This window comes from Arthrobacter sp. 01T425 (assembly GCF_056398725.1).
Map to the genome: position 1 here is coordinate 168436 of NZ_JBFTPY010000004.1, position 51793 is coordinate 220228.

The window sequence follows — 51793 nt, forward strand, 5'->3', positions numbered from 1 at the left end:
GAGCGTCGACGGCGTGGCGGTCAGCCTGACCCGCAGCGAGTTCGACCTCCTGCAGGCGCTCCTGAAGGGCGCCGGCGCCGTGCGGTCCAAGACCGAGCTGGTGCGCGTGGTCCGGGGCGATTACTACCGGGCGGACGCCTACATCAGCGAATCCGACGAACGCGCCGTCGAGGTGCATATCGGCAACCTGCGGAGGAAACTCGGCGAGGACCCCGTGCAGCCGCGCTGGCTGCAGACCGTCCGCGGCGTGGGCTACCGGCTGTCGCCGGCGCGGTAGCCCCCGGAGGGGCTTCCGGCGCCCGGCGCCCGGGAAACCTGTAGGCGGCAGCGGTCCCGCCGGTCCTAGCTGTCCCACAGGACGTAGCTGAACTGGAGCTCGTCGACGGTTTCCCCGCCGCGCGCGGCGACGTCGCGCAGGAGCGACAGTGCGCGGCCAATGTCTCCGGCCCTGAGGGCGTTCTCCAGTTCGCCGGCGAGCTGGGCCAGGCGCAGGCCTCCGACCATGGCCGAGGACGTCTTCAGGCTCAGCACAGCGTCCATCGAGCCCGCGAGATCCCCGCGTTCGAGGGCCGAGGCCAGCGAGCGGTAGCGCTGGTCCCACATCCGGGTGTAGTCCCTGGCAAATCCCTTCGCCACGGCCGGATTTTCCAGCTGTGCACCCAGGTCCTGAAGCGCGGCAGGGTCCACGAGTGGGGCCGCCGGCAGGTCCTCGGGGAGGACCTCCGGGAAGACCTCTGGGAAGGCCGCTGCCGCGCTGGATGCCGTGAGGGCAGGCGCCGGCAGTCCCGGAGAGGTGGTGGGAGCGAGGGCAATGCCCGCATCTCCGTCGTCGGGGCAAGCGCTTGGAAGGGACATGTGACCACGCTACTTGCTGATGCGGCCGATGCCTTGCAGCCCGGTCTATCCTGCGGAAACCCTGAGGCTTTCCCGAGGGGAACCAATCCCTGCCGCTGGTGCCGGCCGTGGCCGTGTCGGCGGCCGTTTACTGGCCACTGAACGTGTCGATGGCGTTGATGACGGCCGGGCCCAGGATGGCGATGAAAAGCACGGGGAAGATGAAGAACAGCAGGGGAAACAGGATGGTGACGGGCAGCTTCATGGCCTTCTCCTCGGCCCGTTGCCGGCGCTTGACCCGCATGACCTTCGCCTGCACCCGCAACACCCGGCTGATGGCAATGCCGTAGGTGTCGGCCTGGACCACGGCCTGGACGAAGCTGCGCAGCTCGGGCACGTTGGTCCGTTCCGCCAGTGCCACGTATGACTCGCGCCGGCTGCGCCCTACCTGCATGTCCTGCAGGGTCCGGATAAGTTCCTCCGCCAGGGGGCCCTTGCCGTTCTCGCCGGCCCGGGCCATGGCGCCTTCGAAGCCCAGGCCCGCTTCCACGGAGATCAGCATCTGGTCCAGCGTGTTGGCCAGTTCCAGCTGCATGGTCTTCTGGCGTTCCTGCCCTCTGCTGTAGAGCAGGAGGTCGGGGATGAAGTAGCCGAGCAGGAACACAAAGATTCCCACGAGCTTGAGGACCGGCGTCGGGCTGTTGGCGCTGATCCAGAAGCCCAGCAGGGCGCCCAGCAGCCCAAGGAGCGGCTTGGCCGCGAGCACGCGGCCCAACGGCAGTGACGCGGGGCGCCCGGCGAGGGACAACAGCCGGTCCAGTTTGCGGACGTACGCCGGGGGAGTCAGCCGGTAGCCGGCCCGTTCCAGCAGGCTGCTGCGCTCCCGATGGGTGAGCTCGGCCGGGTCGGTGCCATGCGCGAGCATCTCCCGCATGGCGCGCTGTGACCTCCGGTCGACGGAGAGCAGCGACCACGCCAGATAGCCGAGCGGCAACGCCACCAGCAGCGTGGCAAGTAGTACAGCAGGTGCCATAGCCGCCTCAGAACTTCAGGTCGATGATTTTTCGCATCCACAGCCCGCCAATGGTCATGAGGATGACGGAGGCCGCCATCATGCCCCAGCCCAGCGGGTGCGTGAACATCGGGTTCATGTAGCCGGGATTGACCAGCATCAGCATCACCACGATCCCGATCGGCATGGCCATGAGGATGTACGCGGAAAACTTTCCCTCGGCGGCGAGGGATTTGATGTGTCCTTTGATCTCGCTGCGCTCGCGGATGGTCTCGTTGACCTGGTCCAGGACTTCGGCCAGATTCCCGCCCACTTCACGGTTGATCTGGATGGCCTGGGCGATCCAGACGAAGTCCTCGTTCCGCATCCGGTCCGCGGTGTCGCTCAGGGAGTCCAGGAGGTCCCGGCCCAGGCTGGTCTCTGTAACCACGCGGCGCATCTCTTCCGACGTCGGGCTTTGGGATTCGGACGCGGCGGCGTCAATGGCGCGCATGATGCTGTGCCCGGCCCGGAGGCCGCCGGACAGCAGCTGCAGGGTATCGCCGAGCTGCTGGTCGAACTTGGTGCGGCGCTTGCCGGCCAGGATGCGGAGCACGAGGTGGCCCACGACCGGCGCCAGGAGCACCAGGAGGACCGCCAGCAACGGGCCCGCGACGACGAACCCGGCGAGGCCCCCCGCAACCGCCCCGGCCAGGAGCAGGACGTAGAAGTCGGCCTGGCCCAGGCGCAGGCCGGCCTGTTCCAGCGACTCGCGGTTGAAGAGCCGGACTTTGCGGCCGGAAAAGAATCCGTCGACCAGGTGGACGGCCGAGCCGGCGAACCGCGTCAGCTGCGAGTCGGCCTGGCCCTGGACGGGCCTGCGCCGGTCCAGGGGGACACTGGCCCCGCCGGGGGAGAGCAGCGCGAATCCCAGGACCACCACTGCGCTGAAAAGCAGGCCGACGCCGATGGGCAGCAGAGTCATGGACAGATCACGCCCTTCCGGCCGGGGTCAGCGGAGCAGCAAACACAGCGGGGGAGACGTGGATGCCCAGGTCCTCGAAACGGTCGATGAAACGCGGACGGATGCCGGTGGGGACCGGCCTGCCGAGGAACCGGCCGTGGGCGTCGACGCCGGCGGCGTAGTCGAACACGAAGGCATCCTGGAGCGTGACGATGTCGCCCTCCATGCCCTGGACCTCCGTGACGTGGGTGATCCGCCGGGTGCCGTCCCGCAGCCGGGAGATCTGGATAATCAGGTTGACGGCCGAGGCGATCTGTTCCCGGATGGCGCGCAGCGGCAGGTCCATGCCGGCCATGAGCACCAGCGTCTCCAGACGGGCCACGGCGTCCCGGGGCGAGTTGGAGTGCACTGTCGAGAGCGACCCGTCGTGGCCTGTGTTCATGGCCTGGAGCATGTCCAGCGATTCGCCGCCGCGGACCTCGCCCACCACGATCCGGTCCGGTCGCATGCGCAGGGAGTTCCGCAGCAGTTCGCGGATGGTCACCTCGCCCTTGCCCTCAGTGTTCGACGGCCGGCTTTCCAGCCGCACCACGTGTTCCTGCTGGATCTGGAGTTCGACTGCGTCCTCGATCGTCACGATCCGCTCGTCGTGGGGCAGGAACGAGGAAAGGACGTTCAGCAGTGTCGTTTTGCCGGTGCCGGTGCCGCCCGAGACGATGATGTTGAGCTTGGCCTTCACGCAGGCGTTCAGCAGTTCCGCCATTTCCGGCGTCAACGTGCCGAACTCGATGAGGTTCCGGACAGTCAGCGGCACCTTGCTGAACTTTCGGATGGTCAGCGACGAACCGCCGACGGCGAGCGGCGGGATAACGGCATTGACGCGGGACCCGTCCTCGAGCCGAGCATCCACGAGGGGCGAGGACTCATCGATGCGCCGGCCCACTTTGGAAACGATGCGCTCGATCACCTTGCGGAGGTGGTCCTCGGAGCTGAACCGCGACTCCGTCAAGGTCAGTTTGCCGTTGCGTTCCACGTAGATCTGGTCCATCCGGTTGACCATGATTTCCGTGACGGCGGGATCGTCCAGGAGGCGCTGCAACGGGCCGTAGCCCAGGACGTCGTCGGCCACGTCGCGGACCAGCCGGGAGCGCTCTTCGGCGGACAGGGGGACCTGTTCGGCGTCGATGATGCGCGTCAGCTCCTCCCGCGCGGAGGTGCGGAGGTCCTCTTCCGTGGTTGCCGAATCGTTGAAGCGGGTTCCCATACGCTCGAACAACGCAGTGGCGGCCCGCTGTTTGAGGGCGGCGAAAGCGTCGACGGGCTGCTGGCCCCGGGCGCGGGAGTCCTGGTGCTCCGGGAAAGCCGGCAGCGGTGGGCGGTCAGTCTTCTGGAGCACGACGGCGGCCGGCGCCGCCGCCGTCGTCGCGCTTCCTCCGGTGGGGGACACGGCCACCGGCGATGCGGCCTGCGGGGATTCGGCCCGTGGGGCGGACGCAATCGTTCCCTCGGCGGAGCGGAGCCGTTCGGACAGTTTCATCAGACCACCACCCGGCGGTGCAGTTTCTTCTGGGCGGTGGCGCGCCAGGCGGGATCGAACCGGTTGACGAGCTGTTTCAGTCCCTTGATGGCAGGATCTTTGCGTCCGTCCTGGAGGACCGGGATGCCGCGGTTGGTGGAGAACGCCACTGCCTTGGACCGCGGGATGCTGACGTCCACGGGCGCGCCGATGGTCGCCTCGACGTCCTGGACGCTCAACCCGGACTTCGAGTCCGCCATGTTCAGCACCACGTGGCGGGTCTCGGGCAGCAGGTCCAGGCGCCGGAGGATATCCAGGCCGGAGCGCAGCCCGCGGATACTCGGCACGTCCATGGCAGTCACCCAGACGGCGTCGGTGCACTGCTCGAGGGCGGCCAGCCCGACCTCCGGGAGCCCGGGTGCGGTGTCGACCACGACGTATTGGAACTGTTCGGCCAGTTGTTCTAGCAGGCGCGTGACCTGCTGGGGTGTGATGTCGTCGGCCTCCTCGGGCGTCCGGGGGGCGCAGAGGGCGTAGATGCTCCCGGGATGGACGGTGAGGAAGGCTTTGAGGACGAGGGAATCCTGGCTGGCCGCGGACGAGACGGCGTCGGTCACGGTGTGCTCCGGGTGCAGGTACAGGCCTGAGGCCACGTCCCCGAACTGCAGGTCCAGGTCCACAATGACCACGCCCATGGGCGCCACTTTGCCCAGCCCGATGGCGATGTTGGTGGCGATCGTGGTTTTGCCGACCCCGCCTTTGGGGGAGAAGACGCCGATCACCAACCCCCTGGCGCTGTCAGGCTGGCTGGCCGCCGTGGTTCGGTTGCGGGTGGCGAACGACTGGCAGGCCCGCTCCAGCAGCACCCGGATCTGGGCCGGGTCCGCCGCCGGGCTGAGGATGTCGCGGATGCCGGCCCGCATGGCCAGCAGGACGAAGTTCGGATCGGCCTCGCCGACCAGGATGACGCTGAGCTCGGGAAGCTGGACGTCGAATACCGTCGCCAGGCGCAGGGCGTCCTCCACCGGCACGTCCGGTCCCAGGATCAAGACCTCGGGCCGTTCCTGGTTGAGGCTGGCGAAGAGCTCCGCCGGGTTCGCGGGATTGACGAACGCGAAGGTCTGCAGGCCGCCCGGAAGGCCGCCGGCCAGGGCCTGGCGGACGCGGGCATCGAAATCAGTGTTCGGCGAAATCAGGACAAAGCGGCTCATTTGTACACCTCTGGTCGCGTTACGATGCCGGGGCGGCCGCTGTCCGTGGCGTTGAGCGGTTCCTTGCTCAGCCAGATGCTGGCCGATTCCGTGAAGTTTGCGGCATAGACAATCTTTGTGGCGTCCATGTCATTCACGGCGACAGTAACGATCATGGAGCCGGTGGGCAGCGACGTGTCCTCGGCATCCGCGGGGGACCCGGCGGCGGAGGGCTGCGGGGACGGGGCAACCACCGGGGCGCGCTGGACCGCCGTCACGAGAGCCTTGTGTACCGTCAGCTGGGTAGTCTCTTTGTCTGCCTTCGCCTCGAGGCCGCCGTCCTTGAGGTTGATGAAGACACCCACATGGTCGCCCGCCGCGAGTCGGCCGCCGACGAGCCGCTGGGGCTCGAGCTGGAAGGAAACCTCCTGCAGGCCCTTGGGCACTTCAATCGCTCCGCTCGCCTTTAGTGCCTCCGGCTCAATCAGCCGCTCGGCGACGAGCTGTTCGCCAGGGAGGAGGTCGACGGCGGTGACTTTGCCGGCCAGCCCGTCCAGGTTCGTGAGAGCCGACTTTGAGACGGCTTTTCCGGGAAGATCCTGGCTGGTCACGAATGCTTTCAAGGCCGCGACCGACGTGCCGGCCGGCACAGCTTTCGACACCACGAGAACGGTGACGGGCTGCAGGCCCTGCACCGCCCTGCTGTCGGCGCCCTGCGCGTAGCTGACTACCAGGATGGCTCCGACGGCGGCCAGCACCAGGGCCGCGATTCCTGCCAATAAGCGTGACTTCACTGTTAGGGCACTCCAATGGTAAGGCGGACTATTGAGGTCCCGTAGTCCGGTGCTGCGCCGAGTGCGAAGGCGTCGGACAAAGAGACATATCGCACGAAGTAGCCCCTGATGGTCTTGTTCTTGAGCGTCCCGCCTAATGACCAGCTGTTAGAGGCAAAGTGGTAACCCGTGACATGGAAGGCGGCAAATCCCTTCACGTAGTACTTGCCGCTGGAGCCGTTGCCGGTCGCCACGTCGTACAGCGGGAAAAGGACTGTTTGGTCGTTCATCTTGCTCAAGTCCGCAGCGGTGCATTCGCCTGGTGCGCTCGCGCCCGTGTTGCTGGAAAACCAAACGCCAGAGTTGTTTGCTTGTCCGGCTGACAGGGTGACTCCGCATTTTGCATCGCTGTCCGAAATCCAGCCGAAGCCACCCGGGATCTCGCCACAGCCGCCGGAATCCATGTCCAGGACCTGTTCGGCGCCAGCCAGCGAACCTGGCGGCAGGTTGAGCTTGCATTGGGCAATGGCCAGGGGCAGAAGGATCGTGCCCGTGGACGGTGTTCCCCACTCCACGCGGGAGGTAGCGGTTACTTCGGCGGTTGAAAGGCCCAATGCCCGGGCGAAGAAGAGGGAAACCCGGTTGGGCGGCTTTCCTGCTTCCTGGGCCCCCACCGTTACTTTCACGGTGCGGGCGGCCTTATCCAGTACGAGGTCCGCGATGTTGCTCGCGCCGTCGCGGGCATTACCGTTGGCGAGGCTCCTGGCGAGTGGGGACGTGGTGGAGCAGTTGACGTCGTTGATGTTCTTGGCGCACTTTTGAGCGACCATGAGAGCCACGGCATCCGAGCCGTTCTGATCCTGGGTTCGTTCGGCGTAGAGCATGCCGACGTCCACGGCCAGGGCGGTGAAGCCGAGCAAGGTCACCATGAGGATGGCGACCAGGACGCTGATGGCCCCGCACTCGCCGTCGGCGGTTGCCGTTCCTAGCCTCCGCACAGCATGACTCCTTTGCCTTCCATGGGGAACGGGCCCGCGATGCCGGTCATCGTGGAAAGCGAATAGGTGATCTTGAAGGTCACCTGGGTTCCGGTGCTGCAAGTGGCGGGACTGATGGTGATGTTGGTGTCGGCCAGGGCCGGTTTCAACGCGGTGGCTGAATTCTTGGCCGCCGTCCGTGCCGCGCTGGGGCTGTTGCCGATGGCCATGGCCCGGACCCCTTCGCGGGCCGCGGCCGAGAGGGTGATCTGGGCGTTATAGGCGCGCCCGAATTCCGTGATGCCAAGCAGCAGCATGACCAAAATGGGCGCAAGAAGAGCGAATTCCACGGCGACGGCGCCCCGTTCGGATGTCTTGGACATGGGACCGCCTTCCCGCGATGGTTGCCTGAGACGACTATGTGGTGGCGGCTCGATGCCGCCACCACATAGTCATGGACCGAAGAGCCGTGCGTGGGTGCGGTGCCTACGGCGTGCAGGATGCTGCTACGTCACCGGCACGGGGTACCAAGGTGCCGCCGCTCACGGAGCACTGCACCTGGGTGAAGGTGTCCTGCAGTGTGCCGCCGAGGAGGGTCACAGCGGCGATGATCACGACGGCGATCAGGGAGACCATGATGCCGTATTCGACGGCGGTGGCGCCGCGCTGATCCCGGCAAAGACGAGTTGCGAAAGCGGTGATGAAGGAACGCATTGGGGACTCCTGAGCGAGTTGGGCGGCTGGCCCTGCACCAGCACTGAGAGGAACTTAGCAACCGCCGACACGCCGACGATTCGCCTTTGACGCATCCTGTGCCAAGGCTTCCCAAAATGCACGTTTCCTGTACATTCCCTGCGCGCATCTTGCGCCTGGAATGCAACATTGCTGTAGCCGGGCCCACAGAAGGACCCCCTTGGCTCTGGTCCAAGGGGGTCCGGTATCTGGGTCTCCTGCGGCCGGCCCCGTGCACGCCGGCCGATCATTCAGCTCGGGATCCGTATCAGCCGGGAGTTGGAACTGATCGCATTGACCGCAGAGACGAAGATCGGGCCGAGTTCGTTTCCGCTTGCTGCGCAGAAGAAGAAGTCTCCGTCGGAGTTCTCGATATTCCGGAGCGCCGCTGTGGAGCAGTCGTTGTCGGCGTCGCTGGGGATGCCGTGTGAGTCCTTCGACGCCGCGGTGGCCAGGACGTTCCGGACAAACGCGCCGCCGCTGCCGCACTGCGCGCTTGTTGCGTCTCCGAATGCGACTGTCACGATGAGCAGGCCCGCCGCCTTGGCGTTGGTTGCGACCGCGTTCAGGTTGTTGCACGCAGCTGACGCGTTGGTAGTCCCGATGTCGTTTGCGTTGTTCAATGAGTTGTCGGATCCCGCGACGTTCTGCTCGTTGGGTTGGCCGTCCGTTTCCAGGATGATGGCCTTGCGCGCCGTTCCAGCGCGCGGGGGCAGGCTTCCCAGGTTGTTTGAGGGCATGCCCAGCACGTACCGTGAGGCGGCTTTGAGGGGTGCCGCCAGATACGTTCCTCCGCTCGACGCCGACAGGCACGTTAGGGCCTTGACGAGCGTGCTGCTCGTGTTCAGTGGTGGCGTTCCGCCTGGAATTGCGGGGTTCTGGGTGTAGTCGTTGGAGAACGGAACGGGGATCCAAGGACCTGTGTTGTCCGTAGATGGCGTGGTGATACAGCTTCCGGGAGATGCCTTGCTTCGGTGGATCGTGCCCAGCGCTACGTATTGCTGATCCCTGGTCATGGTCTGCAGGGTGCTCTTGATCCCGGTGACCATCAGGTCCCGATTCGCGGTGCTCATGCTGCCGGTTCGGTCTGCCACTATAGCGATATCCATGGGATTCGGGATCTGGGAGCCGCAGGAACCCTTACAGGCATCTGACGCCAGCGAGCCCGTATTGCCGGTATTAATCCCGATCACGGGCGCGAAGTTGAACGCGACGTCCTTATCGTCGGTCACAGTGATCGAATTACATGCGTTGCTGCCCCCCGGGATGCAGGGGATCGCGCAGATGGTTTCGCTGCATCTGGCACCGGCGATCGTTCCGGGGTTGCAGACGCTCGGGATCTGGCTGCTCAGCACGGTCCGGCCGGCGCCTGTTGACGCCACCACACACCAGTAGGTGATCGTGGGGGCTGCTGCGGGGTCGTTGGCCCGGGCGAATGACGCCGCCGCGTTGCGGGCGGTCACCGGGTCGCCGGGGAGGTACGACGCACCAGCCAGCGCGGCGGCGTCCAGCGCATTGCTCAGATGCTGGCGCTCGTAGACCAGCTTGCCGACGTCGACGGCCATTGCAAGGGCTCCGAAGAGTACGGGAACCATCAACGCGAAAATGACCGTCGCCGCCCCTCGCTCCCGGGATGCCCTACCGCGTGTGTTCTTGTCTTTCAATTGCCCCCGGTTATTACCGACGCTACGTATCCACTTCAGGAACGATCCTGGTGTCAGGGAGTGCATGATCCTCCGGTCCAACGCTGTGCGCCCGCGGCCACAGTCGCGGGGCTTTCCATTTTCATGACGGCTTTTGCTTCGAACACGCCGCCTAGTACCCACGAATAGAACCCGCTCAGCGACGACTGGGGGTAGCGCAAGCAGACGACCATAAGCCCGGGAGCCCCAGCCGACGTGTCGACGGCGAATCGCACCTGGAGCTTGCTGCTGTCAAGCGATCCCCGTGCGCGGTTGGCGGACGCAATGACGTCACCCTGTGTGACTCCCTGCCGCGCGCTTTCCCGTGCCGCCCCTTGCAGGCTGACGCTTTGCCCGAGGGCCGTCCCAAAATCAATTACCCCAAGGAGCATGGACAGGAGCAAAGGAAGCACCAAGGCAAATTCAACTGCCGTCGCACCGCGCTGCCGGCCATCCCGAACCTTTCGATGTCCTGTCCTGGACCTAAACATCTGTTGCTCCTTACGATCTGGTTGATTCCTGCCCACTCCGGCGAGGTGAGGGACGAATTGCGTGCCGGCTTAGCTGCTTTCGCTACCGGCCCGAAAACGTGGCGATTGCATTGATGACGGCAGGGCCGAGAATTACGATAAACAGCGGCGGAAAAATAAAGAGAAGCAACGGAAAAACCACAGCCACGGGAAGTTTCATTGCTTTTTCCTCTGCCCGAAGACGTCTCTTGATCCGCATCTGGTCCGCCTGGGGTTTCAGGACCCGGGCGACCGAAAGGCCCTGCACATCGGCCTGGATGACAGCGCCCACGAAACTCTTCAAATCCGCAACCGAGGACCGCGCGGCCATGGCTTTGTAGGCCTCACGGCGGGTTCTTCCGGCCTGGATGTCCTGCAGGGTGCGCACCATCTCGTCCGCCAGCGGACCCTTTCCGCTCGTCCCCACGCGGGCCATGGCGGCTTCAAAACCGAGGCCGGCCTCGACCGAGATGAGCAATTGGTCCAAGACATTGGGCAGATCCAGCTGCAATCTCGCCTGGCGTTTTGTGCTGCTGTTGTAGACCAGAAGGTCGGGGACGAAGTAGCAGGCTGCCGTGAGGCACACTGACAGCAGGACCCCCTGCGGAGTCTTTGTGCCGCCCAAAAGAAGTGCCAACAGAACTCCGCCCAGGGCCGCAAACGGTTTCAAGCTCAAGAGGCGGTCCAAGGGCATGGATGCCGGCCGGCCCGCATTCCCGAGCATCCGGTCCAAGTGGGACATATAGGCCGCGGGTGTCAGCCTGCGGGCAAGAAGCAGCAGCCAGTGAGGGCCCGCCGGGGAGGCACCTGCCTGCGGGGCCGAAACGGCAGCCAGCCTGGATTGGATCAAGCGGCCGGACGACCTGTCGACGCCGATCAGGGACCAGGTGAAGTAGGCCAAAGGAAGGATGATGCTGGCGATCAGCAGCCAGACTGTGGGGGTCATGTGCTCAGCTCCTTTTAGAATTCGATCTTGACCATGCGGCTGATCCAGAAGGATCCGATGGCCATCATGACCACGCTGGCTGTGATGAGGACCCAGCCCAGCACAGTGGTTGTCAGGACCGACATGTATCCCGGATTGACGAGATTGATGAAGATTGCGACAAAGAACGGCAGCGCAATCAGGATGTATGCCGAGAACTTTCCTTCTGCCGCCAAGGCACGGACCTGGCCCTTGATCTGAGCCCTTTCGCGCACGGTCTCCGCGACATGGTCGAGCACCCCGGCCAGGTCGCCGCCAACTTCACGGTTGATCTCAATCGCCTGGCTGAGCCATTCGAAGTCCTCACATTGCATCTTGCGGCCCACCTCGGCCATCGACTCCGAAACCGGCCGGCCGACCCTGGCCTCGTTGACGATCCTGGCGAGTTCCTCGCCCATCGGCGCCGGCATCTCGACGCTGGCCGTGTGCATGCTCTGGGCAATGCTGTGGCCGGCACGCAGGCTGCCGGAGAGGGACATGAGCATGTCGCTGAGCTGGCCCTCGAAGGCGGCGCGCCGGCGGCCGGTCTTGAAGGAGAGCAGCGCCTTAGCGCCCACCGGACCGATGGCCGCGAACAGGACGGTGAGAAGCCAGCCTTGCAGCACGTAGCCCGCCAGGCCCAAAATGAAGGAGGCAACCAAGATCAGGACGATGAATTCGGACGGCCGGAGTTTCAGGCCCGCCTCGCCGAGTGCATCGCGGCCGAACGGGCCGCTGCTCTTGTGCCCGACGCGACGCTCCACGGCGGCGACTGTGACGCCGCTCAGCTTCGAAATCATCGAGGAGTTGGACTCCGCCGGCGGCCTCCTCCGGTCGACGTGGATGTCCGCGTACCGGGGACGGAAGGCGACAAAAAGGGCGAGGGCCAAGCCAGACAGAATAAGTACAGTGCCGGCCAGCAGAGCGTAATCGTGGGTCACGGTGCTCACCGTCCTGTCTTGGCGGAGGCGGGGAAGAAGATTTCGCCGGGAACGCTGATTCCCAGGTCGGCGAACCGTTCGACGAAGCGCGGGCGGACACCCGTGGGAACAGGCTTGCCGATGAATCGGCCATCCTGGTCAACGCCCGCCGCGTAGTCGAAGACGAATGCGTCCTGGAGAGTCACCACATCACCTTCCATGCCGAGGACCTCGGTGATGTGGGTGACCCTTCGGGTGCCGTCCTTTAGCCTGCTCAATTGGACGATCAGATGGACTGCGCTCGCGATTTGTTCGCGGATGGCCCGCAGTGGAAGATCCATCCCCGCCATAAGCACGAGGGTCTCCATACGGGCTACGGCGTCCCGGGGGGAGTTCGAGTGCACGGTGGAGATGGATCCGTCATGGCCAGTGTTCATGGCCTGGAGCATGTCCAGGGCTTCCCCGCCCCGGACTTCTCCGACCACGATCCTGTCCGGCCGCATACGCAGGGAGTTCCGGACGAGGTCTCTGATGCCAACTGCTCCGCGGCCTTCGACGTTTTCGGGACGGCTTTCCAAACGGACCACGTGCTCCTGCTGCAATTGCAGTTCCACGGCGTCCTCAATGGTGACGATGCGTTCGTCGTCGGGAATGAACGAGGAGAGAACGTTGAGCAGTGTGGTCTTTCCCGTGCCGGTACCACCGGAGACGATGATGTTCAGGCGAGCCTGTACACAGGCGTGGAGCAGCTGTGCCATGGCCGGTGAGACGGAATCGAACTTGATCAGGTCCTCGACGGTCAGTGGTACGGCGGAGAACTTTCGGATCGTCAAGGAGGGGCCGTCCACGGCGAGGGGCGGGATGACGGCATTGACTCGCGAACCGTCCTCAAGCCTGGCGTCAACCAGCGGCGAGGACTCGTCAATGCGGCGTCCCACCCGCGAGACAATCCTTTCGATGACTCTGCGCAGGTGGGCATCCGAACTGAACGTTGTCCCGGTCAAGTGCAGCCGGCCGCCGCGTTCCACGTAGATGCGGCCAGCGCCGTTGACCATGATCTCGGAGACCAGCGGGTCGTCTAGAAGCCGCTGCAGCGGCCCGAGGCCCAGGACTTCGTCCACGATCTCCCTGATGAGACGCCGCCTTTCTTCCGGTGTCAGGGGGACCTGCTCGTCATCGATAAAGGAGCCAAGGGCCTCGCGCACCATGCGGCGCACGTCGCCTTCGTCCAGGCTGCTGTCGGTGATGCGATTGCCAAGACGGGCTGTCAGCTCCTCGGCCGCGCGCTTCTTGATCCCGGCCAGGGCGTCCGAGGAGGCGGCTTGGGGTGCCACGGCCAAGGTTCCCAGCAGATTGTTGCCGGCAGGTACGGCCGCCGGCAGAACCGGAACCGTGGCGGTACCGGGCGTGTGGTCCGGCCGGGCGGGGCCTTCCGTGGCCACCCGGACGGCTTCAAGTCGGTCAACAAGACTCATGGCTTTTCGCCCCTTCGGTTTGGACGCTTGCTGGCGGGTGGGGACGAATTCTGCCCGAAGAGCGCAATAAGGTTTCTCAACCCTTTCAGGGCAGGATCCCGACGGTTGTCCTGGATCAGCGGGACGCCGGCATTCGTTGAAAACGGCAATGTGCGGGACCACGGCAGGATGATGTCTACCGGCAGGCCAACCGTGGCTTCAACGTCTTGGACGGTTAGTCCGCTGCGCTTGTCGGCGAAGTTGAGGACAATTGTGTTCGACGGGGGCATCAGGTCCAGTTGCCGCAGCACATCCAATCCGTGGTTGAGGCCACGGATGCTGGGAATATCCATGCCGCAAACCCAAACCCCGTCGGTGGCCAATTCCAGGACCGCCAGGACTTCTTCCCCGAGGCCCGGTGACGTATCCAAAATGACAAACGGGAACTCCAGCGAGAGCTGGTTGATCAGAGTCGTCACGTGCGCCGGCTTGATCAGGTCGGCATCTGCCGGCCGGCGCGGCGCACACATGGCGTACGCCCCCGACGGATGCGGGCTGAGGAAAGCCTTGAGCACCATGGCGTCACTTGATGCGGCACCCGAGACTGCGTCATTGATGGTGTACTGGGGCTCCAGGCCAAGCCCTGAGGCCACGTCGCCAAATTGAAGGTCGAGATCGACAATGACCGCCCCCATCGGGGCCAGTTTGGCCAGACCAACGGCCAAATTGGTGGCAACGGTGGTCTTCCCCACTCCGCCCTTCGGGGACATCACAGAGATCACCCGCCCACGTACCCGTTTCTGGCTGGCATCATCGGAGGCAATCTGCTTGCGGCTCCTGGACGTTTCGGCAGCGTGTTCCAACGCTTGACGCATTCGTCCAGGCTCCGTGTCCGGCGGCAGGACATCGCGGATGCCGGACCGCATGGCGGCCAGCGTAAGCTCGGGTGCCGCGACTGCCGCCAGCACGAGCACAATGTCCGGGAAAGCGTGCTCCAAGCTTGCCGCCAGGGTGAGCATCTGCTCCGACCGGACATCCGGGCCGAAGACCATCACATCGATGGCGCCGCCCAAGTTTTGGGCCAGCAGATGGCCGGGGCTGCCGCCCGCGGCTTCGGATGCAAGGACCTGGACGTCGTGGGTGTCGCCCAGGGCTGTGGCGAGATGGCGCTCGAACTCCGGGGATGAGGTCAGGACTAGGAAGCGGCTCATTGGAAGATCCCGCTGGTGGTGACGGCTGTGCGCTGGCTTGCGGGTGTCTTCGCCGTTTGTTTGGTCAGCCAGATATTGCCTACGCGGGCACTGAGAATGATCTTGGCGGAGTCAGTGGAATTGCGGGCGAGGGTCACAAACGAGGAGCCGGTGGGAACAGCGGACGTTCCATCTGCCGTGTTGCCGCTGCTGGGCGGCGCCTGCTGGATTGCAGTCACCAAAACCTTGTCAAAGACCAGCTGAGTGCTCATGACTTGCGGAGCCGCAGGATCCCCCTGGGTAACGTAGAGTCCCACCAAGTCTCCGGCACGAAGGGTGCCGCCGACCACGCTTTCCGGGGGCAGGAGAACGGTGACTTCCTGCATGCCGGCGGGCACCTCCACTGCGCCCGGGGTGACACGCTGGGACGGGTCCACCAGCCGGCTTGCCAGCAACTGTTCGCCCGGTTCCAAGGCCACAGCCGTGACTTGACCCGTGATTCCGTCCAGCGAGGACAACGCACCGTCGGCCTTTGCCGCATCCGGAATGGACCGGAGCCGTACGTGCGAACGGAGTTCTTCCACCGTCGCGCCGGCCGGAACCGCTGAATCGACCACGACGACGTCGACGGGCTGGAGAGATTCTTGTGCTCGACGGTCTGCATTCGACACGTAATTTACCAACATCAGGGTGCCGGCGATCGCCAGGACTAGCGCAGCCAGCCCCGCGACTAAACGAGATTTCATGACTAATTCCTCACCTCTTGGAAAACCTCAAGATTGCTTGGGCGCACTTTAGGGCGTCAGCCTGGGCGCGGCTTGCCGCACCGTACGCCCTCCGCCGAAACGCCTCTGCCGGCTGCCCGGTGTGGCGGACAGCCGGCAGAGTGGCGTGCGTTGTGGGCGGTTGGCCGCTACGGTCCTACCCGCGGTGCGACCTGGCGGGCGATGTCGCCGAAGGCCGTGTTGAGGTTGTTGCCAAGGGTGGTAACCGCGCCGATGATCACGACCGCGATCAGGGCGACCATGATTCCGTATTCAACGGCGGTGGCGCCCTTCTCCTCGTCCGAGAGGCGGTTCTTGATTCCAGAGACAAAAGCGAGCATTGAGACCATGAGACCAGTCATTTTCTTATTCCTTTTCCAGAGTTTTGAATAGTGAACGAATTTCCAGCAAATCCCCTTTGCGTATTTGCTGGAGCTTCGTTGGAACAACATTTGCACGGCCGCAAACGGCACGGCAATGAAGTTCGATACTCGACTTTTGGAAGGAAAATGTGGACACCACCTGCCCGCATTTGAGAGGTGTACTCAGTTTCCAAGTAGGGGCAGGGCCCGATTACTTGGTTTAATAAGGCGTCTTACTTAATCGGCACCCTTGCGCGTGCGGAGGCTACCTAGGGCAGCAGCAGGATAACGGCCAGTCCGGCAGCCAGCATCGAGGGCCCGTAGGCCACTTCTTTCGGCTTGTTTCCGCGGTTTTTCAGCACGATGACCACGGAGGCGACGCCACCTGCGACGAACCCTAGGGCCCCGCCATAGAACAAGTGGGACCAGCCTAGGTAGCCCAAGTACAGGCCAAGTGGTGCCGCGAGCTTCACATCACCCATTCCGAGGCCGTTTCGGCTGGTCAGGGCCAGAAAGAGGTACAAAACGAACAATATTAAGGCGCCGGCCACCCCGCGTAGCAGGCTACCTGCCCCGCCGGACACCCCCGAGGCGGCCCAGAGAAGCGCAATTCCGGCCCCCAGCAGAGGCAGGACCAACCGGTTGGGCAAAAGGTGATGCTGCAAGTCGATGCGCGCCAGCTGGACGCCGGCGACCGCCAGCAGGACGTACGCGGGGAGCTCGGGGGAGAGCCCGAAGCGCCAGGCCAGCAGGGCGGACAGCGCAAGGGTGGCCGCCGCCGTCGTAACTCTCATGCGTACGGTCAACGGTCCGCCAAGGCGGGGGAGCGTGCGGCGGATGAGGAGGTCGGCCAAGAAGGATAGGCAAGCGCCCGCGAGAGCGACGCCGGCTATAAAGAGGACTCCGGTGAACAATCCGGCCGGCTGTGCAAGCAGCAGGGAAACGGAGCCGGCGGCGGGATCGGACACGGTTCCTCCAGGGATGCGACGGGCCGGCACGGGAGAGTCTGCGAAAAAGAGCAGACAGGATGCATCCGGACACCCCATTTTGACCCAACAGGCCGCTGTCGGCTATTCTTGGTAGTCGTTGTGCGTGTCCTATCTCGATGGTGCGTGCCCGCTTGAGAATCCGGTTGCAGGATAACTACTCAACGTGCACATTCGAGACCTCAGGATGACTGGTTACATGGAGCCCTCACCTCTGTTCCGGTAGCGCATAGATAGTAGGTGCACCGTAAGAGTGACGCCTAAAACAAGAACGCCAGAACAAGAACGAGGCAAACACCGTGCGTACGTACACCCCGAAGCCCGGCGATATCAACCGCCAGTGGCACGTCATTGACGCCACCGACGTTGTCCTTGGTCGTCTCGCCAGCCAGACCGCAATCCTGCTGCGCGGCAAGCACAAGGCCACCTTTGCGTCCCACATGGACATGGGCGACTTCGTCATCATCATCAACGCTGAAAAGGTTGCCCTCACCGGCGCCAAGCTGGAGCAGAAGCGCGCATACCGCCACTCCGGCTACCCGGGCGGCCTGACCTCCGTCAACTACGCGGAGCTGCTTGAGTCCAACCCGGTTCGCGCCGTGGAGAAGGCCATCAAGGGCATGCTCCCGAAGAACTCCCTCGCTGCACAGCAGCTGGGCAAGCTGAAGGTGTACCGCGGTGCAGAGCACCCCCACGCCGCCCAGCAGCCCAAGACTTTCGAAATCACCCAGGTCGCCCAGTAGTCCTGGCCACCAACCAACTTTTTATCAAGGAGAATCGTGGCTCAGAACGAAGAACTGACCACCGAAGCCGTTGAGGCTGAGGAAAACCTGACCAGCTACACCTCGGAGAGCGGTGCTGCGGAAGCAGCTGCGCCGAAGAAGGAACGCCCGGCACTGACCGTTGCCGGCGCTGCAGTTGGCCGTCGTAAGGAAGCCGTTGCACGCGTTCGCGTTGTGCCCGGCTCCGGCAAGTGGACCATCAACGGCCGCGAGCTGGCGAACTACTTCCCGAACAAGCTGCACCAGCAGGACGTCAACGAGCCCTTCAAGATCCTCGATCTTGACGGCGCCTACGACGTCATTGCCCGCATCCACGGTGGCGGCATCTCCGGCCAGGCCGGTGCCCTGCGCCTCGGCATCGCCCGTTCGCTGAACGAGATCGACACCGAGAACAACCGCGCCACCCTGAAGAAGGCCGGTTACCTGCGCCGCGACGCTCGCGTCATCGAGCGCAAGAAGGCCGGTCTCAAGAAGGCCCGCAAGGCTCAGCAGTACTCCAAGCGCTAAAAATGCGCCTACCCAACCGTCGGCCGCTGGCGCGACCGACGGTTGGGGCCCTCGGCGCTTTTTAGCGCTCGGGTCCAGAAGCGTTAATTCTGCTTCCAAGCGCTTCTGGTGCTTGCACGAAAGCCCGTCCCGCCACTCGGCGGGGCGGCCTTTCGCCGTTTAAGCCGGACTTGCCCCGCCCATCGACTAAACTTGGTCCGATGTCTAGATTATTTGGAACCGATGGAGTCCGGGGCCTGGCGAACGGGTTGCTGACCGCCGAGCTCGCCTTGCAGCTGGCCCAGGCCGCCGCCGTCATACTTGGCCATGACCGCAACACGACCGGAAAGCGGCCGATCGCAGTGGTGGCACGCGACCCGAGAGCCAGCGGCGAGTTCCTCGCGGCTGCCGTGGAAGCGGGGCTCTCCAGCTCGGGAATCGACGTCTACGACGCCGGCGTGCTGCCCACCCCGGCCGCCGCCTACCTCGTGGCGGACCTCAACGCCGACTTCGGCGTCATGATCTCCGCCTCGCACAACCCCGCGCCGGACAACGGCATTAAGTTCTTCGCCCGCGGCGGCCAGAAGCTGCCCGACGACGTCGAGGACGCCATCGAAGTGCAGCTCGGCAAGGAGCCCTTCCGGCCCGTCGGCGGTGAGGTGGGACGCATCCAGCGCTTCTCCGACGCCGAGGACCGCTACATCGTGCACCTGCTCGGCACGCTTCCGCACCGCCTGGACGGCCTGAAGGTCGTCCTCGACTGCGCCCACGGCGCGGCCAGCGGCTGTTCCCCGCAGGTGTTCAAGGACGCCGGGGCCAACGTGATCGTCATTGGCGCCGAACCTGACGGGCTCAACATCAACGAAGGGGTCGGCTCCACGCACCTCGGCCCGCTCAAGCGGGCCGTCCTGGACCACGGGGCGGACCTCGGCATCGCGCACGACGGCGACGCCGACCGCTGCCTCGCCGTGGACCACGAAGGCAACGAGGTGGACGGCGACCAGATCATGGCCATCCTGGCCGTGGCACTCAAGAACGCCGGAAAGCTTAGGGATGATGTCCTCGTGGCCACCGTCATGAGCAACCTCGGCCTGAAGATCGCCCTGCGCGACGCCGGGATCAGCCTGCGCGAAACCGGTGTGGGGGACCGCTACGTCCTCGAGGAAATGCGCAACGGCGGCTACAGCCTTGGCGGCGAGCAGTCCGGGCACGTAATTTTTGCCGACCATGCCACCACCGGCGACGGCGTACTGACCGGACTGCAGATTGCCGCCCAGGTGGCACTCACCGGCCGCCCGCTCAAGGAGCTGTCCACGGTGATGACCAAGCTGCCCCAGGTCCTCATCAACGTCAAGGGCGTGGACCGTACCCGGGTCAAGGGCGATGCGGTGGTGGCGCAGGCAGTATCCGCGGCAGAATCCGAACTCGGCGACACCGGACGCGTCCTGCTGCGCCCCTCGGGCACCGAGCCGGTGGTGCGCGTGATGGTGGAGGCCGCAGACCACAAAACCGCCCAGGGCGTCGCGGAGCGACTGGCCCAGGTGGTCCGGACCGAACTGGCTTTGGAGCTCGTCCCCGAGTAGGCGGCCGGCAACCGTTTCGTCCGCGAATCGCTGTGCCCGGCGACGCCGGGTTTCCCCACCTATGCCCGCGTCCGACGGCGTGTGGGCCGGTTGCGCCGGCGTGTGCCGGCGTCGTGGTGGCAAAGATGGGGAAATTCCGCGCGGACCGACGCTGCCCCACGGGTAGGCGGGCGCCGCCCTACAAGTACGCCGGGGCGGCTTCCAGGCCGAAGTATTCCTCAAGCGTGCCGATCCCGCGGGCGCGCATGTCCCCGGCCGCCTCCTTGCCCACGAAGCGCAGATGCCATGGCTCGTAGAAATACCCGGTGATTTCATGCAGCATCCACGGGTAGCGGACCACGAAGCCGAAGCGGTGGGCATTCGCCTTTGCCCAGATCGCCGCCGGACGGTCCTTGAACTGGGGCGTGAAAGAGTCCGCCCCGCTGCCGTCGCCGATGTCGAACGCCCAGCCCGTCTGGTGCTCTGAGTAGCCGGGCCGGGCCGAGGCGGTGTCTGCCTCCGCCTGTCCGCGGGAATTCACGTAGCTGCCGTAGGTGGCCCGCTGCGTCGCGAACGAACGGTACCCGCTGGCCAGGGTGATGATGACGCCGTCGGCAGCCGCGGCCGCGAACATCCTCTCAGCCGCTGCCGCCGTCGTGCCGTTCACCAGCGCCGCCTCGCCCGACGTTGCCAGGCGGACGGCCGGCCGGGCCAGGTCAGGCGGCACAAAGGTGGCGGGGGAGAGCGGGCGGTGTTTGTTGACGACCACCCACGGGCTGGTGGGGTCCGAGAGGGAATGTTGCGGCCCCGGCGCCGCGGCCGAAGGAGGGTGCGCCGCGGCCGATGGAGTGACAGACGGCGCCGTCGTCGGCGTCTGTGCCGCCGCAGTGGTGCTTTCCGGAACGGAAGCCGACGATGAGCTTGCCGGCGGGGTCGACGCCGCGGCGGCGGTCGGCGTCGAACTGCCCGTGCCCGGCGTCGGCCCCGGCGTGCCGGACGGGGTGAAGGACTGGGCCGGGGTGCAGGCGGACAGCGCCGCGAGGCCCGTGCCCGCCAGCAGGAGGCGGCTGAAGGCCCGGCGGCTCGGCGATTCCTGGCCGGCTTCCTGCCGTCCCGCCGTCCCGTCCGCGTCGTCGTAGCACATCTGTGCTAGACCTTCCTCAGCAGCATCCGGCGGATGGAGTGGTCGGCGTCCTTGGTGAGGACCAGTTGCGCGCGGCCCCGGGTCGGGAGGACGTTTTCCTCGAGGTTGGGCTCGTTGATGCGCTTCCAGATCTCACGGGCGGTCTCTTCGGCCTCGGCATCGGAGAGGGTTGCGTAACGGTGGAAGTACGATTCCGGCTGGGCGAAGGCTGTGCTCCGCAGTTTGCGGAACCGGTCCACGTACCACTCCTCGATATACGAGGTCTTCGCGTCGACGTAGATGGAGAAATCGAAGAAGTCACTCAGGGCCAGGCCCTGCCTGCCGTCCTGCCGCGGCCGGGCCGGGGCCAGGACGTTCAGCCCCTCGACAATCAGCACGTCCGGGCGGCGCACCACCACTTCCTTGCCGGGGACGATGTCATAGGTGACGTGGGAATACCAGGGGGCCCGGACTTCCTCGGCGCCGCCCTTGATCTCGCTCACGAAGCGCAGCAGGGCACGGCGGTCGTAGGACTCCGGAAAACCCTTGCGCTCGAGCAGTTGCCGGCGCTTGAGCTCGGCGAGCGGGTAGAGGAATCCGTCCGTGGTGATGAGCTCCACGTTGGGGGTGCCGGGCCAGCGCCGGAGCATTTCGCGCAGGACGCGGGCGATGGTGGACTTGCCTACGGCCACCGAACCGGCCACACCGATCACGAACGGCGTGCGCTGGGTGCTTTCACCGAGGAAGGTGGTGGTGGCCGCGTGAAGCTGGCCCGCGGCTTCCACATAAAGGTGCAGGAGCCGGGACAGCGGCAGGTAGACCTCGCGCACTTCCTTGATGTCGAGGGGGTCCCCGAGGCCGCGAAGGCGGAACACATCCTCTTCATTAAGGGGCTGCTCCATCTGGGCAGCGAGCCGGGACCAGGTCTGCCGGTCCAGCTCCACGAACGGGGAGACACCTTCCCCGTTCGCTTCATTGCGTTGCAAAGTCACCCTAGAGATTCTGCCCTTCACAACGCCGAGAGCGAAATGGACTGGCCGGTGGAAGCCGGGGCAGGCGGTCCTGAGCCCCGCTCAGGGGCCTTCACGCGCCGCCGTCCCACGTCCTCCCTCCCGGAAACCCGCTAGGCTTATGACCATGTGTGGAATCGTTGGATATGTGGGCCACTCAGATGGCCGGGTAAATGCTGGACACAATGCCTTGGACGTTGTCCTTGAAGGATTGCGGCGCCTGGAGTACCGCGGCTACGACTCCGCGGGTATCGCTGTTGTGGCCGATGGCACGATTTCTTCCCGGAAGAAGTCCGGCAAACTGAGCAACCTCATTGCGGAGCTGGACGCCCGCCCGCTGCCGGAATCCCTCACGGGAATCGGCCACACGCGCTGGGCGACGCACGGCGGCCCGACGGACCAGAACGCGCACCCGCACCTGTCCGACGGCGGCAAGCTGGCCCTGATCCACAACGGCATCATCGAGAACTTTGCCGAGCTCAAGCTCGAGCTCCAGCGCAAGGGCGTCACCTTCGAATCCGAGACCGACACGGAAGTGGCGGCCGCCCTGCTCGGGGACATCTACCGGAACCAGCTCGGCGGTGACGCCGGCAACGGCGGCCTCACCCGGGCCATGCAGCTTGCCTGCCAGCGGCTCGAAGGCGCTTTCACGCTCCTCGCAGTCCACGCCGACCAGCCCGACGTTGTGGTCGCTGCCCGCCGGAACTCCCCGCTCGTCGTCGGCCTCGGCGAAGGCGAGAACTTCCTCGGTTCCGACGTCTCCGGCTTCATCGACTACACCCGGCGCGCCGTGGAACTCGGCCAGGACCAGATCGTCACGATCACCGCCGACTCCGTGGAAATCACGGACTTCTACGGCGCCCCCGCCGAGGGCAAGGAATACCACGTCAACTGGGACCCGGCCTCGGCGGAAAAGGGCGGCTTCCCGTCCTTCATGGAAAAGGAAATCCACGACCAGCCGGATGCCGTGCTGCAGACCTTGCTGGGCCGCTCCGACATCCACGGCAAGCTGACGCTTGATGAGCTCCGCGTCGATCCGCAGCTGCTCAAGAACGTCAACAAGATCATCGTCCTCGCGTGTGGCACCTCCGCCTACGCCGGGCAGGTGGCGAAATACGCCATTGAACACTGGTGCCGGATCCCCACCGAGGTCGAGCTCTCGCACGAATTCCGCTACCGGGATCCGATCGTGGACGAGAACACGCTGATTGTCTCCATCTCCCAGTCCGGCGAGACCATGGACACCCTCATGGCGGTCCGCTACGCCAAGGAACAGGGCGCCAAGACCGTCTCCATCTGCAACACCAACGGCTCCACCATCCCGCGCGAATCGGATGCCGTGCTCTACACGCACGCCGGACCCGAAATCGCCGTGGCCTCGACCAAGGCGTTCCTGGCCCAGATCACGGCCGCCTACCTGCTGGGCCTTTATTTGGCACAGCTGCGCGGCAACAAGTTCCAGGGCGAGATCAAGGACATCCTGGCCGACCTGGGCAAAATCCCGGCCAAGATCCAGCGCATCCTCGACAACGAGGCCCAGATCAAGGAACTCGGCCAGTCCATGGCTGACGCCAAGTCCGTGCTGTTCCTGGGCCGCCACGTCGGTTTCCCGGTGGCGATGGAGGGCGCGCTGAAGCTCAAGGAGCTCGCGTACATCCACGCCGAGGGCTTCGCCGCAGGAGAACTCAAGCACGGCCCGATCGCACTGATCGAGGAAGGCCAGCCCGTCTTCGTGGTGGTCCCGTCCCCGCGCGGCCGCGACTCGCTGCACTCCAAGGTGGTCTCCAACATCCAGGAAGTCCGTGCCCGCGGCGCCAAGACGATCGTGATCGCCGAAGAAGGCGACGAGGCCGTCAAGGCGTACGCCGAACACGTCTTCTACATCCCGGAGACCCCCACGCTCCTGGCGCCGCTGCTCGCAACGGTTCCGCTGCAGATCTTCGCCCTCGCACTCGCCTCGGCCAAGGGTTACGACGTGGACCAGCCACGCAACCTGGCCAAGAGCGTGACCGTAGAATAACGCCATGATTGTTGGCATAGGCGTAGACGTCGTAGACATTGAGCGGTTCGGGCGCCAGCTTGAGCGCACCCCCGGGCTGCGCGACAGGCTGTTCGTCCCCGCCGAGCGGGAACTGAACACGCGGTCCCTCGCCGCGCGGTTTGCCGCGAAGGAGGCCGTGGCCAAGGTGCTGGGGGCGCCGGCCGGCATGAACTGGCAGGACTGCTGGATCGGGCTGGACCAGAACGGCCCCACCGTCCAGGTCAAAGGCACCGTGCTGGCCGTGGCGGAGTCCAAGGGCGTCAAGCGCTGGCACTTGTCCATGAGCCACGACGGCGGGATCGCCACGGCGACGGTTGTCGCCGAAGGCTGAGACGGCCGTCCAGGCAGAACCGGCCCCAGCGCCGAGCATTCCCCAGCGACCGCGAATGGACTGAAACCATGATCAGCGCCTACACCGGAACCCAAGTGCGAGAGGCCGAAAAGCCATTTCTCGACGACACCCTGGGCTCCGGTGCGGGCGCTGTTCTTATGCAGCGGGCCGCGTACGGCCTCGCCAACGCCGTGATCCGCGAACTGCGGAGCCGCGGGCAGCGGCTGTACGGCTCCAGCGTGGCCGTGCTGGCGGGCAAGGGCAACAACGGCGGAGACGGGCTCTTCGCCGCCGCGCTGCTGGCCCGCCGCGGCATGCGCACGACGGCGGTGCTCACCGCGGGCGCGGCCCACGACACCGGGCTGGCGGCGTTCCGGAAGGCCGGCGGGCATGCCGTGGCCCTCACCGGTGACAACGCGGCCGAACTCGCCGCGCTGGCCGGCGGCGCCGACGTCGTGCTCGACGCAGTCCTCGGGACCGGAGCCCAGGGCGGGCTGCGTGGACCGGCCGCCGAACTGGTCGCGGCCCTGGAGCGTTCCCGGCCAGGCTCCCGTTCCCCCTTGGTGGTGGCCTGCGATATCCCCAGCGGGGTGGACGCGGACACGGGGGAGGCGCACGCGCCGGTGCTGGCGGCCGACATGACGGTGACCTTTGGGGCCGCCAAGGCCGGCCTGCTGGCGGACCCGGGCGCGGACTTCGCGGGCGCCATCCGGGTGGTCCCGATCGGAATCGAGCAGGCGCTGCCATGGCCGTCCCTGCGACGGCTTGAGGCCGCAGACCTGTCCGCCCTCCTGCCACGCCCGCAGCGGCGGGCGCACAAGTATTCCCGGGGCGTGCTGGGGGTGGTCGCGGGCTCCGGCGCTTATCCCGGCGCCGCGGTGCTGGCCTGCCAGGGCGCCCTGGCAGCCGGCGTTGGAATGGTGCGGTACCTGGGGCCGCCGGACGTCGCCGACCTGGTCCGCCGTTCCTGTCCCGAGGTGGTGTGCAGCGCCGGCGCCGTGGCCGACACGCACGTTCAGGCCTGGCTCGTTGGCTCCGGACTCGATGACTCCGATGAGGAGCAGCTGCAGCGCGTCCGCGACGCCGCAGACTCGGGCCTGCCGACGATCGCCGACGCCGGCGCGTTGCCGGCCCTGCCTGATGTGCTCGCCCCGCAAGTGATCCTGACACCCCACGCCGGCGAACTGTCGGCATTGCTTCAGCGCCTCGGGGCTGGGTTGGACCGCTCCGACGTCGAAGCATCCACCCTCAGCGCTGTGCGGCGGGCTGCGGGCCTGACTGAAGCCACCGTGCTGCTCAAGGGCGCCACGACCCTTGTGGCCTCCCCCTTCCAGGACTTCTTCAGCCAGTCCGAAGGCACGCCCTGGCTCGCCACGGCAGGCAGCGGCGACGTCCTGGCCGGAGTCATCGGCGCGCTGCTGGCCCAGTTGGGCGCCGACGTGGGGCGCTTCGGTGCATATGACATCGACCCCGACGCCAGATGGGCGGCGATCGCGGCGATGGCAGCCAGCATCCACGGTCTTGCCGGAGTCCGGGCTTCCCGCGGGGGGCCAGTGACCGCAACGGCCATCGCCCGTGCCATTCCGGAGGTGATGCGGGAGCTGTAACAAACGGGGGCGCTCCGAGCGCCCGGGCAAATACTAACCCTACTTACAAGTAGTCTGTCTAGAGAATATTCGTTCCGCACGAGGAGTACACATGGAAGTCTGGCCCGGATCGGCATACCCGCTGGGAGCCACTTTTGACGGCACTGGCACCAACTTTGCCCTGTTCAGCGAGCGAGCCGAGCGGGTGGAACTGTGCCTCCTCGCTGACGACCTCACCGAAACCCGGATCGAACTGACCGAAGTGGACGGCTACGTGTGGCACTGCTACCTGCCGCAGGTCCAGCCCGGACAGAAGTACGGCTACCGGGTCCACGGCCCGTACGAACCCGAACACGGCAACCGCTTCAACCCGAACAAGCTGCTGATGGACCCCTACGCCAAGGCCGTCCAAGGCCAGATCGACTGGGACCCGGCGCTTTTCACCTACGAATTCGGCGACCCCGACTCGCGCAATGACAGCGACTCGGCCCCGCACACCATGCACGGCGTCGTCATCAACCCGTTCTTCGAGTGGGACGGCGACCGCCAGCTGCGGATCCCCTACCACCAGTCGGTCATCTACGAGGCGCACGTCAAGGGCCTGACCGAGCTCCACCCGGAAATTCCCGAAGAGCAGCGCGGCACCTATGCCGGCGTGTCCCACCCGGCCGTGATTGAGCACCTGAAGAAGCTCGGCGTCACCGCGATCGAGCTCATGCCCGTCCACCAGTTCGTCAACGACGGCACGCTCGAGGAGAAGGGCCTCAACAACTACTGGGGCTACAACACCATCGGCTTCTTCGCCCCGCAAAACACCTACAGCTCCTCCGGCGACGTCGGGCACCAGGTGCAGGAATTCAAGGCCATGGTCCGCGAGCTGCACAAGGCCGGCATCGAAGTGATCCTGGACGTGGTGTACAACCACACCGCTGAAGGCAACCACCTCGGCCCCACGCTGTCCTTCAAGGGCATCGACAACCAGGCCTACTACCGGCTGGTGGACGATGACCTGAAGCACTACATGGACTACACCGGCACCGGTAACTCCCTCAATGTCCGGCACCCGCACTCCCTTCAGCTGCTGATGGACTCCCTGCGCTACTGGGTGACGGAAATGCACGTCGACGGCTTCCGCTTCGACCTCGCCTCCACCCTGGCCCGCGAGTTCTACGACGTGGACAAGCTGTCCACCTTCTTCGAACTCATCCAGCAGGACCCGATCGTCTCCCAGGTCAAGCTGATCGCCGAGCCGTGGGACATCGGCCCGGGCGGCTACCAGGTGGGCAACTTCCCGCCCCAGTGGACCGAGTGGAACGGCAAATACCGCGACACGGTCCGCGACTTCTGGCGCGGCGAGCCCTCGACCCTGGGCGAATTCGCCTCCCGCCTGACCGGTTCCGCGGACCTCTACGAAAGCTCCGCCCGGCGCCCGGTGGCCTCGATCAACTTCGTCACGGCGCACGACGGCTTTACCATGCGCGACCTCGTGTCCTACAACGAGAAGCACAACGACGCCAACGGCGAAGGCAACAACGACGGCGAATCCCACAACCGCTCCTGGAACTGCGGCGAGGAAGGGGACACGGACAACGACCAGGTCCTGACCCTCCGTGCCCGCCAGCAGCGCAACTTCATCGCCACCTTGCTGCTCTCGCAGGGCGTCCCGATGCTCCTGCACGGCGACGAGCTCGGCCGCACCCAGCAGGGCAACAACAACACCTACTGCCAGGACTCCGAGCTGAGCTGGATCCACTGGGACGCGATGGACCAGCCGCTGGTGGAGTTCACCGCCGTCGTCAACAAGATCCGGCACGACCACCCGACGTTCCGCCGCAGCCGCTTCTTCGACGGCCGCCCGGTGGTCCGCGGTGAGGGCGAGAAACTGCCGGACATCGTCTGGCTGAAGACCGACGGCACCGGAATGCTCCCGGAGGACTGGGGCAGCGGCTTCGGCCGGACCATCGGCGTGTTCTACAACGGCCACGGCATCCAGGAACAGGACTCCCGCGGACGCCGGATCACCGACGACAGTTTCCTGCTCGGCTTCAACGCCCACGACGGCGACGTGGACTTCGCCCTGCCGGCCGAGGAGTACTCACGGTTCTGGGACGTGCTGGTGGACACCGCAGACCAGGCGGACACTGAGGCCCCGCTGAAAGCCGGGTCCGTGCTGAAGCTGGCGGCAAAGTCGATGGTGGTGCTCCGGGCCCACTCCGGCCCCGAGGTGGAGGTGGACTACTCCGCGGCAGCCTCCCTCGCCGCGATGGCCGAGCACGAGGATTCGGCGGATGCAGGTTCTGCGGTCCAGGCACCGGAAGCTCCGGCGGACCCGGCACCGGAGGCGCCGGCTCCGGCGGACCCGGCTCCGGAGGCGCCGGCAACCGGCGCCTCCAAGGGCTCGGCTAAAGCCTCCGGCTCGAAAAAGGCGGGGGCCGACAAGCCGAAGACCCCGAAGGGCCGGGCTAAATGAGAACCCCCGTCTCGACGTACCGGCTGCAGATCCGGCCCGGGTTTACGCTGCAGGACGCCGCGCAGACCGTGCCGTACCTGAAGTCGCTGGGCGTGGACTGGATCTACCTCTCGCCGATCCTCACGGCGGAGCGCGGCTCGGACCACGGCTACGACGTCACCGATCCCTCCGCCATTGATCCGGACCGGGGCGGCGCGGACGGCCTGCTGGCGGCGTCGGCCGCCGCGCGGGAGGCCGGCATGGGGGTGCTGGTCGATATCGTGCCCAACCACGTCGGCGTCGCGACCCCGGCCCAGAACCCGTGGTGGTGGTCGCTCCTGAAGGAGGGGCAGCAGTCCCGCTACGCGCAGGCGTTCGACGTCGACTGGGACTTCGGCGGCGGCCGGGTGCGGATCCCGGTGCTGGGGGACGACTCCGACGTCGACGCGCTGGAAATCAAGGACGGGGAACTGCGCTACTACGACCACCGCTTTCCGCTTGCAGAGGGCACGTATACCGCAGGTGACTCCACTGCAGACGATCCCCGCGAGGTCCACGACCGTCAGCACTACGAACTGATCGGCTGGCGCCGGGCCGACACGGACCTGAACTACCGCCGGTTCTTTGCCGTCAACAGCCTGGCCGGGATCCGGGTGGAGATCCCCGAGGTCTTCGATGAAGCCCACGCGGAGGTTGTGCGCTGGTTCCGGGAGGGGCTCGTCGACGGGCTGCGGATCGACCACCCGGACGGCCTCGCCGATCCGGAGGGATACCTGCACCGGCTGCGGGAGGCCACGGGCGGCAGCTACCTGCTGATCGAGAAGATCCTGGAACCGGGCGAGGCCCTGCCGGCCGGCTTCGAGTGCGAGGGCACCACCGGCTACGACGCCCTCGCTGACGTGGACCGGGTGTTCGTCGACGCCGCGGGCCAGGGCCCGCTTGACGCGCTCGACGCCGAACTGCGCGGCGGCGCTGCCGACTACGAGGACATGATCCGCGGCACCAAACGCCGGATCACGGACGGAATCCTGCACTCGGAAATGCTCCGGCTGGCACGGCTGGTCCCTGCCGGGGCAGGACTGGGCCAGGAAGCCGCGGCGGACGCACTGTCCGAGATCATCGCCGCGTTCCCGGTCTACCGCAGCTATCTTCCGGAGGGCGCTGACGTCCTGAAGGAGGCATGCGAACTCGCGGTCCGCCGCCGCCCCGAACTGGAAGGCTCCGTCGGCGTGCTGCTGCCGCTGCTGCTCGACGCGCAGGCTGCCCCCTCCGCAGAACTGGGCATGCGCTTCCAGCAGACCTCCGGGATGGTCATGGCCAAGGGCGTGGAAGACACCGCGTTCTTCCGCTACACCCGGCTGGGCACCCTGACCGAAGTCGGCGCCGACCCCACCGAGTTCGCCGTGGCACCGGAGGAATTCCACACCCGGATGGCCCGGCGTCAGGCCGAGCTGCCGTTGTCCATGACCACCCTCAGCACCCACGACACCAAGCGCAGCGAGGACACCCGGGCCCGGATCTCGGTGCTGGCCGAGCTCGCACCGGAATGGCAGGCATCCCTGCAGCGGCTGCAGAAGCTGGCGCCGCTGCCGGACGGCCCGCTGGCCAACCTGCTGTGGCAGGCCGTCGCAGGCGTCTGGCCCGCAGACCGGGACCGGCTGCAGTCCTACGCGCAAAAAGCCGCCCGGGAGGCCGGGAACTCGACCAACTGGATCGATCCGGACGAGGCCTTCGAAGCGAAACTTGCAGCCGCCGTCGACGCGGCCTTCGACACCCCGGAGGTGACCGCCGAGCTGGACTCCCTCGTGGCCCTGCTGGAGCCCTACGGCGCCGCCAATTCCCTGGGCGCCAAGCTCGTGCAGCTCACCATGCCCGGGGTGCCGGACGTCTACCAGGGCACCGAATTCTGGGACCGCTCGCTGACCGATCCGGACAACCGGCGGCCGTTCGACTTCGGTGCCCGCCGGCGCGCCCTCGCCGCGCTCGACGCCGGTGAGCGTCCGGCGTCGTTCCTGGACGAGGCAGCGAAACTCCTCGTCACCTCGCGGGCCCTGCGGCTGCGACGGGACCGGCCGGAGCTGTTCACCGGGTACGCCCCGGTCACCGCCACGGGCGCCGCCGCTGCGCACCTGCTCGCCTTTGACCGCGGGACTCCCGCAGCCCCGGGCGCGCTGACGCTCGCCACCCGGCTGCCCCGCGGCCTGGAGCAGCGCGGCGGCTGGCAGGACACGACCGTCGAGCTCGCCGCGGCCATGGCCGATGAACTGACCGGTGCCACACACGGTCCGGGCGCCGTGGCAGTGGGGGAGATCCTGCGGGACTACCCCGTGGCCCTCCTGGTGCCCACCGCCTAAGCAGTCCTTCGATATGGGGAATAGTACCGACATGGGGAACGGAAGAATGCCATGACCTTGCCTGCACACGGAAGCGACCGCTTCGATCTCTGGGCACCGGAAGCGCAGGACGTCACGCTCCTCGCTGACGGCCGGAAGTACGACATGACCCGCCGCGGCGCGGAGGCACCCGGCTGGTGGACCGCCGCCGGGGCGCCCGCCGCCGGGGACGTGGACTACGGCTACCTGGTGGACGGGGATCCCACCCCGCTGCCGGACCCGCGGTCCCGCCGCCAGCCCGCGGGCGTGCACGCGCTCTCCCGCACGTTCGACGCCGGAGAATACCAGTGGGCTGACGGCCAGTGGGCGGGGCGGGAGCTCAAGGGCGCCGTCATCTACGAACTCCATGTGGGCACCTTCACGCCGGAGGGAACACTGGACGCCGCGGCAGGGAAGCTGGCGTACCTGGCGGAGCTGGGCATCGACTTCGTCGAGCTGCTGCCGGTCAACGGGTTCAACGGCACCCACAACTGGGGCTACGACGGTGTCCTCTGGTACGCCGTGCACGAAGGCTACGGCGGACCCGCCGCGTACCAGCGCTTCGTGGACGCCGCCCACGCCGCCGGCCTGGGCGTCATCCAGGACGTCGTCTACAACCACCTCGGCCCCAGCGGCAACTATCTTCCCCGGTTCGGGCCCTACCTGAAATCGGGGGAGGGCAACACCTGGGGCGACTCCGTTAACCTGGACGGCCCGGAGTCGGACGAGGTGCGCCGCTACATCCTGGACAACGCCTCTATGTGGCTGCGCGATTACCACGTGGACGGCCTGCGCCTGGACGCCGTGCACGCCTTCAAGGACGAGCGCGCCGTGCACCTGCTGGAGGACTTCGGCGCCCTCGCCGACGAAATAGCCGCCGAGACCGGACGCCCAGCCACGATGATCGCGGAATCGGACCTGAACAACCCGCGCCTGCTCTACCCGCGGGACACCAACGGGTACGGGCTGGCCGGGCAGTGGAGCGATGACTTCCACCACGCCGTCCACGTCAACGTCAGCGGCGAAACCACCGGCTACTACGCCGACTTCGACTCGATCGGGGCGCTGGCCAAGGTCCTGGAGCGCGGGTTCTTCCACGACGGCAGCTACTCCAGCTTCCGCGCCCGCCACCACGGCCGGCCCATCGACCCGGCCCAGGTCCACCCGGCCGCGCTGGTGGTGTGCAGCCAGAACCACGACCAGATCGGCAACCGTGCCACCGGGGACAGGCTGTCCCAGACCCTGGGCTACGGGCCGCTCGCGCTCGCCGCCGTCGCCACCCTGACTTCGCCGTTCACGCCCATGCTGTTCATGGGCGAGGAATACGGGGCCACCACCCCGTGGCAGTTCTTCACCTCCCACCCGGAACCGGAGCTGGGCAAGGCGACGGCCGAGGGCCGGATCAGGGAGTTCGAGCGCATGGGCTGGGACCCCGCCGTCGTCCCCGACCCGCAGGATCCGGAGACCTTCACCCGGTCCAAGTTGGACTGGGCCGAGGCCTCGGGAGGGGACCACGCCCGCCTCCTGGAGCTGTACCGGGCGCTCATCGCGCTGCGCCGCACCACGCCGGACCTGACGGAACCCGGTTTCGAGGACACCGCCGTCGACGTCAGCGAGAACGAGGGCTGGCTGCTGCTGCGCCGCGGCCGCACCGAGGTGGCGATGAACTTTTCCGCCGAGGCGCGGCGGGTCCCGGTCCGCGGGGCGGCCCTGGCCCTGGCAACCGACGACGGCGTCCGGCTGGACCCGGCTTCCGATGCTGAACCCGCTCCTGGCGGCGCGGCGCCGGCCACACCACTGCATCTACCCGGCCACAGCGCCGCGGTACTCACCCACTAAGGCAGGATATGACGTATGACATATTTGGCAGCTGATACCCGCTACGACTCCATGCCCTACCGCCGCGTGGGGCGCAGCGGCCTGAAACTCCCGGCCATCTCACTGGGCCTGTGGCACAACTTCGGCGACGACAAGCCGTTCGAGATCCAGCGCGCCATCCTGCGCCGGGCCTTCGACCTGGGCGTCACCCACTTTGACCTCGCCAACAACTACGGCCCGCCCTATGGCAGCGCCGAGACCAACTTCGGCCGCCACTTCCAGGACGACTTCAAGCCGTACCGCGACGAGCTGATCATCTCCAGCAAGGCCGGCTACGACATGTGGCCGGGCCCGTACGGCAACTTTGGCTCCCGCAAGTACCTGCTGGCCAGCCTGGACCAGTCGCTGGGCCGGATGGGCCTGGACTATGTGGACATCTTCTACAGCCACCGCCCGGACCCCGAAACGCCGATGGAAGAAACCATGGGCGCCCTGGACCAGGCCGTGCGCTCCGGGAAGGCGCTCTACGCAGGCATTTCGTCCTACACCCCGGAACAGACCATTGAGGCCGCGGGAATACTCAAGGAACTCGGCACCCCGCTGCTGATCCACCAGCCCAGCTACTCCATGCTCAACCGCTGGACCGAGAACGGCAGCCCCAACCTCTTCGAGGCGCTGGAGCAGGTGGGCGCCGGATCCATCGCGTTCTCGCCGCTGGCCCAGGGCATGCTCACCGACCGCTACCTGAAGGGCATTCCGGCCGACTCCCGGGCCGCCCAGCACAAGTCCCTGGGCGAATCCATGATCACCGAGGAGAAGCTGGACCGCGTGCGCGGGCTCAACCGGATCGCCGAGGGCCGCGGGCAGACGCTCGCGCAGCTGGCCATCGCCTGGATCCTGCGCGATCAGGGCAAGGGCTCGTCGGTCACGTCCGCACTGGTGGGCGCGTCCAGCGTCCGGCAGCTTGAGGACACCTTGTCTGCGATCAACAACCTGGATTTCACGGCCGATGAGATCGACGCGATCGATGAGTTCGCCGTCGAATCAGATATCAACCTGTGGGCCCAGAAGTCGTAGGCATCCGCAGTTAACACAAGTGCCGGGGCCGCCCGGGAACAACCGCGGCCCCGGCGGCGTTGACTAGACTACTAAGGGCGCCTTACGGCGTCGTGTCCGCCTGCCGCCCGCACAACTGATGCAGTACCTCAGAGTGCGGCCGCGCCGGTCACCCTTGTTTCTCAAAAGGAGTTCCGTGTCTTCACATCCGATTCGTGTTGCAATCGTCGGCGTAGGTAACTGCGCCGCTTCGCTGGTCCAGGGCGTCCAGTACTACAAAGATGCCGACCCCAAGGCCACGATCCCGGGCCTGATGCACGTGGAGTTCGGCCAGTACCACGTCGGCGACGTCCAGTTCGTTGCCGCGTTCGACGTCGACGGCAAGAAGGTGGGGCAGGACCTGTCCGACGCCATCCTGGCCAGCGAAAACAACACCATCAAGATCGCCGATGTCCCGCCGACCGGCGTCACGGTCCAGCGCGGCCACACCCTGGACGGCCTGGGCAAGTACTACCTCGAGACCATCGAGCAGTCCCCGGAGGAGCCGGTCGATGTCGTCCAGGCCCTCAAGGACGCCCAGGTTGACGTCATGGTCTGCTACCTGCCGGTCGGCTCCCAGCAGGCCGCCGAGTTCTACGCCCAGTGCGCGATCGATGCCGGCGTGGCGTTCGTCAACGCCCTGCCGGTCTTCCTGGCCGGCACCAAGGAGTGGGCGGACAAGTTCACCGCCGCGGGCGTGCCGATCGTGGGCGATGACATCAAGAGCCAGATCGGTGCCACCATCACGCACCGCGTCATGGCCAAGCTGTTCGAGGACCGCGGCGTCACCCTGGACCGCACGTACCAGCTGAACGTCGGCGGCAACATGGACTTCAAGAACATGCTCGAGCGCGACCGCCTGGAGTCCAAGAAGATCTCCAAGACCCAGGCCGTTACCTCCAACGTCGAGGCCGAGCTCGCCGCCAAGGACGTCCACATCGGCCCGTCCGACTACGTCCAGTGGCTCGATGACCGCAAGTGGGCCTTCGTCCGTCTTGAGGGCCGCAACTTCGGCGACGCCCCGGTGTCGCTGGAATACAAGCTCGAAGTCTGGGACTCGCCCAACTCCGCCGGCGTGATCATCGACGCTATCCGTGCCGCCAAGATCGGCCTGGACCGCGGCATCGGCGGCCCGCTGGTCTCGGCGTCGAGCTACTTCATGAAGTCCCCGCCGGAGCAGTTCAACGACGACCTCGCCCGTGAAAAGGTCGAGGCCTTCATCCGCGGCGACCTGGAGCGCTAACCGCCCCCGCTGCCGCCCTGCCTCTGGACGCTCCCTCACGTTTGGCGTGTTCCAACCCGACGCTCCCTCACCAATGGTGGGGGAGCGTCGTCGTTTTCGGATTGGGTCCGGGATGCTCCCTCACCTTTGGCCGATACCGACCCGATCCTCCCTCACGTCTTGCAGACATCGGCGGCTCGCTGCCTCAGATTGCGCTGGAAAAGCCAGCTGCGGCCGGCGGGCTGAGGTATGAGGTGCGGAGGATTCGCTTCATTTTGGTGACGGCGCCGGAGAAGCCATCCGCGAGGTCATCTTTTGTCAGGACGAGCACTGTCCATCCGGCTGCCTCGAAGGCCTTGTCACGGCGGCGGTCGCTGAAGATCTGTGCGGGGAGCAGGTGGTGCCCGCCGTCGTACTGAACCGCCAGCCGCCGACGGCGATACCCAAGGTCCGCCGTCGGCGCGGCAGGACTGTCCGGTCGCAGCGGGAGCTGCAGTTCCGGTTCCGGGAGCCCGGCGTCGCACATCGCCAGCCGCAGCAACGTCTCCGGCGCTGAATCCGAGCCCACGCGCATCAAGTCCAGTGCGGCACGGGCGCGGACGATTCCCTGCAGGTTCGGGTGACGGCCCACCATCCAACGCAGCTCATCGATGGTCGCAAAGGGATCACTGCGCCCTTCCAACCCCAGTCGGGGAATCCGCACCAGCTCATCACCCAGGCAGACCAACTCTGGCAGGCTCAACCGCAGGGCGAGGTCGAGCCACGTCCGGGAGCGCGTGCTGATCCGGATCCCGTCCACTGTCTCGACCTCGCCCTCCAACGCAAGAACCGTGTGTCCGAGAATGCCTTTGCGCCGGACCTCCGGGAGCGCCCGCGGCTTGCTCAGGTGTAGCTCCTCCGAGTCCGAGAGCCAAGGAGGCAATATCTGGCATCGGAGCCTGGCAGCGGTGACGTGGGAGATCCAGGCGCCGGGCGACGCTGCGGCCAACGCACGAGCCGCCGCCTCCAGCTCGAAGTCCCAATCCGTGGGCCGGTAGAGACCCCGGCTGATGTGAATTACGTCGGAGTGCCTGAGCCTGGTTCTCGGCACTCCCAAGGACCTTGCATCCGCGATGGTAAAGGGTGCTGCGCTGAGTGGACCGGGAAGCTTCGTAGGCTTTTCCATGCTGGCATTTTGAACCTATTTGGAGAGCCGCGCAGGAGTTATCCACAGATGTCCCGGATCGGCCCGCGGCGGCAGGCGCAAGCGCCGCGCCGGACCTGAGGGAGCGTCGGTTGGGGAGTTGCCGGACCTGAGGGATCGTTGGTTGGGGGGATGCAGGAGGTGAGGGAGCGTCAGGTGGGTTAGAAGAGGCCGACCGGGTTGCCGGCGTCGTCGACGTCCATCCGCATCGCTGCCGGCACCTTGGGCAGGCCCGGCATGGTCATCACGGCGCCGGTGAGGGCCACGATGAAGCCCGCGCCGGTCTTGGGGATGAGATCCCGGACGTGGATGGTGAAGCCCTTGGGCGCGCCGAGGCGGGTGGCGTCGTCGGTGAAGGAGTACTGGGTCTTCGCCATGCACACCGGCATCCCGGACCAGCCGTTCTTCTCGATCTCGGCCAGCCGTTTCAGCGCGGGCACGGAGAAATCCACGCCGTCGGCGCCGTAGATCTCCTGCACGATGGTCCGGATCTTGTCCTCCACGGACATCTCCAGCGGATACAGGTGCCGGAAGCCGTGCGGGGCGTCGATCGCGGCCGCTACCTTCGCCGCGAGCTCGTCGCCGCCGTCGCCGCCACCGCCGCGGCCCCAGACATCGGCCACCGCGGCCTGGACACCCTCCGCGGCGCACCACTGAAGCAGCCAGTCCAGCTCCTCGGCGGTGTCCGTGGCGAATTTGTTGACCGCCACGACCGGGGTGATGCCGAACTTCTCGACGTTGCGGATGTGGCGCCGCAGATTGGCGACGCCGGCGGCCAGCGCCTCCACGTTGGGCTCCTTGAGCAGGTCTTTCGGCACGCCGCCGTGCATCTTGAGCGCCCGGACGGTGGCCACGAGGACGACGGCGGACGGGGCGACGTCGGCCATCCGCGCCTTGATGTCCATGTACTTTTCGGCGCCGAGGTCCGCGCCGAACCCCGCCTCGGTGATGACGATGTCCGCAAGGCGGCGGGCCGTCTGCGTGGCGATGAGGGAGTTGCAGCCGTGGGCGATGTTGGCGAAGGGCCCGCCGTGCACCAGCGCCGGGGTGCCGGCGATGGTCTGCACGAGGTTGGGTTTGATCGCGTCCTTGAGCAGCATGGTCAGGGCGCCCTGGACGCCGAGGTCGGCCACGGTCACGGGCCGGCGGTCGTAGGTGTAGCCGAATGTGATCCGGCCGAGCCGGTCGCGCAGATCGTTCAGGTCCGTGGCGAGGCAGAACACGGCCATGATCTCCGAGGCCACGGTGATGTCGAAGCCGTCCTGCCGCGGCGTGCCCTGGGCGGGCCCGCCGAGGCCGATCACGACCTCGCGGAGGGACCGGTCGTTCATGTCCAGGACGCGCTTGAACGTCATCCGGCGCGGATCGATGTTGAGCTCGTTGCCCTGGAAGATGTGGTTGTCCACGAGGGCCATGAGGGCGTTGTTCGCCGAAGTGATGGCGTGGAAATCGCCCGTGAAGTGCAGGTTGATCTGGTCCATCGGCAGCACCTGGGAGTAGCCGCCGCCGGTCGCGCCGCCCTTCATGCCCAGGATGGGGCCGAGCGAGGGTTCGCGCAGCGCGATCATCACGCTGTGCCCGGCCCGGGCCAGGGAATCCGCGAGCCCCACCGTCGTGGTGGACTTGCCTTCGCCGGCGGGGGTGGGCGACATCGCGGAGACCAGCACCACCTTGCCGGGCGCGCGCACGGGGGTGCCCGCCGGAACGGTCAGCTTCGCAGGGTCGATCTTGGCCTTGTAGGGTCCGTAGAGTTCCAGCGCGTCCGGGGTGATGCCGGCGGCCGCCGCAATCTCCCCGATCGGCTTCATGACTGCCCGCTGGGCAATTTCCAGGTCGCTGGGGACGTTGTTCCCGGCAGTGGTGGTCTCAGACATCGTTGTCCTTCGGCTCGTGGCGTCGGCGGGTTTGTCCCGGTCCGGTGTTGCCGGGCGGGGTTGGAGCGGGCGGAGGGGGTGGAACCGGTTCAGGGTGTGTGGCCCACCGGGATGGTCAGGCTTCCAAAATACTGGCTTACGGCGGTGTGGTAGCTCTCCAGCGTAATCGCGGCGGTGCGTTGCCAGCCGAACTCCTGGGCATGGATCGCGGCGGCGCGCCCCATGTCGGTGCGGGTTTGGGTGTCGTCGAAGAGCGACTCGAGGGCGTCCGCCCAGTCGCTGGCCTTGTGGCCCTCGATCAGCATCCCGGTCCGTCCGTCCTGGACGGCGCGGGAGAGGCCGCCGACTTTCGTGGCGAGGACCGGCGTCCCGCAGGCCTGCGCCTCCAGCGCCACCAGGCCGAAGGACTCGCTGTAGGAGGGCATCACCACGACGTCGGCGGACCGGTACCAGCCGGCCAGCTCCGGGGCGTTCACCGGCGGGTGGTGGGTGGCGACGTCGTCCATTCCGGCGGCGCTGATCAGCGTCTTGAGGTTGAAGTCCTTGGCGCCGCTGACGGCCCCCAGGATGGTCAGCTGCAGGTCGATGTCCGGGCGCCGGGAGCGCAGGAGCGCCGCCGCCTTGATCAGGATCTGCGGGCCCTTGAGCCGCTGGATCCGGCCCGCGAACAGCAGATGGAACTTGCCCGGGGCGATGCCGTGCTGTGCCCTGGCCCGGTTCCTGAAGGCCGGCGTGAAGACGGCCAGGTCCACGCCGGGCGGCGCGACGTCGATGTGGTCGATGTCGGCGTTGTAGTGCGAGACCAGCTCGGCCGCTTCGGTGCCGGTATTGGCGATCAGCCGGGTGGCGCCGTCGACAATCCGGTGCTCGCCGTCCTCACGCCGCCGCGGCTCGGGCTGTTCGCCGGACTCGAGGAGCTGGTTCTTGACCTTCGCCATCGTGTGCATGGTGTGGACGAGGGGCAGCTGCCACAGCTCCGCGAGCTCCAGCCCGGCCACCCCGGAGACCCAGTAGTGGGAATGGATGACGTCATACCGGCCGTGCGGCTGGAGCTGCCGGATCCGGTTGATCTCGGCGACCATGCTGTGCAGCAGCCCCGGGAGCTCCTCCTTGGGCAGCTTACGGGGCGGGCCGGCGAGGACGTTGTGCACGCACACGCCCGGGGACGGGTGTTCGACGGCGGGCTGCGTGGCCGAGGTGGACCGGGTGAAGATCTCCACTTCCACGCCGGTTTCGGCGAGGGCGGCGGCCAGCGCCCGGACGTACACGTTCATGCCGCCGGCGTCACCGGAGCCGGGTTGTTCCATGGGCGAGGTGTGCAGGGAAAGGAAAGCGACGCGGCGGATCAGCGACACGGTTCCCCTTTCCTCTGCCCATTTTTTTCTGCCCAATGCATGTCGATAAAACATTACTCCTGAAGTGCCGGCCGGTTCACGGGGCCGTTCGGTTCGCAGACCGGGGCGTGCTGCTAACGTGGCCGCTGTGAACACAACGACAGGACAAGAACCTGCAGCCGGCTGGACCATCCGGGAGGCCCGCCCGGAGGACTGGCCGGGCATCTGGGCGATCCTGGAACCCGTCGTCCGGGCCGGGGAGACCTTCACCTGGGACCGGGACACCGCCGAGGACGAGGCCCGCGCACGCTGGTTCAAGCAGGCGCCGGGCCGGACATTCGTCGCGGTTGCCTCCGACACCGGCGCGATTCTTGGCACCGGCGAGCTGCACCCCAACCAGGGCGGCGGCGGCAGCCATGTGGCCAACGCAGGTTACATGGTCCACCCGGGCCAGGCCGGCCGCGGACTGGCCCGGGCCCTCTGCGCCTATTCGCTCGACGCCGCGCGCGACGCCGGTTTCCGGGCCATGCAGTTCAACGCCGTGGTGGAAAGCAATGTCCGGGCCGTGGCAGCGTGGAAATCCATGGGCTTCGAGGTGCTCGCGACCATTCCCGAGGCGTTCAACCACCCTGAACTGGGGTACGTGGGCCTGCACGTGATGTACCGAAAGCTGTAGGGTAGCCGGCCCGGTGCCGCGGGACCGCCGGGACGCTGATGTTGGCGGGCCGTTAAGGCCCACGGGCAGCTACGGCCCGCCGTGCCAGAGACGGCCCAGTTCCGGGAAGGCTGCTTCATAGCCGGCCAGCAGTTTTCCGGCGAGGTCATCCGAGTCCACGAGCGGATGCCTGGCGAACGCGGCGAGGGCCGCCTCCCGCCGGCCGGTCGTCGCCGCCTCCACCACGAGCCGTTCGACGTCCTTGACGCGCCGCAGCAGCTCCAGTTGCGCCGGTCCCGGGCGGTCCTGCGGGACTGGCTCGGCGCCGTCGGGCGTCACCCGGCACGGAACTTCGACGACGGCGTCGGCCGGCAGCCCCGGGACAGCCGGCACCACCTGCGCTCCGGACCCAGCGCCGCCCGCTTCCGGGCCGGCGGACGCCGCTTCCGGGCCGGCGGACCCGGGGGTGGTGACGGCGTTGCGCGTGTTGAGGATCAGGTCCGCCGGGCCGCCGCCGGAGAGGGCGCGCATGGCCGCCAGCGCCACCCGCTCGTAGCCGCCGCCGGCGAGGTCGGTCTCGTCGCGGCGTTCGCCCGAGGTGCGGGCCTCCGCTAGGTAGCCCTCCTCGCGGGACCTGCGGGCATCCTCCCACAGCGCAAAAGCCTCGGCTCCGGCGGCAGCCAGGCGGGGATAGAGTTCGGCCTGCTGCCGGGCGATCGATTCCCCCCGGGTCTGACCTGCGGCGCGCATGCCGGCCACCGCACGAACGGTGTCGTAGTAGTAGAAAAGATATTCATTCGGCAGGCAGCCAAGGCTGGCCAGCAACCCGGGCGGGAACAGCCGGCCTTCCTCGAATTCCGACAGCGCCGCAGGGTTCGCGAGCAGTGCCGGGAGGGCGTCCCGGCCCCCGGCCTCCAGCCGGTACAGCCAGCCGAGGTGGTTCAGTCCGTAGTAGCCCACGCCGTCGAGCGTGCCCTCGGGCAGCGCGACGCCGGCGGCACGCGCCGCACGGTGCACCAGGCCGCTGGCGGAGTCGCAAATCCCGATCACCCTGGGACCGAGCACGGGGACCAGGGCCTCCGTGACCATGCCGGCGGGGTTGGTGAAGTTGAGCAGCCACGCCCCGGGGCAGCGGCTCCGCATTTCCTCCGCGAGCCGCAGCATCGGCGGAATGGAGCGCAGCGCGTAGGAGATCCCGCCGGCGCCGGTGGTTTCCTGGCCCAGGAGTCCGAGGTCCAGGGCGATCCGCTCGTCGGCGGTCCGGCCGGCGGTGCCGCCGGGCCGGATGGCGGCGAAGACCATGTCGGCGCCGTCCAAGGCCTCGGGGAGCGAGGACACGGCACGGATCTGCGGGCCGGAACCCTGCGGGCCGGAACCCGGCGGGCCGGAACCCGGCGGGCCCCGCTGGGCCAGGGAGGCCAGGACCGCCTCGACGGCCGCCAGCCTGGCGGGGTCGACGTCGTAGAGCACCAGCTCCCGCACCAGCCCCGTGAAAGGCCCGGCAGAGAGCGCCCGGTAGACCAGGGGGACGCGGAAGCCGCCCCCGCCGGCGATCGTGAGCCGCATGCGGACAGTCTATTCCCCGCCGTGTTCCCCTCCGGTTTGGGCCCCGCTTTCCCCTGGTATCCCTCGACGGCGGTACGGCGTAATGTGCCGTATATGGACGCGACCCCGGCGCGGCGATTTGATCCGCTCTCTGCCGTCCGCAGCCCGGCCGCGGACGGATTCGACTTGCTCCTGACCGGGACCGTGTTCCAGGACATCATCTTCACCGGGCTGCCCCACGCGCCGCAGCCCGGCACGGAAATCTGGAGCGACGGGATGGGCAGCTGCCCCGGGGGCGTCGCCAATCAGGCCATCGCCGCCTCCCGGCTGGGACTGCGGACCGGTCTTGCCGCCGTGTTCGGCGATGACGGCTACGGTGACTACAACTGGAAGATTCTGGCCGCCCAGGAACACGTGGACCTGTCCCTGTCCCGGCGTGTTCCGGGCTGGCATTCGCCAGTCACGGTGTCCCTGAGCGTGGAGAAGGACCGGTCCATGGTGACGCACGGGCACCCGGCGCCGGTGACTTCCACCGAGCTGGTTGGATGCCCGCCGCCGGCGCTCGCAGCCGTTGCGGAGCTGGGGGAGGAACTCGAACCGTGGGCTGTCGACGCGCACAAGAACGGCGTCCAGCTGTTCGGCGATGTCGGCTGGGACCCCACCGGCGCGTGGTCCTCGACCCGGCTGGACCACCTGAAGTATTTCCATGCTTTCATGCCGAACCAGCACGAGGCCATGAACTTCACGGGCTGCGACGACCCCTGGTCCGCCCTGTACTCGCTTGCGGACCGGGTTCCGGTGGCGGTGGTCACCCTCGGCGCCCAGGGATCCATGGCCGTGGATTCGGAAACGGGGGAGGAGGAGTGGGTCCCGTCCCTGCCGGTCCGGGCCTACGATCCCACCGGCGCCGGTGACTGCTTCGGTGCGGCCTTCATTGTCGGCTCCCTGGCCGGCTGGCCGCTGGGAGACCGTCTCCGCTTCGCCAATCTGTGCGCCGCCTTGGCCGTCCAGGAGGTGGGCGGCTCGCTGGCCGCGCCCGGCTGGGGCGACATTGCCGACTGGTGGCAGCGGGCCAACGCACGGAAGGAACGGCAAAGCAGCCAATGGCTTCGCCGCTACCGCTTCCTGGAAGAGATCGTGCACGACGTCCCGCCCGAGGCGCAGCGGCGCGCGACGGCGACCATCGCCCACCAGTCCGACGCGTAGACGGGCGGGCGCGGCTGGGCTTTCGGCTGGCACCAGTGGGCATGTCCTCCGCTTCGGCCGGGGCGTGGGCATGGACCCGTTCTGCGCGGCCCTGGGTGTGAAAATTGGGCATGTCCCGCGGTGGGGGTGCGGCCGGATTCGTGGCACCAGTGGGCATGTCCTCCGCTGGGGCCGGGGCGTGGGCATGGACCCGTTCTGCGCGGCCCTGGGCGTGAAAAATGAGCATGTCCCGGGGTGGGGGGCGGCCGGATTCGTGCCACCAGTGGGCATGTCCTCCGCTGGGGCCGGGGCGGGGGCATGGACCCGTTCTGCGCGGCCTTTGGTGTGAAGATTGGGCATGTCCCGGGGTGGGGGGGGGGCCGGCCGGATTCGTGCCACCAGTGGGCATGTCCTCCGCTGGGGCCGGGGCTTGGGCATGGACCCGTTCTGCGCGGCCCTGGGCGTGAAGATTGGGCATGTCCCGCGGGGAGGAATGGGCATGTCCAGCGGTGGCCGGGCCCGGCCGATTATTCGGCCCGCAGCGCCGCGCCTAGAATCGTTAGGTGACTTACCAAGCAGCAACAGGCGATCTCCTGCCCGGTTCGGCGGCAGTGCCGGCCCACGCTGAGGAGCGCTCAGCCGTAATCGATCTCGACGCCATCCGGCACAACGTCCGCCGCATCGCAGCGGTGGCCTCACCCGCGCAGGTCATGGCCGTGGTCAAGGCCGACGCCTACGGGCACGGCGCCGTCCAGGTGGCCCGCGCGGCCCTCGGCGCGGGGGCCAGCTGGCTTGGCGTCGCCCACATCTCCGAGGCCCTCGCCCTGCGCGCCGCCGGGATCGAGGCGCCCCTGCTGGCCTGGCTGCACACCCCGGACAGCAACTTCGCCGCCGCAGTGGCCGCAGGAATCGACATCGGCTGCTCGGGCTGGGAACTGGACCGGATCGTGGCCGCAGCCCGCGAGCAGGAACGGCCCGCCCGCGTCCACCTGAAGGTCGACACCGGGCTCGGCCGCAACGGCGCCACCCTCGACGCCTGGGACAGCCTGGTCGGCGAAGCCATGGAACACCAGGACCAGGGCCTGCTCCGGGTCGTGGGGATCTTCTCCCACCTGGCCGTCGCCGACGAACCCGAACGGCCCGAAACCGACGAGCAGCTCGCCGCGTTCCGCCAGGTCCTCGCCGTCGCCCAGGACGCCGGCGTGGACCCCGAGGTCCGCCACCTCGCCAACACCCCGGCCACCCTCTCCCGGCCGGACACCCACTTTGACCTCGTCCGCGTGGGGCTGGGCCTGTACGGGCTGTCACCCTTCGAAGGGCAAAGTCCGGCCGAGCTCGGGCTGCGCCCGGCCATGACGGTCCGCACGGTGGTCTCGCACTGCAAGGACGTGCCCGCCGGGCAGGGCGTTTCCTACGGGCTGAACTACCGCACGGACGGCGTCAGCACCCTCGGGCTCATCCCGCTGGGCTACGCCGACGGCGTGCCGCGCATCGCCACCGGCGGCCCCGTCCGGGTCGAGGGCGTGAACTATCCGGTAGTGGGTCGCATTGCGATGGACCAGATGGTGATCGACCTCGGACCCCGCCACGTGGCGGCCGGAGGCCCGAGCATCCTCGGCGCCGAGGCAGTGCTGTTTGGCGACGGCGCCGACGGCGGACCCACGGCAGATGACTGGGCCAAGGCCGCCGGTACCAACAACTACGAGATCGTCACCAGGATCAGCCCCCGCGTGCCGCGCCGCTACCTGAACGAAGAGCCCTCCACCGGCGAAGAGCGGCCGTGAGCGCGCCCGCGTGGGAACGGAGCCTTGAGGTCCACACGGCGGCGCAGACGCATGCGCTCGCCGCGGCCCTCGGCGCCGTGCTGGAAACCGGCGATCTGCTGGTCCTGACCGGCGAACTGGGTGCCGGCAAGACCACGTTCACGCAGGGGCTGGGGGAGGGCCTGGGAGTGCGGGCCGGCATTATCTCGCCGACCTTTGTCCTGGTGCGCATCCACCCCAACCTGCCCGGAGGACCCCGGCCGGGCGGACCGGACCTGGTGCATGTGGACGCCTACCGGCTGGAGTCGGCCGCTGAAATCGACGACATCGATCTTGAAAACACCATGGACAGCGCCGTGACCGTGGTCGAGTGGGGCCGCGGCCGGGTTGAGCACCTCAGCGACAGCCGGCTGGAGGTGGAACTCCACCGCACCCGCGGAGGCGCCGCCGCTTCCGCCGAAACCCCCGAAGCCCCCGCCGAAACCGGCGCCAGTCCCGTTCTGGATTTCGACACGGACGACGACGACGAACCGCGGACCGTCGTGATCCGCGGCTTCGGTCCGCGCTGGGCTGAAGCGCCGACGCTGCCCGGTGCCGAGCCCCGGCCCCTGCCCGGGACCACGCCCGGCGCCGGGCCCCTGTCCGAGACCATGCCCGGCGCCAGGCCCCTCCCCGGGACCACGCCCCAGACCCCGGAACGGAATCCCTGATGCTGATCCTCGCCATCGACACCTCAGCTGTCGCCAGCGCCGCCCTGGTCTCCGATGATGCGCCGGAATCCGTGCTCGCCAGCTTCGCCACCGAGGACACGCGCACCCACGCGGAGGTCCTGGCCCCGGGGATCGACGGGCTCCTGGCTGAGGCCGGCGTCAGCGGCCACGACGTCGACGCTATCGTCACCGGCGTCGGCCCCGGCCCGTTCACAGGACTGCGCTCCGGGATCGTCACGGCCCGCACCCTCGCCTTTGTCTGGGGCAAGCCGCTGTACGGCGTCATGAGCCTGGACGCGATCGCCCTGGAAGTAGCCGAATCCACCGACTCGGCCGCGGAGTTCATTGTCGCCACCGATGCGCGACGCAAGGAAGTGTACTGGGCCCGGTACACCCTCTCCGATGCCCAGTTGCCGCATCTGGAGGACGGCCCGCACGTGGGATTCGCCGCGGACCTGCCGGATCTGCCCGTGTACGGTGCAGGGGCAGGAATCTACTCCGAGGCCGTCAAGGCGGTCGCGGAATTCAGCACCCGCCAGCCGGAGGCCCTCTCGCTCGGCCAGTTCGCACTCGCCCGGCTCTCCGCGGGGGAACAGCTCCTGGACTCCACCCCCCTGTATCTGCGCGAATCCGACGCCCAGGTGCCCGGACCCCGGAAGCGTGCCCTGTGAGCGCGGAGCGAGCCGTCCGGCTGCCCGGCGGAGTCACCCTGCGGGACATGGACGCCGCGGACATCCCCGCCATCCACGCCCTGGAACTCCGGCTCTTTCCCGTGGATGCCTGGCCGCTGCAGATGTTCCACGACGAGCTGGCGCAGGTGGATACCCGCCGCTACCTCGTGGCGGAGACCCACGGCGGGATCGTGGGCTATGCCGGGCTCATGTGCATCGAACCGATCTCGGACGTCCAGACGATCGCCGTGGTGCCCGAGCAGGAAGGCAAGGGCATCGGCTCTGCCCTGCTCACCGAGCTGATCGCGGAAAGCCGGCGCCGGCACGCCCAGGATGTGCTGCTCGAGGTCAGGGCGGACAACCCCCGGGCCCAGCAGCTTTACCTGCGCTTCGGCTTCGAACAGATCCACATCCGGCCCCGCTACTACCGGGACGGCGTCGACGCCCTGATCATGCGGCTCCAGCTGCCCCGCGAACCGCTCAGCCCCCAGCCAACCGAAGCAGGCCGACCATGAACCGCACCCAGCCGCTCGTGCTCGGCATCGAGTCCTCCTGCGACGAAACCGGCGTCGGCATCGTCCGGGGGACCACCCTGCTGACGAACACCGTCTCGTCCTCCATGGACGAACACGTCCGCTTCGGCGGCGTGATCCCCGAGATCGCCTCCCGCGCCCACCTCGACGCGTTCGTCCCCACCCTCGAGGAGGCCCTCGCGGAGGCGGGAGTGACGCTCACGGACATCGACGCGATCGCCGTCACCTCCGGGCCGGGCCTGGCAGGTGCCCTCATGGTGGGAGTGTGCGCGGCCAAGGCGCTCGCCGTCGCCACCGGCAAACCGCTCTACGCCATCAACCACCTGGTGGCGCATGTCGGCGTCGGGCTCCTGCAGCAGGGCGCCGGCGCGCCGTCGCCGCAAACAACGCCGCACGCCCTGCCGGAGAATATGGGCGCGCTCCTGGTCTCCGGCGGCCACACCGAGATCCTGCGGATCCGGAGCATCACGGACGACGTCGAGCTGCTGGGCTCCACGATCGATGACGCCGCCGGCGAAGCGTATGACAAGGTGGCGCGGCTTCTGGGCCTGGGCTATCCGGGCGGTCCGGCCATCGACAAGCTCGCGCGCACGGGCAACGCCAAAGCCATCCGGTTCCCGCGCGGGCTCACCCAGCCCAAGTACATGGGGACCGCCGAGGAGCCCGGGCCGCACCGCTACGACTGGTCCTTCAGCGGGCTCAAGACCGCCGTCGCCCGCTGCGTGGAGCAGTTCGAGGCCCGCGGCGAGGAGGTGCCCGTGGCGGACATCGCCGCGGCCTTCCAGGAAGCCGTGGTGGATGTCATTACCGCCAAGGCAGTGCTCGCCTGCCGCGAAAACGGCATCACGGAGGTCCTCCTGGGTGGCGGGGTCGCCGCCAACTCGCGGCTGCGCCAGCTCACCGAACAACGCTGCAGTGCGGCCGGCATCCGGCTGACGGTGCCGCCGCTGCCACTGTGCACGGACAACGGCGCCATGGTGGCCTCGCTCGGGGCGCAACTGGTGATGGCCGGCGTGAAACCGAGCGGGATCGGCTTTGCGCCGGATTCCTCAATGCCGGTCACGACCGTCTCCGCCTGAGGCCACAGCCTGAGGCTTCGTCCGCGTGGAGCTAGACGGCCTGGGGCTTCGGCCGCCTGCGTGGCGGCTGTTGGGCGCCGGAGCTAGGCGTCCGGGCCCTGGCGCATCTGCTTGACCAGGTCCAGGACGACGGCGCGCAGGTCCCCGCCGTGCTCGGCGGCGACCCGGCGCTGCCGCTGGTAGCCGGCGCCGCGCTCGATGATCTTCTCGACGTCGGCCAGTTCGGCGCTGCAGCCCAGCTTCGCCGCCACCGGCTCAAGCCGCTTGAGCGTCTCGCGCAGGTGCTCTGTTACGAGCTGCTCGTTGCCGTCGGCGTCGAGGATGATGATCGCGTCCAGGCCATACCGGGCCGCGCGCCACTTGTTTTCCTGCACATGCCACGGGGGCATCGTAGGAATGGTGCCGCCGTTGTCCAGCGTCGTGGAAAACTCGTCGACGAGGCACTGCGTCAGGGCGGCGATGGCCCCGACTTCCTCGAGCGTGGCCAGGCCGTCGCAGATGCGCATCTCGATGGTGCCGAAGTGCGGGACGGGCCGGATGTCCCAGCGGATCTCCGAGAGCGAATCGATCACGCCGGTGGTGAACATGTCCTGGGCGTACGCCTCGAAGTCCTCCCAGCTGGAGAACTGGAAGGGCAGCCCGGCGGTCGGCAGCTGCTGGAACATCAGCGCCCGCTGGGAGGCGTATCCGGTGTCCTCGCCGCCCCAGAAAGGGCTGGACGCGGAGAGCGCCTGGAAGTGCGGAAAGTAATTGACCAGGCCGTCCAGCACCGGAAGGACCTTGTCCCGGCTGTCGAGTCCGACGTGCACGTGGACGCCGTAAATGACCATCTGCCGGCCCCACCACTGGGTCCGGTCAATGAGCTTGGCGTAGCGTTCCTTGTCCGTGACGGGCTGCAGCTGGGGCGGGCTGAAGGGGTGGCTCCCGGCGCAAAAGATCTCCACACCCATCGGATCGGTCACGTCCCGGACCGCCGCGAGCGAGCTGCTCAGGTCCGCCTTGGCCTCCGCAACAGTGGTGCAGATGCCCGTGACGAGCTCCACGGTGTTCAGCAGCAGCTCCTGCTTGATGTGCGGGTGCTCGTCGTCCTCATTGAGTTCGGGATGCCGGGCAGCGACGCCGCGCAGCACCTGGTTCGCCACGGAGGCCAGCTCGCCGGTCTCGGCGTCGACGAGCGCCAGCTCCCATTCCACGCCAAGAGTCGACTGCCTGGATGAAGCGAACTCGATCTTCATGTGGTCCCTTCACTGTTCTGCTGTCGCTGGCCGTGGTCCTGGTGGGGAAATGCGCTGGCGAACATCCTCGGACATGCCTCTGCACATGGCACCGGCGGTGTCACGTGCAATTTCCCACACACCAGTGCGCCGGCCGGGGGCCGGCAGGGCTTCGGGTGGTCCAAGTCTAGTGCAGGGGCGGCCCCGGGACGGTGTCAAAGTTGCCGCTGCTGCGTGAGTGTATTCACAACGTCGCTGGTCAGCGACGGCGCGCGCGGTTGCGCGTTGGGCTGCGGGTGGCCGGAGCGATCCTGGCGTTTAATGGAGCTGTGCCCATTCTGAACAAAGACATGACCCTGTGTATCTCGCTCTCGGCCCGGCCCAGCAACAATGGGACGCGCTTCCACAACCACCTGTACGAACAGCTGGGCCTGAACTGGATCTACAAGGCCTTTGCCCCCACCGACCTCGCCCAGGCGATCGCCGGGGTGCGCGGCCTCGGCATCCGCGGCTGCGCGGTGTCCATGCCTTACAAGGAGGACGTGATCGCCCTCGTTGACGTCATGGACCCGTCGGCGAAGGCCATCGACTCGGTCAACACCATCGTCAACGACGGCGGCCGGCTCACGGCGTACAACACCGACTACACCGCAATCGAGCAGCTCCTGCAGAGCAATGCAGTCCCCACGGACTACTCGGTGCTGGTCCTGGGCTCCGGCGGCATGGCCAAGGCCACCGTGGCCGCGCTCCGGGATGCCGGGTTCAAGGACGTGACCGTCGTGGCCCGCAACGAGGGCTCCGGCCGCGCCCTGGCCGAACAGTACGGCTTCGCCTGGCGCGCGGATCTGGGCTCTGCGGCGTCCGGTACCGGCACGGCGGACATGCTCATCAACGTCACCCCCATCGGGATGGCCGGCGGCCCGGACGCCGCCTCGCTGCCCTTCCCGCAGGAGGCCATCGATGCCGCCAAAGTGGTGTTCGACGTCGTCGCGCTCCCGGCCGAGACACCGCTGATCAAGGCCGGCCGCGCGGCCGGCAAGACCGTGATCACCGGAGCCGAGGTCGCCACGATCCAGGCGCTCGAGCAGTTCGTGCTGTACACCGGCGTCCGGCCGACCGACGAGCAAATCCGGGCAGCCGAGGAGTTCACGCGGGCCCAATAGCGCGACAGCCCAGTTGACCGGCCGCTTCGCTGACATCCGGCGGCGGGGCACGGCGCCGCGGGGCACTCGGCCGGTGGGATCCCGCTGGCGGGGCTAGACCGGCTCCACCGAGACGGCCACCCGGTCCTCGCCGATCCTGGTGAGGACCAGGGTGGCGGATTTCTTGTCCTTGTGCTTTGCGCTGCCGCCGGGCAGGAGTTGCTTGCGCAGCTCTTCGGGCGTGACAGCCATACCGCGCTTCTTGATGTCCAGGACCCCGATGCCTTGATCCTTGACCCACGTCTTGAGTGCCTTGACGTTGAACGGCATCACCTCCAGGACCCTGTACGCCTTGGCGAACGGGGTGTCATGCAGCTCCGGGGCGCAGATGTAGGCGATGTGCTCGTCCACGAGGTGCCCGCCCAGCTGGAGGGCGACGTCGGCCACCAGGCCGGCGCGGATCACCGCGCCGTCGGGCTCATACAGGTACCCCTCCACCGGACCCACGGGCGCCACCGGGCCGGCGCCGAAGTCCTCGCCGCTGGTGAGCTCAGCGGAACCAAGGGGGCCGAGCACGAGGGCCGCGCGCCGCACCCCCGGACGCCGCACCGCGTTGAACCACAGGGCCACCTCGGTCACGTCCCCGCCCACGGAGACCCACTGCGCCTCGCAGCCGGCCGGCACGGAATCGTGCGGCATGCCCGGGCCCATCTTCACGCCGACGGCGCGGCCGGAGCCGGCGAGTGACTCCACGAAGGACAGCGGCGGGGAGAAATCCTCCGGATCCCAGATCCGTTTGGTACCCGAAGTGGACGTCGTGCGCCGGGCTGGGTCGAGCCAGACGCCGTCGATCCCCTCGAGCGAAACCGAGGTGGCATCGGAGTGGACCACGGTGGCGTTGCGGAAGGGGATCAGGTTCATGGTGGCGCAGGCGGCCGTGGCCTCGTCCATTTCCACGGCGGTGACCACCAGGTCCAGGGATGCCAGGGCCATCGTGTCGGCCCCCAGCCCGCAGCCGAGATCGGCGACATGGCCGATTCCGGCCTCCGCGAACCGCTGCGCGTGCCGTGCCGCCACCGTGAGCCGGGTGGCCTGTTCCAGACCGGCCTTCGTGAAAATCATCTGCCGGGCAAATTCGCCGAACTTCGCCTCGGCCTTGGTCCGCAGCCGGGACTGGGTGAGCACGGCCGAGACCAGCTCGGGGGAGTGGCCGGCCTTGCGCAGCGACGCCGTGAGGCGGAAGGCCTCGTCCTCGCGGTACGGGCCCAACGACGCCAGCAGCTCCCAGCCCTCGGGGGTGAGGATCGGGGCAATATGTTCCTGCGGTGCGTCAGTCATGGCATCCAGCGTAGTTGAGGTCAGCGGGCGCGCTGTGACCGGACGGCGGGGGCTAGGCTTGATGGCATGGAAGACAGCGGCACAGGCGACAGCATCTCAGCGGACACGGCCGGGCAGGACACGGCCGGCGACGACGACGCCAGGCAGGAGCGCCGGCGGCCGCAGGGACTGGCCCGCTACGCAAAACCGGCGCTGATCGCCGGCGCGGTGATCGCCGTCGTGTCCGTCGCACTTTTGGTGATCATCTTCTTCCTCGATTCCTTCAACGCCACCGTGTATTCCGTCGGCGGCAAGAACGTCCAGGACGCCACGGACGAGGCCCGGGCCATCCGCGAGACCTATGCCGCGGCCCGGCTCGGCGGCATCATCTTCCTCGTCGCCGGCATTCTGCTGGCCGCCGCCGGCGCCGTGCTGTCGTTCCGGCACCGGAATGACGAAGGCCAGAACACGGACGAAGACGACGGCGAGGACGTGGACTTCGACGACCTCGCAGACCAGTAGCCATCGAGTAGGCGCGCGAATAGACGCCGCTGGTGGGCGCGCACCGCACCGCCAAACGGCCAACGGCCACGGGCCAGGGGACATGCCCAGCCTCCTGCGCCACGGATGGACATGTCCTCCCCGGCAGCCCGCACCCGTTGGGTATGTCCATCGCTCAGCGCGGGCACAGAGCATGACGCCCAAGTGTCCTCTGGCCGCAACAAAAAATGGGCATGTCCTCCCGGGCAGCCCGCACCCGTTGGGTATGTCCATCGCTCAGCACGGGTACAGAGCATGACGCCCAAGTGTCCTCTGGCCGCAACGCAGAATGGGCATGGCCCTCTGGACCGGACGCCGTCGTAGGGCATGTCCATCGCTCGGGCTTATGAGTGGATGTTTCCC

48 protein-coding genes (1 of these 48 cut by a window edge) are annotated in these 51793 nt (G+C 67.4%); 22 read left to right on the plus strand and 26 right to left on the minus strand.

Going from position 1 to position 51793, the window contains the following annotated elements; translation table 11 throughout:
• A protein-coding gene (locus AC1DNG_RS07480; RefSeq protein WP_476858990.1) for a response regulator transcription factor crosses the window boundary here: on the plus strand, positions 1–277 show its 3' portion. The gene continues 491 nt to the left of window position 1, outside the view; only the last 277 of its 768 coding nucleotides appear in the window; its start codon lies off the left edge, out of view; it ends in the stop codon at positions 275–277.
• 65 nt (positions 278–342) lie between these two features.
• On the opposite strand, the gene AC1DNG_RS07485 is transcribed toward AC1DNG_RS07480, so the two are convergent.
• From AC1DNG_RS07485 to AC1DNG_RS07570, 18 genes are all read right to left on the minus strand, one after another.
• Positions 343–855 (minus strand): Hpt domain-containing protein, encoded by a 513-nt coding sequence (locus tag AC1DNG_RS07485; RefSeq protein WP_476851476.1) that lies wholly within the window; start codon positions 853–855, stop codon positions 343–345.
• 127 nt (positions 856–982) lie between these two features.
• Positions 983–1867 carry a type II secretion system F family protein gene (locus AC1DNG_RS07490; protein ID WP_476851475.1) on the minus strand — a complete coding sequence of 295 codons (885 nt, stop codon included), beginning with the start codon at positions 1865–1867 and terminating at the stop codon, positions 983–985.
• 7 nt (positions 1868–1874) lie between these two features.
• A complete protein-coding gene (locus tag AC1DNG_RS07495) occupies positions 1875–2810 on the minus strand; it encodes a type II secretion system F family protein (protein ID WP_476851474.1) in 936 nt (311 codons plus the stop codon).
• A gap of 7 nt (positions 2811–2817) precedes the next feature.
• Positions 2818–4326: a CpaF family protein gene (locus AC1DNG_RS07500; protein WP_476887035.1), complete on the minus strand. Its 1509-nt coding sequence runs from the start codon at positions 4324–4326 to the stop codon at positions 2818–2820.
• Positions 4326–5516: a CpaE/TadZ family protein gene (locus AC1DNG_RS07505; RefSeq protein WP_476851472.1), complete on the minus strand. Its 1191-nt coding sequence runs from the start codon at positions 5514–5516 to the stop codon at positions 4326–4328. The genes AC1DNG_RS07500 and AC1DNG_RS07505 overlap by 1 nt, the downstream gene beginning before the upstream one ends.
• On the minus strand, positions 5513–6289 hold the full coding sequence (gene cpaB / locus AC1DNG_RS07510) for a Flp pilus assembly protein CpaB (protein ID WP_476887036.1): 777 nt from the start codon (positions 6287–6289) through the stop codon (positions 5513–5515). Before cpaB (AC1DNG_RS07510) ends, AC1DNG_RS07505 begins: the two co-directional genes overlap by 4 nt.
• Before the next feature lie 2 nt (positions 6290–6291).
• The gene (locus AC1DNG_RS07515) at positions 6292–7266 is read right to left on the minus strand and encodes a pilus assembly protein TadG-related protein (protein WP_476887037.1); all 975 of its coding nucleotides are present in this window, start codon (positions 7264–7266) and stop codon (positions 6292–6294) included.
• Positions 7254–7628: a TadE/TadG family type IV pilus assembly protein gene (locus AC1DNG_RS07520; RefSeq protein WP_476887038.1), complete on the minus strand. Its 375-nt coding sequence runs from the start codon at positions 7626–7628 to the stop codon at positions 7254–7256. Before AC1DNG_RS07520 ends, AC1DNG_RS07515 begins: the two co-directional genes overlap by 13 nt.
• Positions 7629–7731: 103 nt before the next feature.
• Positions 7732–7959 carry a Flp family type IVb pilin gene (locus AC1DNG_RS07525; RefSeq protein ID WP_476887039.1) on the minus strand — a complete coding sequence of 76 codons (228 nt, stop codon included), beginning with the start codon at positions 7957–7959 and terminating at the stop codon, positions 7732–7734.
• Between the two features lie 269 nt (positions 7960–8228).
• Positions 8229–9707 carry a pilus assembly protein TadG-related protein gene (locus tag AC1DNG_RS07530; RefSeq protein ID WP_476887040.1) on the minus strand — a complete coding sequence of 493 codons (1479 nt, stop codon included), beginning with the start codon at positions 9705–9707 and terminating at the stop codon, positions 8229–8231.
• Entirely contained in the window at positions 9695–10150 is a 456-nt protein-coding gene (locus tag AC1DNG_RS07535) for a TadE/TadG family type IV pilus assembly protein (RefSeq protein WP_476887041.1), read from the minus strand. Before AC1DNG_RS07535 ends, AC1DNG_RS07530 begins: the two co-directional genes overlap by 13 nt.
• An 82-nt stretch (positions 10151–10232) precedes the next feature.
• On the minus strand, positions 10233–10844 hold the full coding sequence (locus tag AC1DNG_RS07540; protein ID WP_476887042.1) for a type II secretion system F family protein: 612 nt from the start codon (positions 10842–10844) through the stop codon (positions 10233–10235).
• A gap of 284 nt (positions 10845–11128) precedes the next feature.
• On the minus strand, positions 11129–12073 hold the full coding sequence (locus tag AC1DNG_RS07545) for a type II secretion system F family protein (RefSeq protein ID WP_476887043.1): 945 nt from the start codon (positions 12071–12073) through the stop codon (positions 11129–11131).
• 5 nt (positions 12074–12078) lie between these two features.
• On the minus strand, positions 12079–13527 hold the full coding sequence (locus tag AC1DNG_RS07550; RefSeq protein ID WP_476887044.1) for a CpaF family protein: 1449 nt from the start codon (positions 13525–13527) through the stop codon (positions 12079–12081).
• Positions 13524–14717, minus strand: a complete 1194-nt coding sequence (locus AC1DNG_RS07555) for a CpaE/TadZ family protein (protein ID WP_476887045.1) — start codon at positions 14715–14717, stop codon at positions 13524–13526. Before AC1DNG_RS07555 ends, AC1DNG_RS07550 begins: the two co-directional genes overlap by 4 nt.
• Positions 14714–15442, minus strand: coding sequence for a Flp pilus assembly protein CpaB (gene cpaB, locus AC1DNG_RS07560; protein ID WP_476855708.1), 729 nt, complete (start codon positions 15440–15442; stop codon positions 14714–14716). Before cpaB (AC1DNG_RS07560) ends, AC1DNG_RS07555 begins: the two co-directional genes overlap by 4 nt.
• Positions 15443–15609: 167 nt before the next feature.
• Entirely contained in the window at positions 15610–15822 is a 213-nt protein-coding gene (locus tag AC1DNG_RS07565) for a Flp family type IVb pilin (RefSeq protein ID WP_476855709.1), read from the minus strand.
• Positions 15823–16091: 269 nt separating this feature from the next.
• Entirely contained in the window at positions 16092–16616 is a 525-nt protein-coding gene (locus AC1DNG_RS07570; RefSeq protein WP_476887046.1) for a prepilin peptidase, read from the minus strand.
• Between the two features lie 491 nt (positions 16617–17107).
• Here AC1DNG_RS07570 and rplM point away from each other — a divergent pair, with 491 nt between their 5' ends.
• From rplM to glmM, 3 genes are all read left to right on the plus strand, one after another.
• Positions 17108–17551, plus strand: a complete 444-nt coding sequence (gene rplM, locus AC1DNG_RS07575; protein WP_015937805.1) for a 50S ribosomal protein L13 — start codon at positions 17108–17110, stop codon at positions 17549–17551.
• Positions 17552–17587: 36 nt separating this feature from the next.
• Positions 17588–18097 carry a 30S ribosomal protein S9 gene (gene rpsI, locus AC1DNG_RS07580; RefSeq protein ID WP_018773707.1) on the plus strand — a complete coding sequence of 170 codons (510 nt, stop codon included), beginning with the start codon at positions 17588–17590 and terminating at the stop codon, positions 18095–18097.
• Positions 18098–18297: 200 nt separating this feature from the next.
• Positions 18298–19659, plus strand: coding sequence for a phosphoglucosamine mutase (glmM, locus tag AC1DNG_RS07585; protein ID WP_476887047.1), 1362 nt, complete (start codon positions 18298–18300; stop codon positions 19657–19659).
• A gap of 178 nt (positions 19660–19837) precedes the next feature.
• Here the strand turns inward: glmM and AC1DNG_RS07590 are convergent, their stop codons facing one another.
• The gene (locus AC1DNG_RS07590; RefSeq protein ID WP_476887048.1) at positions 19838–20407 is read right to left on the minus strand and encodes a M15 family metallopeptidase; all 570 of its coding nucleotides are present in this window, start codon (positions 20405–20407) and stop codon (positions 19838–19840) included.
• A 79-nt stretch (positions 20408–20486) separates the two neighbouring features.
• On the opposite strand from AC1DNG_RS07590, the gene AC1DNG_RS07595 reads away from it, so the two are divergent.
• Positions 20487–20777 (plus strand): hypothetical protein, encoded by a 291-nt coding sequence (locus tag AC1DNG_RS07595; RefSeq protein WP_476887049.1) that lies wholly within the window; start codon positions 20487–20489, stop codon positions 20775–20777.
• A gap of 10 nt (positions 20778–20787) precedes the next feature.
• Here the strand turns inward: AC1DNG_RS07595 and coaA are convergent, their stop codons facing one another.
• Positions 20788–21753: a type I pantothenate kinase gene (gene coaA, locus AC1DNG_RS07600; protein ID WP_026266484.1), complete on the minus strand. Its 966-nt coding sequence runs from the start codon at positions 21751–21753 to the stop codon at positions 20788–20790.
• A gap of 145 nt (positions 21754–21898) precedes the next feature.
• On the opposite strand from coaA, the gene glmS reads away from it, so the two are divergent.
• The 8 genes from glmS to AC1DNG_RS07640 all read left to right on the plus strand — a co-directional run bounded on the left by glmS (position 21899) and on the right by AC1DNG_RS07640 (position 34706).
• Positions 21899–23791 carry a glutamine--fructose-6-phosphate transaminase (isomerizing) gene (gene glmS / locus AC1DNG_RS07605; RefSeq protein ID WP_476855714.1) on the plus strand — a complete coding sequence of 631 codons (1893 nt, stop codon included), beginning with the start codon at positions 21899–21901 and terminating at the stop codon, positions 23789–23791.
• A gap of 4 nt (positions 23792–23795) precedes the next feature.
• Positions 23796–24143, plus strand: a complete 348-nt coding sequence (locus AC1DNG_RS07610; RefSeq protein ID WP_018773713.1) for a holo-ACP synthase — start codon at positions 23796–23798, stop codon at positions 24141–24143.
• 68 nt (positions 24144–24211) lie between these two features.
• On the plus strand, positions 24212–25750 hold the full coding sequence (locus tag AC1DNG_RS07615) for an NAD(P)H-hydrate epimerase (protein WP_476887050.1): 1539 nt from the start codon (positions 24212–24214) through the stop codon (positions 25748–25750).
• Positions 25751–25841: 91 nt separating this feature from the next.
• Positions 25842–28199 (plus strand): glycogen debranching protein GlgX, encoded by a 2358-nt coding sequence (gene glgX / locus AC1DNG_RS07620; RefSeq protein ID WP_476887051.1) that lies wholly within the window; start codon positions 25842–25844, stop codon positions 28197–28199.
• Positions 28196–30532, plus strand: coding sequence for a malto-oligosyltrehalose synthase (treY, locus tag AC1DNG_RS07625; RefSeq protein ID WP_476887052.1), 2337 nt, complete (start codon positions 28196–28198; stop codon positions 30530–30532). The genes glgX and treY overlap by 4 nt, the downstream gene beginning before the upstream one ends.
• A gap of 51 nt (positions 30533–30583) precedes the next feature.
• The gene (gene treZ, locus AC1DNG_RS07630) at positions 30584–32389 is read left to right on the plus strand and encodes a malto-oligosyltrehalose trehalohydrolase (RefSeq protein ID WP_476887053.1); all 1806 of its coding nucleotides are present in this window, start codon (positions 30584–30586) and stop codon (positions 32387–32389) included.
• Between the two features lie 15 nt (positions 32390–32404).
• The gene (mgrA, locus tag AC1DNG_RS07635) at positions 32405–33445 is read left to right on the plus strand and encodes an L-glyceraldehyde 3-phosphate reductase (RefSeq protein WP_476887054.1); all 1041 of its coding nucleotides are present in this window, start codon (positions 32405–32407) and stop codon (positions 33443–33445) included.
• A gap of 175 nt (positions 33446–33620) precedes the next feature.
• Positions 33621–34706 carry an inositol-3-phosphate synthase gene (locus AC1DNG_RS07640; RefSeq protein ID WP_018773719.1) on the plus strand — a complete coding sequence of 362 codons (1086 nt, stop codon included), beginning with the start codon at positions 33621–33623 and terminating at the stop codon, positions 34704–34706.
• 184 nt (positions 34707–34890) lie between these two features.
• On the opposite strand, the gene AC1DNG_RS07645 is transcribed toward AC1DNG_RS07640, so the two are convergent.
• From AC1DNG_RS07645 to mshA, 3 genes are all read right to left on the minus strand, one after another.
• Positions 34891–35850, minus strand: coding sequence for a hypothetical protein (locus AC1DNG_RS07645; protein ID WP_476850286.1), 960 nt, complete (start codon positions 35848–35850; stop codon positions 34891–34893).
• 179 nt (positions 35851–36029) lie between these two features.
• Positions 36030–37742 carry a formate--tetrahydrofolate ligase gene (locus tag AC1DNG_RS07650; protein ID WP_476887055.1) on the minus strand — a complete coding sequence of 571 codons (1713 nt, stop codon included), beginning with the start codon at positions 37740–37742 and terminating at the stop codon, positions 36030–36032.
• A gap of 89 nt (positions 37743–37831) precedes the next feature.
• Positions 37832–39097, minus strand: a complete 1266-nt coding sequence (gene mshA, locus AC1DNG_RS07655; RefSeq protein WP_476887056.1) for a D-inositol-3-phosphate glycosyltransferase — start codon at positions 39095–39097, stop codon at positions 37832–37834.
• Between the two features lie 127 nt (positions 39098–39224).
• On the opposite strand from mshA, the gene AC1DNG_RS07660 reads away from it, so the two are divergent.
• On the plus strand, positions 39225–39752 hold the full coding sequence (locus AC1DNG_RS07660) for an N-acetyltransferase family protein (protein WP_476855721.1): 528 nt from the start codon (positions 39225–39227) through the stop codon (positions 39750–39752).
• Positions 39753–39821: 69 nt separating this feature from the next.
• Here AC1DNG_RS07660 and AC1DNG_RS07665 read toward each other — a convergent pair whose 3' ends face one another.
• Entirely contained in the window at positions 39822–41297 is a 1476-nt protein-coding gene (locus AC1DNG_RS07665; RefSeq protein ID WP_476887057.1) for a family 4 glycosyl hydrolase, read from the minus strand.
• A gap of 93 nt (positions 41298–41390) precedes the next feature.
• Between AC1DNG_RS07665 and AC1DNG_RS07670 the strand changes: the two genes are divergently transcribed.
• The 6 genes from AC1DNG_RS07670 to tsaD all read left to right on the plus strand — a co-directional run bounded on the left by AC1DNG_RS07670 (position 41391) and on the right by tsaD (position 47217).
• Positions 41391–42482: a carbohydrate kinase family protein gene (locus tag AC1DNG_RS07670; protein ID WP_476850291.1), complete on the plus strand. Its 1092-nt coding sequence runs from the start codon at positions 41391–41393 to the stop codon at positions 42480–42482.
• Positions 42483–43024: 542 nt separating this feature from the next.
• The gene (gene alr, locus AC1DNG_RS07675) at positions 43025–44245 is read left to right on the plus strand and encodes an alanine racemase (protein WP_028275756.1); all 1221 of its coding nucleotides are present in this window, start codon (positions 43025–43027) and stop codon (positions 44243–44245) included.
• A complete protein-coding gene (gene tsaE, locus AC1DNG_RS07680; RefSeq protein WP_476887058.1) occupies positions 44242–44934 on the plus strand; it encodes a tRNA (adenosine(37)-N6)-threonylcarbamoyltransferase complex ATPase subunit type 1 TsaE in 693 nt (230 codons plus the stop codon). The genes alr and tsaE overlap by 4 nt, the downstream gene beginning before the upstream one ends.
• Positions 44934–45605 carry a tRNA (adenosine(37)-N6)-threonylcarbamoyltransferase complex dimerization subunit type 1 TsaB gene (tsaB, locus tag AC1DNG_RS07685; RefSeq protein WP_476887059.1) on the plus strand — a complete coding sequence of 224 codons (672 nt, stop codon included), beginning with the start codon at positions 44934–44936 and terminating at the stop codon, positions 45603–45605. The genes tsaE and tsaB overlap by 1 nt, the downstream gene beginning before the upstream one ends.
• Positions 45606–45652: 47 nt before the next feature.
• Positions 45653–46120 carry a ribosomal protein S18-alanine N-acetyltransferase gene (gene rimI, locus AC1DNG_RS07690; protein WP_476850367.1) on the plus strand — a complete coding sequence of 156 codons (468 nt, stop codon included), beginning with the start codon at positions 45653–45655 and terminating at the stop codon, positions 46118–46120.
• Positions 46117–47217, plus strand: coding sequence for a tRNA (adenosine(37)-N6)-threonylcarbamoyltransferase complex transferase subunit TsaD (gene tsaD / locus AC1DNG_RS07695; protein WP_476887060.1), 1101 nt, complete (start codon positions 46117–46119; stop codon positions 47215–47217). The genes rimI and tsaD overlap by 4 nt, the downstream gene beginning before the upstream one ends.
• Positions 47218–47300: 83 nt before the next feature.
• Here the strand turns inward: tsaD and AC1DNG_RS07700 are convergent, their stop codons facing one another.
• On the minus strand, positions 47301–48452 hold the full coding sequence (locus tag AC1DNG_RS07700; RefSeq protein ID WP_476850296.1) for a glutamate--cysteine ligase: 1152 nt from the start codon (positions 48450–48452) through the stop codon (positions 47301–47303).
• Between the two features lie 308 nt (positions 48453–48760).
• Here AC1DNG_RS07700 and AC1DNG_RS07705 point away from each other — a divergent pair, with 308 nt between their 5' ends.
• Positions 48761–49594 carry a shikimate 5-dehydrogenase gene (locus AC1DNG_RS07705; protein ID WP_476887061.1) on the plus strand — a complete coding sequence of 278 codons (834 nt, stop codon included), beginning with the start codon at positions 48761–48763 and terminating at the stop codon, positions 49592–49594.
• A 93-nt stretch (positions 49595–49687) separates the two neighbouring features.
• Here the strand turns inward: AC1DNG_RS07705 and AC1DNG_RS07710 are convergent, their stop codons facing one another.
• On the minus strand, positions 49688–50911 hold the full coding sequence (locus tag AC1DNG_RS07710; RefSeq protein WP_476887062.1) for a class I SAM-dependent methyltransferase: 1224 nt from the start codon (positions 50909–50911) through the stop codon (positions 49688–49690).
• Positions 50912–50977: 66 nt separating this feature from the next.
• Between AC1DNG_RS07710 and AC1DNG_RS07715 the strand changes: the two genes are divergently transcribed.
• Entirely contained in the window at positions 50978–51412 is a 435-nt protein-coding gene (locus tag AC1DNG_RS07715; RefSeq protein ID WP_476850299.1) for a hypothetical protein, read from the plus strand.
• Positions 51413–51793: the final 381 nt, after the last annotated feature.

Coding starts and splice junctions, on each gene's coding strand:
- AC1DNG_RS07485 (WP_476851476.1), bottom strand. CDS start 855: ATGTCCCTTCCAAGCGCTTGCCCCGACGACGGAGATGCGGGCATTGCC.
- AC1DNG_RS07490 (WP_476851475.1), bottom strand. CDS start 1,867: ATGGCACCTGCTGTACTACTTGCCACGCTGCTGGTGGCGTTGCCGCTC.
- AC1DNG_RS07495 (WP_476851474.1), bottom strand. CDS start 2,810: ATGACTCTGCTGCCCATCGGCGTCGGCCTGCTTTTCAGCGCAGTGGTG.
- AC1DNG_RS07500 (WP_476887035.1), bottom strand. CDS start 4,326: ATGAAACTGTCCGAACGGCTCCGCTCCGCCGAGGGAACGATTGCGTCC.
- AC1DNG_RS07505 (WP_476851472.1), bottom strand. CDS start 5,516: ATGAGCCGCTTTGTCCTGATTTCGCCGAACACTGATTTCGATGCCCGC.
- AC1DNG_RS07520 (WP_476887038.1), bottom strand. CDS start 7,628: ATGTCCAAGACATCCGAACGGGGCGCCGTCGCCGTGGAATTCGCTCTT.
- AC1DNG_RS07525 (WP_476887039.1), bottom strand. CDS start 7,959: ATGCGTTCCTTCATCACCGCTTTCGCAACTCGTCTTTGCCGGGATCAG.
- AC1DNG_RS07530 (WP_476887040.1), bottom strand. CDS start 9,707: ATGCACTCCCTGACACCAGGATCGTTCCTGAAGTGGATACGTAGCGTC.
- AC1DNG_RS07535 (WP_476887041.1), bottom strand. CDS start 10,150: ATGTTTAGGTCCAGGACAGGACATCGAAAGGTTCGGGATGGCCGGCAG.
- AC1DNG_RS07550 (WP_476887044.1), bottom strand. CDS start 13,527: ATGAGTCTTGTTGACCGACTTGAAGCCGTCCGGGTGGCCACGGAAGGC.
- AC1DNG_RS07555 (WP_476887045.1), bottom strand. CDS start 14,717: ATGAGCCGCTTCCTAGTCCTGACCTCATCCCCGGAGTTCGAGCGCCAT.
- cpaB (WP_476855708.1), bottom strand. CDS start 15,442: ATGAAATCTCGTTTAGTCGCGGGGCTGGCTGCGCTAGTCCTGGCGATC.
- AC1DNG_RS07565 (WP_476855709.1), bottom strand. CDS start 15,822: ATGACTGGTCTCATGGTCTCAATGCTCGCTTTTGTCTCTGGAATCAAG.
- AC1DNG_RS07570 (WP_476887046.1), bottom strand. CDS start 16,616: ATGAGAGTTACGACGGCGGCGGCCACCCTTGCGCTGTCCGCCCTGCTG.
- glmM (WP_476887047.1), top strand. CDS start 18,298: ATGTCTAGATTATTTGGAACCGATGGAGTCCGGGGCCTGGCGAACGGG.
- glmS (WP_476855714.1), top strand. CDS start 21,899: ATGTGTGGAATCGTTGGATATGTGGGCCACTCAGATGGCCGGGTAAAT.
- AC1DNG_RS07610 (WP_018773713.1), top strand. CDS start 23,796: ATGATTGTTGGCATAGGCGTAGACGTCGTAGACATTGAGCGGTTCGGG.
- AC1DNG_RS07615 (WP_476887050.1), top strand. CDS start 24,212: ATGATCAGCGCCTACACCGGAACCCAAGTGCGAGAGGCCGAAAAGCCA.
- glgX (WP_476887051.1), top strand. CDS start 25,842: ATGGAAGTCTGGCCCGGATCGGCATACCCGCTGGGAGCCACTTTTGAC.
- treY (WP_476887052.1), top strand. CDS start 28,196: ATGAGAACCCCCGTCTCGACGTACCGGCTGCAGATCCGGCCCGGGTTT.
- treZ (WP_476887053.1), top strand. CDS start 30,584: ATGACCTTGCCTGCACACGGAAGCGACCGCTTCGATCTCTGGGCACCG.
- mgrA (WP_476887054.1), top strand. CDS start 32,405: ATGACATATTTGGCAGCTGATACCCGCTACGACTCCATGCCCTACCGC.
- AC1DNG_RS07645 (WP_476850286.1), bottom strand. CDS start 35,850: ATGGAAAAGCCTACGAAGCTTCCCGGTCCACTCAGCGCAGCACCCTTT.
- AC1DNG_RS07650 (WP_476887055.1), bottom strand. CDS start 37,742: ATGTCTGAGACCACCACTGCCGGGAACAACGTCCCCAGCGACCTGGAA.
- AC1DNG_RS07665 (WP_476887057.1), bottom strand. CDS start 41,297: ATGCGGCTCACGATCGCCGGCGGGGGCGGCTTCCGCGTCCCCCTGGTC.
- AC1DNG_RS07670 (WP_476850291.1), top strand. CDS start 41,391: ATGGACGCGACCCCGGCGCGGCGATTTGATCCGCTCTCTGCCGTCCGC.
- tsaB (WP_476887059.1), top strand. CDS start 44,934: ATGCTGATCCTCGCCATCGACACCTCAGCTGTCGCCAGCGCCGCCCTG.
- rimI (WP_476850367.1), top strand. CDS start 45,653: ATGGACGCCGCGGACATCCCCGCCATCCACGCCCTGGAACTCCGGCTC.
- tsaD (WP_476887060.1), top strand. CDS start 46,117: ATGAACCGCACCCAGCCGCTCGTGCTCGGCATCGAGTCCTCCTGCGAC.
- AC1DNG_RS07700 (WP_476850296.1), bottom strand. CDS start 48,452: ATGAAGATCGAGTTCGCTTCATCCAGGCAGTCGACTCTTGGCGTGGAA.
- AC1DNG_RS07710 (WP_476887062.1), bottom strand. CDS start 50,911: ATGACTGACGCACCGCAGGAACATATTGCCCCGATCCTCACCCCCGAG.
- AC1DNG_RS07715 (WP_476850299.1), top strand. CDS start 50,978: ATGGAAGACAGCGGCACAGGCGACAGCATCTCAGCGGACACGGCCGGG.